Source organism: Salinivibrio sp. IB282, assembly GCF_001995685.1.
GTDB classification, from domain to species: Bacteria; Pseudomonadota; Gammaproteobacteria; order Enterobacterales; family Vibrionaceae; genus Salinivibrio; species Salinivibrio kushneri.
The window spans coordinates 1-53,525 of sequence record NZ_MUET01000015.1 but is presented as its reverse complement, the minus strand read 5'-3'; the positions used below and the strand labels follow the sequence as shown (position 1 = coordinate 53,525).

The following is a 53,525-nucleotide window of genomic DNA, read 5'->3' as shown; positions in this document are numbered from 1 at the left end:
CATTCACAACAATTCTTGCCAAACAGTATTCACTGGATCAAAAAACAGTATATACTGTATCTATACACAGTTGTTGATAGATACAGGTGTCTCTCTATGTTAGCCGATATAACCATTCAAAACTTTGCCATCGTTAAATCCTTGGAGCTGGAGTTTAGTAAAGGCATGACGGCGATCACCGGTGAAACCGGGGCGGGTAAATCTATTTCTATCGATGCGCTAGGGTTGTGCCTTGGTGATCGTGCCGATGCCAACATGGTGCGCCCGGGGGAGAAACGCGCAGAAATTTCTGCCAGCTTCACCCTTGAGCAAAACAGCGCCGCACGTCGCTGGCTGCAAGATAACGAACTGGAAGACGGTGATGATTGCATATTAAGGCGAGTGATCACCAAAGAAGGCCGCTCACGCGCTTATATCAACGGTAACCCCGTACCTGCCTCACAGCAAAAAGCGCTGGGGCAGCTGTTGATAAATATCCATGGTCAACACGCGCACCAACAACTGTTACGCCCTGAACACCAAATTACGTTATTAGACCAATACGCTGGCCACCAAAGCTTGCTGGACAAAATGGCGACACGCTATCAGCGTTGGCGCCGTACTAAAAATGAGCTAAAAGCACTGATCAAGAAAAAAGATGACATCGACGCTCAGCAACAACTTTTGGAATATCAAGTAGGTGAGCTCAATGAACTCGCATTGGGTGAAGAGGAATACCAACAAATCGAAGAAGAACACAAGCGCTTGTCAAACAGTGGCGATATCGCCATGACCAGTCAGGCGGTGGTGGATTTACTCAGTGATGGCGAAGAGACCAACACATTGAGCTTACTGACGGCGGCCCAGCAGCGCTTAAGTGAGCTGGCTGCACTAGATAGTCACTTCTCACCGCTCGCTGAAATGCTCGAAGAGGCGCGGATCCAAACCCAAGAGACGAGCCAAGAAGTGAGTAGCTATCTTGACCAACTCGATATGGATCCTCAACGCCTCCAGTATCTAGATCAGCGCATGAGCACTATCATGAGTTTGGCGCGTAAACATCAGGTTCAACCCGATGCATTATATGAGACGCATCAACAATTGATTCAAGAGTTGGAGAAACTGGGACATAACGATGAGGCGATTGAGCAGTTGCAAGCAGATGTGGACAAGCAGTTTGCTGACTGTCTCGACACCGCTGAAAAGCTGAGCAAGAGCCGTCGTCGCTATGCCAAAGAGTTGAACAAACTGATCACGCAAAGCATGCACCAGCTGAGCATGGAACATGGTAGCTTCGAGATCCAAGTCGAAAATAAAGCGGAGACCCACCTCAGCCCACTAGGCGGAGATGCGGTGGCATTTCTTGTGTCGACGAACCCAGGTCAGCCTTTACAACCACTGGCGAAGGTTGCATCCGGCGGCGAGCTGTCTCGGATCTCGCTGGCCATTCAAGTGATCACCGCCCAAAAAGTAGAAACCCCTAGCCTGATCTTTGATGAAGTCGATGTGGGGATCAGTGGGCCAACCGCTGCGATTGTGGGCAAACTTTTACGTCAACTTGGCGACTCCACGCAAGTGATGTGTGTGACCCATCTGCCACAAGTCGCAGGCTGTGGTCATCAGCAGATGTTTGTAGCCAAAGATACTGACAAAGGCAGCACCACGACCCGTATGTATCCGCTCGACTACAAGGCAAGAATTAGTGAACTTGCGCGATTGCTGGGTGGCAGTGAGATCACTGATCGCACCCTGGCAAACGCGGAAGATCTTCTAGTAGCCGCTTGATTCTACCAAGTCAAAACAGCGCTGAATGTGGCATTCAGACCGAGAAAAGTGCACTAGCTCTGCTTTTCTCGGTTATTTCCTTACACACGTCGAACTTTTTCACATTATCACCGTCCAAACGCTGGTCGTTAGCAGATTTTTTACATATATTCCCTGCTTCATTATACTCGGGACGCATCCGTCGCAGACTACACATAGTCACCGACAGACATGATTTGCCATCAAACAAGACAGTGAAGATATTAACTATGGGTTGGACTAAAGCCGCCGTTGCCTCTCTGATGGCGATTGCCATGATGGGCTGCTCTTATGCCGAAAAGCTGGTTTATCGCGTGGATATAAACCAAGGTAATTACATTGAAGAAAAGGCCGTCGACGCCTTGAAATTTGGCATGACCAAAGAGCAGGTTAAGTTCCTTCTCGGCCCCCCAATGTTGGTGGAATCAGGTTACCCTAACACTTGGTATTTTGTGCAATGGCAACAACCTGGCCATGAGGCGCCAACACAAAAAGATCTGGTGCTTTCATTCGATGATAATAATCAACTCGTGAACATGGACGGTGATTTCGAGCCAGGTGAGCAATTTTTCGAGGCCGTTCAGTAACGACGACGCATCCGGCTCTCTGATGCCGTCATCTATTCTCCATGAAGTAAAGGCGCCGCTCGGCGCCTTTCTTTTTGGCTAGTCATGAGCGTTTGCGCTGGGTATCCACGCGTCCACCAGTAACAGGATCCGCTTTTCCTTCTTGTTTCGCGCGCTCAGCGCGGCGACGGCGGATCTCTTTCGGGTCGGCTTGCAGCGGGCGGTAAATCTCAATACGATCCCCGTCGCGCACTTGCGCGTCGAGTTTCACCGGTCGGCTAAATACCCCAACCTTGTTGGTCTCAAGATCAATCTCCGGATAGGCGCTTAAGACACCTGATTGACGAATAATGTCTTCTACCGTCGAGTCTGGCTTCACCACGCAGTTGAAAATACGTTGCTCATTAGGCAACGGGTAAACCACTTCAACATGCAGCAACGTCTCTTCACTCATAAATCTCTTTCGCTCGCTCTGTAAACGCCTTCACCATACTACTGGTTAACTCGCTGAAGATACGGCCAAAGGCCGCTTCGACCAAGCGGTTCGTGAACTCAAACTCGAGGTCGAGTTCTATCTTGCATGCGTCACTTGATAACGGCGTAAATTTCCAGCCACCACTTAAGCGTTTAAATGGCCCGTCCACCAGTGTCATATCAATACGGCTGCTATCCACCAAATAATTTTTGGTGGTAAATGTTTTCTTAATCCCTGCTTTCGCCACATCTAAAGACGCGACCATGGTGGTGTCTGTATGTTCAATAAGGCGGGTGCTCACACACCCGGGCAAGAAAGCAGGATAGGACTCAACATCGTTCACCAAGGCAAACATTTGCTCAGCACTGTACGGCACTAAAGCCGAGCGGATGATTTGCGGCATAGGGACTCCTTGCAAGTTAACCGCGAAATAATACCATCGAGACTGATTGAGACCAATGCTCACAACCCACATCGCGGATAAAGTCAGACTCTTTCTCCCACTGAGTGCGATAATCCTTTCATTCTTCGATATATCCCCTTTATAATGCGGCCACTATGGCTAAGAAAAACGCAAAGAACAAAGCAAGTAGTAACACTATCGCGCTGAATAAAAAGGCACGCTTTGAGTACTTCATTGAAGATGACTTTGAGGCGGGGCTAGAGCTGCAAGGCTGGGAGGTGAAAGCACTCCGAGCAGGTAAGGCCAATATCAGTGAAAGCTACGTGTTGCTAAAAGACGGGGAAGCCTTTTTGTTCGGGGCAACCATTACCCCGCTTAATGTCGCCTCCACGCACGTGGTGGCCGATCCGCAGCGCACCCGTAAGCTATTGCTTAAACGGCGTGAGCTTGATACCTTGCTCGGCAAGGTAAATCGAGACGGTTTCACGGTGGTGGCACTGTCTTTATACTGGAAAAAATCTTTTGCTAAACTCAAAATAGGCTTAGCGAAAGGTAAAAAATTACACGATAAGCGCGATACCGCGAAAGACCGAGACTGGCAGCGACAAAAGTCCAGGATCATGAAAAACGCAGCGCGTTAATCGTTGACGCGGTAGATCAATGTGTTAGACTCTGCCGCTCACACTCTGGGGCTGATTCAGGATTCGACAGGATTGAGAAGGCCCGTGGAGCATGCCGAGGGGCGGTTGGCCTCGTAAAAAGCCGCAAACAAATAGTCGCAAACGACGAAAACTACGCACTAGCAGCTTAATAACCTGTTGAGTGCCTATCCTCCCTAGCCTCCGCCTGTAGGACGGGGATTCAGGATAGTCAAAACCAAACAGGATCGCGTGGATGCTTTGACCCAAGAGCTGAAGCGTTAAAACTAATTTGGGTATGTCTTTGCGTGGCGTGTTTGTCCGCAGCACACTGACGAGATAAAAGACAAACTAAGCATGTAGCGCCATTGGTTAGACTGATTCTGGACGCGGGTTCAACTCCCGCCAGCTCCACCAATCGATTGGAAAGGGCGGTAAATCATTGATTTACCGCCCTTTTTTATTTCTATGGTTAGAGATTTAGTTGCTTTGTGTGCCAGTGAGCTACATACCTGTGATACAAACTGGGAACTGGCACGTCGTTACTCTCCAGCAGATACCCCATGATTTAAACGCATAGAGTTAATGATAAAGTTTCATTTAGTTCATCGATGAGTCAGCGCTAGACTGAGAGCCATTCCTCATTGGTATCGTCTAGGAGACTGATATGTTTGACGCTCTCGTTCTCAAGCAAGAAAGCAAGCAGACGCTTCCAACTATCGAGCAACTTGATGAGTCTCAACTCCCTGATGGTGACGTACTCGTTGCCGTCGATTAGTCATCGCTGAACTATAAAAATGGCTTGGCTATCACAGGCCAAGGGAAAATTGTTCGCGAATTTCCTATGGTACCAGGCATTGATCTTACTGGTCAGGTAATCCACTCTGAAGATAGCCGCTACCAAGAAGGCGACAATGTCGTTCTAACTGGATGGACGGGGTCAAATGCAACTTGAGGGGCTTTCTGATAGATACGCGGCAGCGCAAATGGCAAGATTGTTTGCATCGCATAGTCAGTTGCCGCGATGGTAAAGGTATGATCACACCTGCCGGGGTTAAAATCACTCGGAGAGTAGACAAGGTTATCATTGGTGCTCTGCCGCCTTCTTTTACTATAGACTGATTAATCTTTGGATAATTATGCTTTTCATTTTTATATAACCCCTTACTATAAAGAACCCCTTCCACTTATCCCTCCGCAATAGGTGAATATAAATTCACACACAATGCTTATCACTGCGAAAACGAACCATTGTCGAGTAATCGATTACTAAGAATCTGTTTAGGTAGGGATTAGTACTTTTTTTAACTCTTTATCTGGTCATTTATTCGAGCTGAACAGGACCTGAATGGTTATTGGTGCGACTCCCAGCAGAAAAAATAGAGTAAAAATACTAATTGACAATTAACTCATTATTAACACCATTGTCATGTTACTGACGCATTGCTAGCATAAATCCACATTCACTCGACACAWGTGAATGCCTCTACATCGCTAATAGATAAGCGAACGTCAAGGAATAGACTGTCGCTACGTGTTTTTTATCGGATAAAAAGCCGATACGTGTATCGTTACGTTCAATGACGCAGTGCATACACGAGTAATAATTAAAACGCGACAGTACTCAGATGTATTATTAAAGAAGGGATACTTTAAAGTGAGTAATACTATCCAAAAAACAGCGATTGCCGCTGCAATCACGCTTGCCAGCACCACAAGTTTTGCCGGAGAGCTCGGTTCACTGACCAGTGAAGTCAAAGTCAACGACTTTGAAAATGGTAAAACTGATACCGAAGTCACCATCGGCAAGGGAACTTATAAACTCAGTGATGATTACAGGTTTTTTTTTGATGTCGACAAAGACTTCATTAAAAGCGAAGGAAAATCAAGAAAAGAAGGTTGGGATACCGAGTTTGCTTTATTGCAAAGCATTGGCACCCTGGGTGATTTTGACGCTAGCCTGAATTATTTTTTCCGCTATGATTCCGCTTGGAAAGCCAGCGATGGATCTGACTCATGGGATGCGAAACAATATATTTTTCAACCTTACTTTAGCAAAGATGTCTCTCTTGGAGGAAAGGACTTTTCATTCGGCATCGAATTGTGGGCACAGCTCGGTAATAAAAATGATGGCAGTTTGAAAAACCTAAGTGGCGCCGAAACCAACTTTTACCTATCTGGCGATCTTTCTGAACACTGGAATCTTTCCCTTGCATGGTATAACTTCAACTATTACCACAAGGCTGCCGACGGATACCAATATCAAATTGGTACCGAGGATTATTTGACCTACTCTCTTCCTCTTACCGACAACGTGTCATTTAATGTTGAGACCATGCTTGACGCCCTTCATATTCCAGAAAGAGAAAAAACGACAGCAGAGGTGCATATTCAGCCTCAAGTCGAATTCAAAAAACAAGTTAATGACAACTTTTCTTGGCATGCTGGGGTAACCTATGAAGCATTAAATTGGGATTATAAGGATGTGAAAGGAACTGCCGATGATCGCAACGCATTTGACGACAACGAGTTTGAAGCTTATTTAGGCTTCACCATCAAGTAAGCGCGATACACTGCAGGCAAATTCACTGCCTGTTGCCTGCAGTGTTTAAACAACAGCAAGATTAACCCACACGCTTTTGCCACTTATCTATTACCGTGGCACCAATCAAATCGCCTTGCACATTGACCGCGGTACGGAAGGTGTCGAGCGGGCGCTCAATGATCAGCAAAATGGCAATGGCTTCCAGGGGGATCCCCGCAGCCAGCAGCACCAACTGCATACCCGACATCGAGCCTGACGGCATGCCCGGCGCGCCTACCGACGAAACCATCGCCATAATGAAGATCATCACAATGCCAGTCGTCGACAGATCAATCCCGAACAGTTGTGCCAAGAACACCGCCGCAATCCCTTCAAATAATGCGGTGCCATCCATATTCATCACCGCGCCCAACGGCAAGACCATGCTTGCGGTCGACGGGGTGACCTTGAGCTCTTCTTTGGCGGCCTGCATCGAGACGGGCAGTGTCGCAGCACTGGAAGAAGTGGCAAAGGCCATCGCCAGTGGCGCGGAAATGGCACGAAATAGGCTCACAAAGCCAATACCACCAGCGACGCGTGCAATAAGTGGCAATACAATCACTGCGTGGACCATCGTGAGTCCAAACACCAAGGCGGCGAAGCTAAACAGCTGACCAAATAAGTCATTGTCGCCTTGATGTGAAAACTGAAAGACAATCGCAAACACCGCAAACGGCGCCAGCTTGATAATCCCTGCCACCATGGTGTTAATGCCTTTATTCAGCCCACGAATGGTCTCGAATAATGGGTGCGACTCTGGCAGTGCGACAATCAGTGAAATACCAAACAAAATGGTGAAAACGACAATCGCAAGTAGATTACCACTGCTTAACGCCTCAACGGGGTTCACTAACGCCATGTTAAAAAGCTTAGTGGCAATGGCTCCGGCTCCCGCAGCCTCTTGGTTGATAAAGCTAATGCTCTCATCCACAGGCGGTGCATTGGTGAGCGGTTGCCACTCGGGCATCATCAGCGCTGCGCCAAGACCAAGTGTGATCGCAATGGTAGTGGTAAAACCGTAAAACAAAAGTGTTGCACCACCAAGGCGCTTAAGGCGAACCACATTGCCAATATTACTGATCCCTTCCAGTAGCGAGAGCAATACCATCACACCAACCACGGCTTTGAGTAGACCGATATAACTGACCTTGGCGAGCATAAGCAGTGGATACCAAGTGGTCTGCTCTGCGTTCTCAATGGGGCCGAATACCGTGCCCACCAGCCAAGCTAGTGCGGCCGCCACTGCAATTTGCAATGGCAAAGAATGTCTAATGGTTTTCCACATTGTCTTTTCCCTAATCACAGCGTCACAGCTGCATAATGATGATTTGTCTATTTTTTTTGCGCTAAGAAGCGATAAAGCATACCAAGCTGTTAGACGGGGCTCATGTAAAAGTTATGAACAATCTGGAATAACTAGTAACAAAATGGTTGGTGAGTAAATTGGGCCACAGTTTTCTCTATAAAAATGGGGGGAGAGAATGACAAAAAAGCCCGCCTAAAAAGACGGGCTCTTATTAATAAGCGCTCATTTTGCTTATTGTGGACGCTGATTTTGTGGATTCAGCTCAAGATTGACAGGCGTATCCAACTCTTGATTTAACGCCTTTTCTAGCTCAGCAACATTGGTACCGGGTGTCGCTTCCAGCAACGCCACGCCATCGAGATAGCTGACTAGGTCGAGACCATATTTTTGAGCTAGCTGGCTGGCGTTCGCCTCACTGGCTTTGACCAAAATCGAGCCTGTGACCGTTAATGGCGCGCTTTGTGCCGAGACGGCGACTTTATCGCCAACCATCACGCCCATTTGCTCGCCACTCATATTACGCGCATTACTGTCGGTTTCGACGACGACATAGTCTTTGCCATTTAGCTGCACCGTGCCTGCGCTGACACCAAGGCTGATACCCATGATTGCCAGGGCTATCATTAATTTTTTCATACTTCGTCTCCTATTAACCGCGGTGACCAATGACACGCAGTGACCATTGCGTCAATTTACCATCGACGCTGTTATTCGCCATCGACTTCACCTCACCCCCTAAGCTGTATTGACGCGTCTTGCCGTCCGTATCTGTGACGTAGAGTGTCCATTGACCTTGCGATGCTTCACCATTGAACTTATGGCTAAGCATCAGGTGGTCAGTAAAGCCTTCTGGGTAGGTGCTATCTAGGGTGTTCGATAGCATGCTATTGCGTGGAGACATCAGCACGCTACGGGTACCGGAAGGGGACTCGAGTTCAATCAGCAGATCTGACATACGGCTATGCTCGATCGAAGTCCGCACTTGTACCGCCTCGATGGTGAGGTTGTCAGCTACTTGCACACTGTCTGCTGTCGCCACCGACCCGGCATCCGCAATCGTTAACCCAGTTTCACCCTCTTGGTTGTGATAAGACCACGTCCAATCCGTGAATACTTGTGCAGGGAGAGACTGATAGGTCTTCGCGGCTTCGAGTGCTGCATTAACATCAATCAAACCAAAGCCATAGGTTGGGCTATACCAGCGCCCCGCGGCATTTTGCTGCCAACCTTCTAGGCCAGTCACCGTGCGCTCATCACCAAATGCCGTTTGATAGGTTAAAAGCACATCGGCATCGTCTGCATCCACGCGTGTCGCCGTCGTCGCTAATAGGTGGCGAATATCGCGCTGAGACAGATTTGGATAAGCTGACATCATCAACGCAAATGCCCCTGAAGTATTTGGCGCGGCCGAAGACGTCCCGTTCATCACGCTGTTGAAATCACAGGTGTTGTCTATCTCTGTCCCACCGTGTAAATCGTGTGAATCATAAGGAATACGATCGTCGCGGTTGTAACCCATCGTACAGCCTGTCAAATCTGTGGTGATATGTGCCGGTTTATTGGTGCCATACTCGCCACCTGGCGCGGTCAAGAAGACGCTGCTACCCACGGAGGAATAAGATGAGCGCTCACCATCCGCATTCAACGCACTCACCGTCACGTTCCAGTAATTAGCATTACTGGATGATTGGTTGCTGTTCTGCCACGGTAAACCATGGTTCTCATCCACAGGACCGAAGCGCTGACGATTAAACGAGGTACGCTTATAGCCATTACCCGCTGATTTGATGAATACCGCACCCAGTCCGCCAAAGGCTTCCGTGCTCATTTTTTTGTATTGGGCGTTCTGGCGACCATCATAGCTCATTGGGTCATCGCTGTAGGGATGACTGCGGATGCCTGAGCCACCATAGCTTTGGTTGAATATGCGGACATCATCCGAGTCGCCTTCGCGGCCATGGCTGATCTCCCACGCATTTTGGCTTTGGTATGCGAGGTAGTTATAACCTTGCAGGTTGGCAAGCGGTGCGACCCCCATCCCACCAATACCATTATTGCGAACCGCCGCGATGATCCCCGCGACCGAGGTACCATGGGCGGTATTACGACTGCTCCAGCCCTCCGGTGTCGGGTCATCATCACGTTCCACAAAGTCATAGGACTTTCCAGCACGGACGTTAGCGGCCAGATCGGGATGGGCAATTTCTAACCCATCGTCGACGACGGCAACGTTAACGTTTTGTCCAAGCACATCTTGGCGATGGGCTAACCATACGTTGAGATCATTGCCTGGTTGGCCACCCTCTCGGGCAAAGGCATTTTGACCACTGTTAAGCAAATGCCACTGTTCGGCCGTAAAGGGATCATCACCGGGCAAGCAACGCTCATCGCTGGTACGGCTGCCATCGATGTCATTATTGCCAACCAGTGATACACACGCTTGTGGCTCTGGATCGGTGGGAGGGTCGACAGGATCTGGCACTTGGGCCATCGCCCACACCCCGGAGCTGTGAAAAAGTGCGCCGATAATCAGCGCAAGAGAGCTGTGTTTGTGCATTTATCATTCCTTTTTACACTAACTAGACGTGTCTCAATTCTGAGAGACCCATCATTAGTAAAAAGAAATAACTTCAATAGAAACAAGCTATTAAAAGAAACGTGATCTTATGCCTAATTATCAAAGCACAAGATGTAATTAATTGAACAAAACCTGCAAGTTTTAACTTTTGTGTTACATGACTGTGCAATAACTGTGACGTTAAAGACACTTATAATGTAATAAGTTATGCTTTTTGGTTTTTATTATAATGCCCCAGCATCGCCCGAGCCATGAGTATGGTGCAATGCACTGACCACGTAGTTTGCTATGGCAGTATCTTGCACACCTGTTCCCGTTAAATCACACACGGTGACCGCCTCATCACTTCGCGCGATGGGACGCCCCGACGCCACCGTTTTGCCTAACTCTTCCACACATCGTGACAATGCCAGCCCTTTTAGCTCACCCAACACCTCAGACTGAGCACGTCTATCCACCAGCACCCAGTCGGCATTGTGCAAAATATGAGGATCAAGCTCGCGCTTCTCTGCACTATCCGAGCCCATCGCCGTGACATGGGCGCCCTTGGGAATGTCTTGCCAATGCAAAATCGGCTGCTTAGCCGGTGTCGTGGTGACAATAATATCGGCCTGTTGACACGCCTGTGCCACATCTTGGTGAGGGATCACTCGCACTCCCAGTTCGGCCTCAACCTCTGCTTTATACTGCCTTGCTTGTGCATTGTCTCGTGCCCAAACATGCACCGTGTCTATTTCTCTAACCAGTTTGAGCGCAGACACTTGTAACCTTGCTTGCGTGCCCGCCCCCAACACAGTGACAATGTTGGCATCATCACGCGCGCAATACTTGGCACTTAACGCGCCGGCTAGAGCCGTACGTAAATCAGTCAGGTATCCTTCATCAAACAGCACGGCCTCCACCAAACCGGTTGATGCCGAGAAAACCACCATCAAACCATTAAGGCTCGGTAGACCTATCGACGGATTATCAAAAAAGCCAGGACTGACTTTAATCGCAAATCGCTCAGCGCCTTTGATGTGAGCGGTTTTCACATCGACTTCGCCGTTGTGCTCGTGAATGGCCATGCTTAACACAGGAGGCATGGTTACCTCGCCACGCCCCAAGGCACTGAACGCATTTTCAATCACACTGAGACTGTGCGGGTTAAACGTCGCAACAGATTCGATTTGCTGACGATGATATAGCTGCATACGGGCTCCTTTGACACTCACCAAATTCAACCACAAGCTAAGAGCGAGCCTGCTCACTTAATGCCATGACCGCAGTCAGGGTGTCAGTTGACACATTGTTTCCACTAACCACGATCACCACTTTCTTGTCCTGCCACTCTAACTGGTGCTGACGTGCCGCGGCCAATCCCACCACGGCGGCACCTTCTACCCACCTATTTTCGCACTGCCACATATCGATCATCGCACGGGCGATATACGCTTCATCCACTTGATAATGTTGCGTCATCACTTTAGGCACCAAAGAAAAGGTGTATTGATTATTAAGGCCAATGCCTCCACCCAGGCTATCTGCCAACGATTCAGATTCAGGCACAGCCACTGGCTTACCCGCTATGATGCTTTCATGCATCGCAGCCCCATCGCGAATTGAGACGCCAATTAGGTCGATATGTGGGGCGATGGTACGCGCCGCTAAGCCAAGTCCTCCCACCAAGCCGCCTCCCGATAAGCCGGCTGCAATCACATCAACATCTGGCGCATCTTCAAGGATCTCAAGCCCAATGGTCCCTTGTCCGGCAATAATATCGGGATGATCAAAGGGAGGGATATAACACAACCCATCACGCGAAACGGCCTCAAGCGCGGCTTGTTCGGCTTCATCCTGCGAGCGACCCACGACCCACACTCGCGCGCCCATTGCTTTAACAGCGTCCACTTTATTGTCAGGTACTAACGAAGAGAGACATACGGTCGCCGGGATCCCAAGCTGCTTGGCCGCGTAAGCAAGCGCACGGCCATGGTTGCCTGTCGAGCAGGTGATCACACCACGCTCACGCAGCGCCTTGGGCAACCGACTCAATGCGTAGGTGGCACCGCGTAATTTAAACGCGCCCGTCGGCTGGCTCGTTTCGAGCTTCAGCCAAATTTGTGCTTGGTAACGCTTAGAAAGCGTCGGTGAATAAACAAGTGGTGTGCGCGCCGCCACTGGCTTTATCGCTTGGCGGGCCAGGTACACATCATGCAAGCTCGTTGACACGCTCCTTCCCCCTTCACGTTGCGTGGTCAGTCAGCACGGAGAAATACAGCACTGTTAGTCAACAGATTAGTTGCCTGACACCCAGGATCCAACCTTCTATTTTCACTATTTGCGCTAAACGTTGGCAGGGTTTATCGCGTAAACTCTCTATAAATGAGGAGTGGTTATGCATTGGATTGAAGCGCACGAAGCCGGGTTTAGGCTCAGCCTGTTTGCCTTGGTACTGTTGGTAATGCTCGTCGCCGAATGGCGGTGGCCGAAGCGCAAGCTCACTCGCACGCGGCGAGAACGTTGGTCAGGGAATATCTTATTGACTGTATTTAATACTCTCACGTTGCGCGTACTGGCACCAATTTCTGCAGTGGGGGCGGCCAGTTTTGCCGCCGCCTCGGGTTTTGGTTTTTTTAATCAGCTTTCCCTCCCTGAATGGGGCGCGGTTCTGGTCACATTAGTTGTGATGGATATGGCGATTTGGTACCAACACAAACTCTTCCACCAGGTACCATGGCTGTGGCGGCTGCATCTCGTGCATCATGCCGATATGGACATTGATGTCACCACAGGCGCGCGTTTTCACACGGTGGAAATTTGGCTGTCGATGGCCATTAAGTGCGTGTTAGTCGCGCTACTTGGCGCACCTGTTGTCGCCGTGATCGTGTTTGAAACGCTACTCAGCGGGATGGCAATGTTTAATCACAGCAATGTTCGTCTCCCCAAGCACCTAGACGCTTGGCTGCGCCGCTTTATCGTCACACCAGATATGCACCGGGTGCATCACTCCACCCGTTTTCATGAATGCAACGCCAATTACGGGTTCAACCTTTCATGCTGGGATCGCTGGTTTAATACCTATGTGCCACAGCCACGTAAAGGGCACCATAATATGCGAATTGGCTTAAACGAAGTCGGCCAACCGACTGATGCCAGTCATGTTTTTGGAATGCTGCGTTTACCCCTCCGTTGGCGTATACTGCAACGCGCCTACCAACACAAAAAGGAGAGCTGGGCGCATGAAACAGGTGATCGTCACGTCCAAAAATCCCGCTAAAATCGCTGCAGTTGAGGCCGCGTTTTATGACGCTTTTCCCGACACACTTTTCACCTTTACGGGCGTTTCCGTCGCCAGTGGCGTAGCAGAGCAACCAATGACAGAGCAAGAGACCTATGCCGGCGCGTGCAACCGCGTTCGTCACGCCAAAGCGGAATACAAAGGAGACTTTTACGTCGGGGTAGAAGCAGGCTTAGATGGTCAACATACCTTTGCATGGATGGTGATAGATGATGGGACAACGCAAGGCGAGGCACGCTCAGCCTCACTGCCTCTCCCTCCAGAGGCGTTGGACGCTCTGCACCAAGGCGAAGAGCTTGGCGATGTGATGGACAGAATGTTTGCCACTGAAAATGTTAAACAAAAAGGGGGCGCCATTGGCATGCTCACCGGGCACCGATTAACCCGCTCAAGTGTTTACCATCAAGCGCTAATCATGGCGCTGATTCCGTTTATGCACCCGCACTTATATCGTTAACGCCAATAAAAACGGCGCCCTGTGGCGCCGTTGTTTGTCTATTTAAGGCTTTGTTGATTAGGTCGATGAAGTGGACTGTTCAGCTTCACGTTTCAATAAATCAGCCAGCCAATTTTTGGTCTCGTCATCCATCCGCTTTAACTCATTCGAGCCGCGTGTGACGGTCGCGATCCCCACGCCCAATAATTGACTCAACTGGCGCTGACTCATTCTCCCTTCTAATAACTCATGCAAAATATTAATCCGAGCCACCAAGGTGTCTCGCTCGTCGGGGGTCAGTAAGGCCGTCAACAAGGCATCATCATTATCATCTTGTCCAGCACGGCGCACTAGCGCGATAACATCTTGCCAACCAGAAAATACAGGCGATTGCGACATGGATTCCTCTCGCTCTTTACGTGATGGTCGCGATTGTAACATTAATAACGCTGTGCCAACTCGTGTGCTCTTAAAAACTGCACGGGCTCACCTAAAAGTTGGCGATAATAGATATCGAACATCAACACGTTCTGCACATAATGGCGCGTTTCATAAAACGGGATCGACTCGATGAAAGCAATGGCATCCATGTGCCCTTTCGAACGTGCCAGCCAGCGGCTCACTCGATGTGGTCCAGCATTGTATGCCGCGAAAGCGAGAACGCGGTTGCTATCGAAGCGATCGAGCATCATTTTCAAATAACCACTGCCCAAGCGGATATTCACGCCCGGATCGCTAAGACTGGCCGGCCCTTGATAATCAAACCCTAACCGACGCGAGGTTTCACGGGCAGTACGCGGCATCAATTGCATCAAGCCTCTCGCGCCTACGTGAGAGACCGCACGGGTAAAGAAAGCACTTTCTTGGCGTGACAGCGCCATCAATGTGGTTTTATCTACCCCACGTTCGCGACTGAAAAACTCAAACCACCACTGATGAGCCAGCGGAAAACGCAACGATAAGTGGTCCCACATTTTTCCGGCAATGGTGGCTTGTACTGCGAGATGATACCAGTGCTGTTTATTGGCATAAGCGGCCAGGAGCGCAATTTGCTCATCACTGGCGCGCTGTAACACATAATACCACTCGCGCTTCGCCGCGTAGATTTTATCAAGCGCAATCAGCTCATCGACTCGCGCCAGCACATCATTGATAGGCATCAGACCCGCCTCTTTCAACACCGCAGTACGCGAAGGGATATGGATCGGCTTTTCTAGGTGCTGAGCGGCAGCCACACTGTAAAAATTGCGCTCACCCAACAGGGTTTCAAACGCCTGATTCGCCGCGTAACTGTCGCCAAGCTCTAACTGAATCCGCGCTTGCCAATATCGCCATTTTAGTGATTGTTTCGCCTCATCACTGAGCAGTGAAAGCCATTGATTCAATACGTGCCAATCACCTTCCACCAACGCCAAGCGAAACCGTCGCTCGAGCAGACCATCATCGTCGCTTTGTCTCAGCATACGATCTCGCCACCCCGCAAGCGCCGGCTCATCGTCATTCATCAGTTGGCCAATAAGATAATCAGCGATGGCTTGTCGTTCACCTTTATCGTAGTGCTGCCCTTCTACGGTGCGACGAAAATAGCGAATGGCTTGCGCTTCGTCTTTACGCGCCAGTCGCTCAACCGCAAGACGAGTCAGCTTTTGGTTAAAGGGTGTCACTTTGCTTCGCTTGGAAAAGTCAGCAACTTGTTCAGGCTTGTCATAAAGATCAATAACTTGCTTTCCCACCGCTTGGTGAGTGTTGGGGAGTTGATCTTGTAGGTAATGCATTAAGCTGCGATTGCGCCCCTCAAAGGTCAGCAACATCCGCCGCAAGATTAAATCACCAGTGAGTTGCTTTTGCTCTGAGAGGTAATCAAATAAGGGATCGCATGCACTGTCGACTGATTGGCCAGACAAGTAGAGTGATTTCGCGCCACTGCGCGCTAATGCACGATTGCCAGCCTGGCTGTGAGCGTAATAATACTGGCATTGATAACGCTCCCCTCTTGGTACATCGGGCTGGAAAGCGACCAAGGTGTCCCAATCTTTTCGATTCGCCAGTAGTGTCAGGTAGTCAGCACGCAGACTATTGGCAAACGGCATGGTGGTGTAACGCTGAATAAAGTTGGTGACCGAGGTGGGCGACTTTTCTGAAAGGTTGCGAGTAAAATCACGGTAATCTAAATAGGGATAAAGGGGATAATCACGCAACTTGGCTTTGAGGCGGCGAAATTGGCGTAATTCACCACGCTCAATCGCATCAATAGCAGCCTCATATTGACGCTGCGCAGGCGTCATTTTCCCACTGTCTGGACTCGCCGACGCCAGCGCGAGAGAAGGAGAAAAAGCGGCCCCTAGAACCCATAGAATAAGTCCGGGTCGCAGTGAACAGGAGAAGGCACGGACACCACGACGCACCGCGTGAGATGCATTGCGTAAAGGCCCGGACAAAGCGATGAATCGTTCCATGTCAAAGGTCGCTCCTAATCAATTAACACCGTGACGAATGTGTCACATTCAGCATGTGTGACAACGAATAGACAACAATCGCATCAGCAAATTCCCTCGCGCCTTGGCAAATGGTTTGCTGCCCATGGGCTATATTACCCACCGAATATGACAATCACTGTTAAACTTGGCAAAGTTAACGTTAGAATAGTGTCTTTTACACCACAACGAGTAGCGTGAGCAGAAATGGCTGAGTACGTATATACCATGTCGCGGGTGAGCAAGATCGTGCCACCTAAGCGCCAAATTCTTAAAGATATTTCTTTGTGTTTCTTCCCAGGCGCCAAAATTGGGGTGCTAGGCCTCAACGGGGCCGGTAAATCGAGTCTATTGCGCATCATGGCCGGTATCGATACCGAAATTGAGGGTGAAGCCCGTGTGCAACCAGGCATTAAAATTGGCTACCTTCCGCAAGAGCCAGCGCTAGACGAAGACAAAACCGTGCGGGAAACCGTTGAAGAGGCGGTATCGGATGTGAAAGATGCATTGACGCGTCTCGACGCTGTGTACGCGGCCTATGCCGATCCTGACGCCGACTTCGATGCCTTGGCGCAAGAGCAAGGTGAACTGGAAGCACTGATCCAGGCCAAAGATGGGCATAATCTTGATAACGCCCTAGAGCGTGCCGCCGATGCCCTGCGTCTGCCGGAGTGGGATGCGCAAATCAAAAACCTGTCTGGGGGTGAGCGCCGCCGTGTGGCGATTTGCCGTTTGCTACTCGAGAAGCCTGATATGCTGCTACTCGACGAGCCAACCAACCACTTGGACGCCGAATCAGTGGCATGGCTAGAGCGCTTCTTGGTCGACTATACCGGCACGGTTGTGGCGATTACGCACGATCGCTACTTCCTTGATAACGCCGCTGGTTGGATCCTTGAGCTTGACCGTGGTGAAGGCATCCCTTGGGAAGGCAACTATTCATCGTGGCTTGAGCAAAAAGACGTGCGCTTGAAGCAAGAAGCCTCCCAGGAAAAAGCGCGCCAGAAAACCATTGAGAAAGAGCTTGAGTGGGTACGTCAAAACCCGAAAGGCCGTCAAGCCAAATCAAAAGCGCGTATGGCACGCTTTGAAGAGCTTAACACCTCCGATTACCAACGCCGTAACGAGACCAATGAGCTGTTTATCCCACCCGGCCCACGCTTGGGTGATAAAGTCATTGAAGTTAACAACCTCACTAAGTCATTTGGTGATCGCGTATTGATTGACGATCTGTCTTTTAGTGTCCCGAAAGGCGCTATCGTCGGTATCGTTGGTCCCAATGGTGCCGGTAAATCCACACTGTTCAAAATGCTCAGTGGTACCGAAACACCGGATGCAGGCACCGTAGAGGTCGGTGACACCGTGCAACTGGCCTCGGTGGATCAGTTCCGTGATAGCATGGACGACAACAAAACCGTTTACGATGAGATCTCGGAAGGTGCCGATATTATTCGCATCAATAACTTTGAGTTACCTGCGCGTGCTTATGTCTCTCGCTTTAACTTCAAAGGGAGCGATCAACAGAAGCGTATCGGCGATTTGTCCGGCGGTGAACGCAACCGCGTCCACCTGGCTAAGCTATTGAAAGCAGGCGGCAACGTCCTGCTGCTTGATGAGCCAACCAACGATCTGGACGTTGAAACCCTACGCGCCTTGGAAGAAGCCCTGCTCGAGTTCCCAGGCTGTGCCATGGTGATTTCACACGACCGCTGGTTCCTTGACCGTATCGCCACCCACATCCTTGACTATCGTGATGAAGGCCAAGTGAATTTCTTTGAAGGTAACTTTGCTGAATACACCGATTGGTTGAAGAAAACGCTGGGCGCACAAGCGGCTGAGCCGCACCGCATCAAATACAAGCGCGTTGCCAAGTAACGCCGCACTAATGAGGGCAGCCAACGCTGCCCTTTTTATTGTCTCCCAGCAGGTAAATTGTCTCCTAGCAAGTAAAGCGGCTCGCAACAAACCGCACTCCGTCCGCTTTCTTACGCAAGAACACCAAAAAATGTTTCAGAATCGATACGTCCGCGCAGATTATTAGGTCGCCCGCCATGCATCGCCTACACTTAGTTCAAAGGATTGAGGAGATGCGATCATGCCAGAGCGTAGAAAGTTTTCCCGCGTGATGTATCGTGCCCCCGCGATACTCAAGCAAGATGAACAGGCGTGGCACGCGCAGGTTCTCGACTTGTCTCTCAAGGGTGTGTTGCTCAGCCGTCCTGAGAACTGGCAAGCAGACCCGCAACACACAGCATTCTCGTTGGTCTTTTACCTGCATGACTCTGACGTAGAATTAGACATGGACTGCATTCTGGTCAATAACTGCGAGAATTATCTCCATCTTTATATTGATCACATTGACATTGATAGTGCCAGTCATTTAAAAAGGCTTGTTGAACTCAACGTTGGCAACGATGAACTCCTTCACCGTGAGCTAGCGCAGTTGACCGACCCAATGGCAGAGTCAGAATCGTAACGCCACATCGTCATGGGCGGTATCAAACGCAGGCCAGCAGTAACCAGTCATGACAGATCATATTCATATCGCCATCTCACACCCAAATGGTGTGAAGCATTATACGCTTTGCCCTACCCGTAAAAAGGTAGTGCAAACTTTGGCGTTAGTCGTGCTGGCCGTTCTCACCGTGACCTTTGCCAGCCTCTATTTACTCTCCGAGCGTTCCACTGAAGCCGAAGCTGCGGTTAACCGGTTACGTGAAGAGCGTGCTGCATTGAATAACGAAGTGGCCATGTTGCAACAAAAACGCGATGAGCTGTCACAAACCATCGAGAACAAAGATGTCGAGCTGACTGCACTGACGCAGCGCGTGGTGACAGTGGAAGATATGCTGGGGCTGCAATCGGTGGCCAAAGACGCCTCACTGACCCATCGGCTTGATGTGGCGGCGATTAACTCCGCAGTGCGCTACACCATGCTTCAGCTCATTCCTAATGGTAAACCGATTCAAAATTATCGCCGTTCATCTGGGTATGGTTCACGCACGCACCCAGTAACGGGCAAAGAAAAATTCCACATGGGGTTAGACTTAACCGCAGACATCGGCACCCCGGTGTATGCCCCGGCCGATGGCGTGGTGGAGTATGTCAGACCCAGCCGCCGCAAAGGCTATGGTAATTTTGTAAAAATTGATCACGCGTTTGGCTTTATGACCCTCTACGCCCATCTTGATAAGTTTAATGTGCGAAGTGGGCAGTTTGTAAAGAAAGGCGACTTGATTGCCTGGTCGGGTAACACGGGTTTATCCACTGGCCCTCATTTGCACTACGAAGTCCGCTTTTTAGGACGAGCGCTGAATCCGCGCCGGTTTATTAAGTGGAGTGCTGAGCAGTTTGATACCTTGCTCGAAAACGAGAAGCGCGTCAGTTGGGGACATTTAGTCGCGGTAGTGGAAAATTTGGTCGAAACTCAGGTACAAGTCGCCAATATGCCCGACGCTGAGCCGCCACTGAGCACCGCCCAGCAGCGCGAAGCCGATGTGCAAACCACACCGACAAAAGCCTCAATGTAGTAGAAATAATAGAGTCGTAGAGGTAGTAGAGCGATGATAAAACCGAGCGCCTTTGTTCGATCAACGGGCCGTATCATCGCCCACCACTTCGCTATTGGTACTTGCGCACGACTACAAGTCTTCTAGCACATCCAGGGCGTCGGAGAGTTTGCTAACGCCATAAACCGTCATCCCTTCAATACGCTGTTTCGGCAAGTTGGCTTTGGGCACGACTGCTTTTTTAAAGCCATGTTTTGCCGCTTCCATCAAGCGCTCTTGCCCACTTGGCACTGGGCGAATTTCTCCCGCCAAGCCGACTTCGCCAAAGACCACCAGCTCTCTCGGCAGCGGGCGATCCCTAAAGCTCGAAATCAGCGCTAAAAGCAGGGCAAGATCGGCACTGGTTTCGGTGACTTTAACCCCACCAACCACATTAACAAACACATCTTGGTCAGACATTTGCAGCCCACCATGTTTGTGTAGAACGGCCAGAAGTAAGGCAAGACGGTTTTGCTCTAGTCCCACCGCCACTCGGCGTGGATTGGCCAATTGTGAATAATCGACCAAGGCTTGTAACTCTACCAATAGAGGGCGAGTGCCTTCCCACACTACCATCACCGAGCTACCTGAGGTTTGCTCCTCACCACGTGAAAGGAAAATGGCGGAGGGATTACTGACCTCTTTTAACCCCTGCCCTGTCATCGCAAACACGCCAAGCTCATTGACCGCCCCAAAGCGGTTTTTATGACTGCGTAGCGTGCGAAAACGGCTATCGCTGGAGCCATCAAGCAAAATAGAACAATCAATACAGTGCTCCAGCACCTTGGGGCCGGCCAGCGTGCCATCTTTGGTCACATGCCCCACCATAAAAATCGCCACATTGTGTTGTTTGGCATAACGAGTCAATGCCGCGGCAGACTCCCGTACCTGTGACACGCTGCCGGGCGCGGATTGCACATCCGCGACATGCATCACCTGTATCGAGTCAATCACCATGATTTTCGGTTGTTCTTTTTTGGCCACCTGACAGATGGTTTCCACACCCGTTTCTGACAACAGCTTCAAGCGGTCTTTGGCAAGCCCGAGTCTATCGGCGCGCATCGCCACTTGCTGTAATGACTCTTCCCCTGTGATGTACAAGGTCGGCAAATGGTGTGCGAGCCCCACCATGGTTTGCAATAGCAAGGTACTTTTCCCTGCGCCCGGGTTACCACCAATCAAAATAGCGGCCCCTGGGACGATCCCCCCGCCGAGCACACGATCCAGCTCTTTAAAACCACTGCTCAGGCGTGGCACTTCTTGTAGGTCGATATCCTGCAGGGTTTGGACTTGCCCCTCGGCGCTACCTGCATACCCGGCATACTTTTCATTGCGCGCGACCTGAGGCGACGCCGCTAGCCTCACCTCTGTAATGGTGTTCCACGCGCCACAGGCTGAGCACTGCCCTTGCCAACGGGGAAAATCCGCGCCACAGTCGTTACATACGTAGGCTCGTTTTGTTTTTGCCATTCGCTCTCCAAGACGTATGATGTCAGCTAATTCACAAAATGATTGCTATCTTATTAATTATTCCGACACTTTTTCGAATCGGTGCCGTTATTATATTAAGGACAATACTTTACCAGACTTTGCCATGAAGCAGGATGATTACCAGGGACTGATTGAGCAGCTGCTTCCGATGTCCCAAACCCCCAAATTTGAGGTGCTGCTCGATAAGCTCACCGCTAACGAGCCAAGCTCTGCCAAACTGCTGATCAAAATGGAGATCAGACGTTTAATGACGCCATGCAATCGTGCCATCGATCTGCGTGGCAAAGTCGATGGTGAATGTCATCAATACGAGTTAAACGGCCAAACACATTGGCTGGATGATGTGGCGATTAACCACTATTACGAGCGCTTGCCTTTATACAATGGGCAAATGACCCAAGGCTTGTGGGAAGATTTGCACAACACCCCTAATAACTTTCGCGTCAAACACGAACAAGAGAAACACACTCAGCAACAAGGAAAAGGCCCAGTCAGTGATACGGCCCAAGCGGCATTGTTACCCGAGAAACTCACCTTTGGCCGTTATTTAGCGCGTAGTGAAAGCCGCATCCATTTTGCTACCCAAGTATTAATAACACTGAATACTGGGTATGAGGTACATGGGGTCACCAGCGACTTGTCTAATTCAGGGTGCCGAGTGCGTGTCCCGGCAGCATTCGATTATCCGCCTAGCGCTGAAGTATTAGTGCAGTTCACCGCGCTGGGGCAAAAGTATCAAGATCCCGATCTTGAGCAAGGGTTGAGTTATCGTATTATTGGCGTCGATCAAAACAAAGAGTCCACCAATAGCGTGTGGTTGCGGCTGCGGCTTGACACCAGCAGTGACGCGATTAAGCAAGCGCTCGATACAGAAATGGCCTCACCCGACTTTCGTGGCAAACAAGATGGTGAGGACAAGCTACTCACCCTCAAGCTGCAAAGCTATGAACAATCCTTTTTGCACCATACCAGTGTGCTACCGCTTTACTTTGCGCAAGACAAATTAGAGTACGTATTACAAACGCGGCAAAATCGGGAGCTATGGGATTACTGGCACGACAGCCGCAATCAACCCGTCATTAATCATATTTTTGATGCAAAGCGTTTGGCGTTACTGCAAGTGGAAGGAGCGTCAACCAGCCAGCTATTGTTATATTGCTTTTATGTAGAGAAAGACAAGCAGCGTTTCTTCTATTCTGCCTCGCCCAGCGAAATGAGCGAAGATGAGCGCCACCTGTTCTGGCAACTGGGTGCCAAGCGTCCTTCATGGCGGGTGTTGAAGGTGACCATGTCAGCCATTAATGCGGGTGACATTGAGCGTTTGCAAGATGTATCTCCGGACTGGCTTAACACATTAAAAACCCTCACACACGTCGCGTTGGTGCAAGATGTGACTCATACCGAAAGCAAGGATAGTTATTTATCCCACCCCAAACCGTCGTTATCCAGTCAAGCCTTGCGACGCTTTTTACACCAACGTAATCCAGTGTGCGCGGCACAGTTAATCTCATCTGATAGGCAGCCCCAACGTCGTGAACCACGTTATGCCTATCGATCTGAGGTCTCATTGGTGCATCCAGAACAGGGGGCGCTGAAGGGAAGGCTGGTCGATTTTTCCTCGGGGGGCTTGAACCTGAAACTGGCGCAGCCTTTTCAAGGGGCGAAAGATGACTTGGTGTCTGTATCACTCGATGCGTTTGTCAATATTGACCCGCGCGCACCGTTAGTCGATATGCCGTATCAGGTGATTCGAGTGAGCCCCAAACGCGATAATATTCAACTCAAGCTCACCACTGAAGCGCCCAACACCCGTCGTCGCCAGTATCTTCGCCGCTTGATTGAGCACAACCTCGACAAATTGACCGTGCTGGATGAACGTTTGCCCGATCCTCCCTTGATTTGGGCCATGCACCAGTTGCTGCTCACGCGCCTAACCGTGCAGCCTTATTTTGTTCGACGTGATAACGGTGTACTGTCGGTGCCTGCAGTGGGTATCAACCTGCCTCCCAGTCGTTTGCACCGCTTTCTCGAGCGCGCAGGCGGCGGTCGCCAACTGTCTTTTTACCCGGTGTTCGGGGATAAGATTCTCACCCGTACCCATGAAGTCACACGCCCCTCGCAGCCTCTGAAAGAGCTGGTACGCGAGTACTTTGTCTGGATAGACATGAAAGATGATAAGGTGCGTGCGGTGCATACCTTTTCCGATAGTGAGTTTGAATCTGACGACGCGAGACGTAAGTTCATCCAGTTGGCGCAAAAAGGCGGGGCGTTTGCCGTGCTACGCAATCGGATGACACCGCTGGCCCATGCTGAACAAGATATTGATGCCACCCAGTTATCCAGCTTGCTCAAACGCGATACCCACAAAGCACGCCAACTGGAAGACGAATTTGTTGCCTTGTGTGCCTACGGTGAGTTGGTCGATGTCACCGATGAAGTGCTAATGCGCCTGGGGCGATAGCCGCAGGCGACGCACGAATGAATCGGCACGATATCGACCGCGGCAATAGCAAAGAGAGAGCGGCATCCAGTAGGTGCCACACCAAGTGGGTGCCACACCAAGTGGGTGCCACAAGGTTGCGCTTATTAGCGTGGCTGCCAGCTAATCCGATCACGAATACTGGCAGAGAGCACACACAACACACCGCCCAACCACGCATGTTTGACCGCCGCTTGCGCTTTCGCATTGACTTTGGGCTTCGCATGATAGGCAATACCAAGGCCAGCGGCCTCCATCATCGCCAGATCATTGGCGCCATCGCCAACGGCTAAGGTGTTCTCCGGCGCAATATCGTACTTTTGCGCCAACATGGTCAACACATCCGCTTTTCGTTGTGCATCCACCACTGCCCCGTCTACTTCGCCGGTCAATTGACCATTTCTGACCCCAAGCTGGTTTGACGCCGCATAGTCCAAGCCTAATTGCTGCTGTAGGTGATCAGAAAAATGGGTGAAACCGCCAGAGGCAATCGCCACATACCAGCCGTGGGCTTTTAAGCTGGCCACGAGATCCGCCATTTCTGGCATCAACGGCAACTGCGCTTTCACTGTCTCAAGTATCGCCGCGTCAGAGCCTTTCAAGGCCGCCACGCGTTGACGTAAGCTCGCCTCAAAATCAAGTTCGCCCAACATGGCACGCTCGGTAACCGCAGACACCGCCTCTCCAACCCCAGCGAGTGCCGCAATCTCATCAATACACTCTATCTCTATTGCGGTGGAGTCCATGTCAAACACCGCCAAACCAGGTCTGCTTAAATCCGGCAGGGCCTGTAAATCGGCACAGTCAAGCGCGAGTGCGTCAATCACGGTACGATGTTCATCCGTCAGTTCACCGCGGATCAATAACACCTCATACGGCCCAACACGCCAGCCGTCGACGACCTCAACGTCATCACCGGTAAAAAAACGGATATCGTCGAGCTGACGGGGGTCGATGACCTCACCAAACACAATCCATCCCCCTTGCCGGCGGCGCGAGAAAGCAGACGTCGTCATCGTTGGGAAACGGCGGTAAAGTTGCGGTGAACGGTGAATTGCCAAGGGGGTGGCCTTATCCATGGTCAATATTTTCCTTTCGACTTCCAAGCAAGCTTGGTCAATGAATCAATCACAATGAGGCTGTGATACCATAAAAACCGTAGTAAGCTCCAGTGCTAATTGATCCTGTTTATCTGGCTTGAGGAAGGTATGTTTTCAATTTCGCGCAAAACGCTACGGCGGGTGACCTGGTGGGGAATGTTGCTCACCACGATCGGTGCTATTGCCGCCTTAATGCTTTACAGCACCACACTCAGCCAGCGCCAGTATCAAGCGCTGTATCAGCAAACCGATCAATTAGCCCAGCTGATGACCCGCCAGGTGGGGGTACAAGCCTATGATGCCTTGGTTGATAAGAACTATCAGCCTCTGCAAACCATGGCCAATGAACTGGCAACCGAGCCGCTGATCCGTGATGCCAGCTTCTATCAGCTCAACGGCAGTCCTGTGGTGCGCTCAACGAATGCTTTACCACTGGAAACCGCCGTCGGATTAACCACCCCACTGGGGCTAGAAAGCCAAGGACGACAGCAGCTGATGACGCCGATAAGCCGTGGTGGCGATATTGTCGGGTTTCTCCGTCTCACCGTTGAGCATCACTCGGTTATCAATGAAGCCAAAAAACAGCTGCAATCGAATATGACCGAATTCCGGCTCCTCATTGGCCTTGCTCTCTTGTTGGGGGTGCTATTAACGCTCATGCTCACTCGTCGTTCTGCGCGTGTATCTTGGTAAAGCGACAACAATACGGCGACCAGTACGAGAAACCGAGATAAAAAAAGAGATGGCTGTTCGCCATCTCTTTTTATCTAGGGGGTCAACGCGTTATAGGAACGACTTGCCGTAATCCATTGGCGACACATCAAAGTATTCCGCCAAGGACTGGCCAATATCCGCGAACGTTTCGCGGCGACCGAGTGAACCCGCAGGCACTTTTTTGCCGTAAACCAATGCAGGGATATGCTCACGGGTGTGATCGGTGCCAGGCCAGGTTGGATCGCAACCATGGTCAGCCGTTAGCAATAACACATCGTCTTCTTCAAGCATGTCCATGATTTCCGGTAGGCGACGGTCAAAGTATTCCAACGCCGCGGCATAGCCAGCTACGTTGCGGCGGTGGCCGTACGCCGAGTCAAAGTCGACAAAGTTGGTGAATACCAAGCTGTTATTGCCTGCTTCTTTGATGGCGTCTTTGGTTGCATCAAACAGCGCTTCTAAGCCTGTGGCTTTGATTTTCTTGGTGATACCGCAGTGCGCGTAAATGTCCGCAATCTTACCAATCGAGATCACATCACCTCCTTTTTCGTCCACCAGCTTTTGGAGCACGGTAGGAGAAGGTGGCTCGACAGACAAGTCACGGCGGTTACCGGTGCGCTCAAACTGGCCTTTCGCTGGCCCGATGAAAGGCCGGGCGATCACGCGACCAATGTTATAGTCTTCCAGCTCTTCGCGCACGATCTGGCACAACTCATACAGGTTATCGAGCCCGTAGGTTTCCTCATGGCACGCAATTTGGAACACCGAGTCCGCTGAGGTGTAGAAAATCGGCTTCCCAGTTTTCATATGCTCTTCGCCCAGATCGTCCAGCACTTGAGTGCCCGACGCATGGCAGTTACCAAGATAGCCAGGCACACCCGCTCGCTCAACAATGCGATCAAGCAGATCTTGCGGGAAGCTGTTGGTTAAGTCTGAGAAGTAGCCCCAGTCAAACAACACAGGCACACCAGCAATTTCCCAGTGGCCAGATGGGGTGTCTTTACCAGAAGATAGCTCTTTGGCGTGCGCATAGGCACCGATAATCTCTGCATGTGAGTCTAAGCCTTCTGGGAAGTAACCTGACGACTCTTCACACGCTTTACCCAAGCCCAACTTGGTCATGTTAGGCAAAGACAAGGGGCCTTGACGATCCGCATTATCCGCTTCGCCCTTCGCAYACGCTTGAGCAATGTGGCCCAAGGTGTTTGCACCTTGGTCACCGAATTTGACGGCGTCTTCAGTGGCGCCAATACCAAATGAGTCTAAAACTAATACAATTGCGCGTTTCATGATCGCCTCCATTAGACGTCTTGTAAGCTGATGCGACGATAAACGTCTGGTGTTGCACTCGGCGCCTCATCAGCGACTTTCACTGCGGCTCGCACCGCATTCGCCGCTTGTTGCCATTGCTCTTCAGTCTGAGCGTGGAGCATGGCGAGCGGGGTGTGCTCATCCACTTGTTGCCCCAGACGAATCATTTCGTTCAACCCAACGGCATAATCAATTTTATCGCTGGCAACCCGACGGCCACCACCTATTTCTATAATAGCCATGCCCAATGCCCGTGTATCCATGGCATTGGCAATGCCTGATTGCTCGGCATAGACAGGTTTGATCACGGATGCAGTCGCCAGATATTGATCCGGCGACTCAACAAAGTCAGCCGGCCCGCCTAGCCCTGCAATCATTTTGGCAAAACACTCGGCAGCGCGACCGCTGTCCAGTGCCTGATCCAATTTTTGTTTTGCTTGATTCACATCGGTTGCCAGTCCACTGACCACCAACATGTCAGCGCATAGCGCCATGGTCACATTGTACAAACGTGGATTACGGTAGCGCCCGGTGAGAAAATCAACGGCTTCTTTCACTTCTAAAGCGTTGCCTGCCGACGAGGCTAACACTTGGTTCATGTCCGTCAGCAAGGCACTGGTTTTAGTACCAGCGCCGTTGGCCACTCCCACAATCGATTTGGCCAACGCCTCTGAATCTTCATACGTTGGCATGAACGCGCCCGATCCCACCTTGACGTCCATGACCAAGGCATCCAGGCCTGCGGCCAGTTTTTTCGACAAAATCGACGCGGTGATCAAAGAAATATTATCTACCGTGGCCGTGACGTCACGGGTGGCATACACGCGTTTATCCGCAGGCGCTAACGAGCCGGTTTGCCCTATGATGGCGACACCGGCGTCACGGGTCACCTCCCCAAACACTTGGTTGCTTGGCATGATGTTATAGCCAGGAATCGACTCCAGCTTATCCAGCGTGCCCCCAGTGTGGCCCAAGCCACGACCTGAAATCATCGGCACATAACCGCCGCATGCCGCCACCATAGGGCCCAGCATTAACGAGGTTACATCACCAACGCCCCCTGTCGAGTGCTTATCCACGACGGGGCCATCAAAATGCATGTGTGACCAATCGATGGTCATACCGGAATCGCGCATCGCACAGGTCAATGCCACACGCTCATCCATGGTCATATCATTGAAGTAAATCGCCATCGCAAACGCAGCAATTTGACTTTCCGACACCGAATCGTTCGCCACACCCTGGATGAAAGAATAAATTTCTTCTTTGCTTAACGCGATGTTGTCGCGCTTCTTACGAATAATTTCCTGAGGTAAGATCATGCATCCTCCTTACTAGCTCAATACGTGAGCGACCGAGTACACGACCCTCGATCGCCCCACTGTTTGGGTGAGTGGCAACTTGATTAATAGCCACCTTCAGCCGCTTTTTCGCCTTCACCCAAGGTGTGGAGTAAGTTCGCCAACAAGCTAGATGCGCCAAAACGATAGTGGCGGTTATCGGCCCATTGGTCGCCGAGAATGCGATCGGCCATCGCCAGGTATTGTTGCGCGTCTTCTGCGGTGCGCACGCCACCGGCTGGCTTAAAGCCAACACGTTCTGCAACGCCTTTATCGTTGATCACGTTGAGCATGATCTCCGCCGCTTCAGGGGTGGCATTCACCGCCACTTTCCCCGTAGAGGTTTTAATAAAGTCAGCACCTGCATCAATAGCAATCTCAGACGCGCGCTTGATCAGTGCCTCGCTTTTCAGCTCACCGGTTTCAATGATCACTTTAAGTAATACGTCGCTGCCACATGCGGCTTTACACTGTTTGACCAGCTCAGCACCCACTTGTTCGTCACCCGCAATCAGCGCGCGATACGGGAACACCACATCGACTTCATCGGCGCCATATGCCACCGCGGCTTTGGTTTCTGCCACCGCAATATCAATATCATCATTGCCGTGTGGGAAATTGGTCACGGTAGCGATACGCACCTCTGGCGTGCCTTGTTCGCGCAGTGTTTTCTTGGCGATAGGGATAAAGCGCGGATAGATACAAACTGCTGCTGTGTTGCCAACGGCGGTTTTCGCGTTCTGACACAGGCTGATCACCTTTTCATCGGTATCATCATCGTTCAGTGTGGTCAGATCCATCAGTTTTAGTGCGCGTAGGGCCGCGGTTTGTAATTCGTTCATTAGTTATCTCCAGTCCTCATTCTTTTGCCAAACAGGTATCGGGTTGGCCACTGTATTAACAACCGGTTTTGTTTTCCGGTCATTGCTCAGCGGACTTGGCTCCATGAAGTTTGAGGCTGGACATCGCGCCGCCTTCAACCAACCATCCTTGTTGCCGCGTGCAAATACCTGGGTATTTGCGGTTTCGCCGTTGGACGTTTCTGATTGGGCTAGCCACACCTTGTTGCTAACCATGAGAGGAAAATAAGGATTGTGGCGCCAGCAAACTTTGACGGCGTTCACTTATTTTACCAACGCCGTTTCAGCAAAACTAGATTTTACCGTTTATGTTGAAAAATACACTGTTGCGCGGTGGAACCAATCTTTCTAACTGAAAAAACGCGCCACAATCCACTGATAGCCGACGCCGCCCAAATACACCCCGACAATGCCCATCACCCCGGATAAGACAGGCGGTGCGGGGATGGGGAGTTTGATCGCACTAAACAATACGCCCACTAAAAAGCCGGCCACGAGGGCGAGAAGAATTTCCTGCATGGTTTTACCTTATGTTGTCACAAGCCTCTATTGATGAGTATACACCCCTCAGCAAGGACGGGTGGTTGAAGCATACTCATAACGTAAGCCCAATAAAAAAACGCCACACAGGCAGTCTGTGTGGCGTTTTGCTTAACACGGTGTGCTATCGCGATGAGACGATTAGCCCGCCAGCGTCAAGGTGACAAATAGGCCCGCAATGGTCGCCGCCATCAAGTTAGACAAGGTACCAGCGATCACCGCTTTCACACCAAAGCGTGCAATCTCTGGACGACGGCTAGGCGCCAGACCACCGAGGCCGCCAAGCAAAATGGCCACCGATGACAAGTTCGCAAAACCACACAGAGCAAACGAGATAATCGCTTTGGTTTTCTCTGTCATTTCCATGCCTGTTGCTGCAACAACTTGCGCACCGTCACCAAGGTATTGCGTGAAGTTCAGGTAAGCCACGAATTCGTTAACCACGATCTTCTGACCGATGAAAGAGCCTGCGACCACCGCTTCTTCCCATGGCACACCGATAAGGAATGCAAACGGGGCGAACAGGTAACCCAAGATCAGCTCCAGCGTGATATCTGGGTAACCGAACCAGCCGCCGATACCGCCTAGCATGCCGTTAATCAGGGCAATCAAACCAATGAACGCAAGTAGCATCGCACCAACGTTAAGCGCCAGTTGCATACCTGATGAAGCGCCGCCTGCGGCTGCATCAATCACGTTCGCTGGCTTCTCTGCACCTTCAGCGGTCGCGTCAGCCATCTGCTCAACCGGCTCGTCGGTTTCAGGTTTGATAATTTTCGCAAACAGTAGACCACCTGGTGCGGCCATGAATGATGCCGCAATCAAGTACTCAAGCGGAACCCCCATAGAGGCATAACCGGCCAGTACGCCACCGGCAACCGAGGCCAAACCACCACACATGACCGCGAACAGCTCTGACTGCGTCATGCGAGGTACGAATGGACGGATCACCAAGGGCGCTTCAGTTTGTCCAACAAAGATGTTAGCCGTTGCTGACATGGACTCGGCACGTGAGGTACCCAGTGCTTTTTGCAGACCACCACCGAGCACGTTGATCACAACCTGCATAATACCCAGGTAGTAAAGCACGCTGATCAGTGAGGAGAAGAAGACAATGACAGGAAGAACTTTCAGTGCGAAGACGAAACCGCCACCGCCGAACAGTTCAAACATTTTGTCAGAAACCAGCCCACCAAAGATGAAGCTGATCCCTTCGTCACCGTATGCGATGACGTTAGCAACGTATTGTGATGCGCCGTACAGAATGTCGCGTCCGACATCGACATAGAGTACGAAAGCACCGAAAAAGAGTTGGATAGCAAATGCGCCACCCACGGTACGGAGGTTAATGGCTTTGCGGTTATCGGAAAGAAGAACAGCTATCCCTAGCAGTACAACCATCCCGATCACGCTCATCAGCAGGCTCATAATATTGGCATCCTCAAGGTAAAAAGTTGGCGTCTCGACAAAGTGGAATTTGGCTTCCGGGGAGGGATTATACGCATCGCAGTCACATTAAAGTAATATTCCAATCACAGTTCGCTGTAAAACTATTTTGTAATGCATCAATAAGTATGACTTTGATCTAGTTTTGTGAGCTTATGCAACCGCAAACGTTTGTCTTTTGCCCATTCCCGCTCAATCAAAGCCAAACAATCTTTCAGCGTTGTCTGATGTTTCGGTCATGAGATGATCTTTATCACAGCCTTTTAACTCTGCAACCACATCAGCAACCCTTAATACCTGAGAGGGGGTGTTCGGTTTTCCTTGAAATCCGGCCAAAGGCATGTCGGGGGCATCGGTTTCAAGGACGAGGTGATCCAAAGGTAGCTGAGCAATGGCGCGGCGGGTCTTTTGCGCGCGAGAATAGGTGACGGTGCCGCCTACCCCGAGCATCAGGCCCGCATCAATAAACTGTTTACCCTGCTGTTCACTGCCACTGAACGCATGTAACACCCCGCGTATCCCTGGATAGGCTTTAACCGCGCGTAATAATGGGTTATGCGCTTTGCGGCTGTGTAGAATGATGGGGAGATCATAGTGACGTGCGAGCCAAAGCTGCCCCTCCAATAGCGCGTGCTGGCGCTGCTGAGCGGTATTTTGGTTCGCGACAACAAAGTCGAGCCCGGCTTCCCCGACGGCAACACAGCGCCCAGGACGCGCGCTCAATGCCCGTTCCAGTTTATCCAGGCTGGTGTCCGTGTGAGCATCGAGAAAACATGGGTGTAGTCCCAATCCTGCATATACACCATGCAGGCGTTCAGTCAGTGACAGCACCGCCGACCAGTTATCCTCGCTAACACTAGGGACCACCATCCGCGTCACGCCCTTTTCGCGCGCCGCCTGCCAGTACGACTCTGGTGACTCACGAAACGGAGAAAAATCAAAATGGCAATGCGTATCAATCATGCTGAGACGTTGGTGTCGATGATGTTTTTTCTGAACGCTTGATAGGCACACAGCTGCGACGGTTATCCTCGCCAAGCCCCATTCGCTGACACCAGGCATCGTAATGTGCCACCCAACGTTTAATCCTCGCTATCATCATCGGCATCCTTGCTTTGTCAACTTTATGCCATTAAAAAGCCGTCTAGTTACAGACGGCAGTATAGCATGGCGTGAAAGAGGAGAGCGTCATCGCTATCCGGTGCACGTTTGTAATCACACCGGGCGATCCCACCCTCTCCCCCGCTTAGTGTTCGCGGGTCGCTCTGAGATCAATATCCGGGAAGCGCTCTTGCGTGAGGTTTAGATTCACCATGGTCGGCGCAATGTACGTCAAGTTGTCGCCACCATCCAAAGCCAAGTTCGCTTGGTTTTTACGCTGAAATTCATCCAGCTTCTTCTCGTCACCACACTCTACCCAACGCGCGGTGGCGACATTAATCGGCTCATACAAGGCATCCACGTTGTATTCGGCTTTCAAGCGTGCCACTACCATATCAAACTGGAGGACACCGACCGCACCGACAATTAAATCGTTTGATTGCAAAGGACGGAACACCTGTACGGCTCCTTCCTCAGACAGCTGAATCAAACCTTTAAGCAGCTGCTTTTGGCGCAATGGATCTTTGAGACGGATCCGACGGAAAAGCTCTGGGGCAAAATTCGGGATCCCCGCAAATTTCAGATCTTCTCCTTGAGTAAAGGTATCGCCAATTTGAATGGTGCCATGGTTGTGCAAGCCAATAATATCACCCGCAAACGCATCTTCAGCCCGTGACCGATCTCCTGCCATAAAGGTCACCGCATCGGAAATATTGATTTGTTTACCGAGGCGCACATGACGCAGTTTCATCCCTTGCTGGTATTTCCCAGAGACAATACGCATAAAGGCAATCCGGTCACGGTGGCGTGGATCCATGTTGGCTTGAATTTTAAATACAAAGCCGGAGAACTTCTCTTCGTCAGCCTTGACGTCACGATCATGGGTTGGACGCGCCATGGGCTTGGGTGCCCACTCGGTCAGACCATCCAACATATGGTCCACACCAAAGTTACCCAGTGCGGTACCGAAGAAAACAGGCGTGAGTTCACCGCTTAAAAACAGTTCATGGTCAAACGCATGAGACGCGCCCATCACCAGTTCCAACTCGTCACGCAAATCTTGCGCAATGTCTGCACCAATCGCCTCATCCAACTCAGGATTATTCAAGCCTTTAATGATACGCGCATCCTGAATAGTATGGCCTTGGCCTGATTGATACAGAATGCTTTCGTCACGATGAATATGGTATACACCTTGGAAGCCTTTCCCGCAACCAATCGGCCACGATACCGGCGCACAGGCAATATTGAGCTCACTTTCTACTTCATCAAGCAGCTCCATTGGGTCGCGAATATCACGGTCAAGTTTGTTCATAAAGGTAATGATCGGAGTATCGCGTAAACGGGTGACTTCCATCAGCTTACGGGTACGATCCTCGACACCTTTCGCCGCATCAATCACCATTAAGCACGAATCGACCGCGGTCAGTGTCCGGTACGTATCTTCCGAGAAATCCTCGTGCCCTGGCGTATCAAGCAGGTTCACTAAGCAGTCGTTGTAAGGAAATTGCATCACCGAGGTGGTCACCGAGATACCACGCTCTTTTTCCATGTCCATCCAATCAGACTTGGCATGTTGGTTAGAGCCACGCCCTTTCACGGTTCCCGCCGTTTGAATAGCACGTCCGAATAACAGCACCTTCTCGGTGATGGTGGTTTTACCCGCATCTGGGTGCGAGATAATCGCAAACGTGCGGCGTTTATCAACTTCCTGTTGCAGCAGTGTATTTGACATAGAGGTTATCTTCTTGTTGGCTTCAGGCGGCAATCAGGCGCCAGCTGAGAGGGTCATTCACAAAGGTGGCGTATTTTCGCTGATCTTGTAGTCAGCTTCAATTCACAAATCTGACTTCGCCGTGTTATCTGCATCCGTTAGGGTCAATATTGCTTGCCAAACCCATCACAAATGTTGCCATTTGACCGCCTCGTGGTGTCGTTATCGGCCAAGCACGTGTATAATTAGCGCCACTTTCAGCTGTCACACAGTCAACAACGTCGACCATAAGGTCGCGACTATTGACAGCACACTGCCCAAGCAGGCCAAACACCCGCGCAGCCTGCTGTCATTAGTCGCGATGGTGAGCAGCTGAAAGCCGACAATTAGTGAGATAAACCAACGGGTTTATCCCTCAGCAACAAGGAAATAATCTGTGAATCCAATCGTAAAAACATTCCAGTACGGCAATCATACAGTGACATTGGAAACGGGCGTGATGGCACGTCAAGCCAATGGTGCTGTCATGGTTAGCATGGACGATACCTCGGTATTCGTTTCTGTGGTCGGTAAAAAAGAAGCGGCTGAAGGCCAAAGCTTCTTCCCATTGACGGTTAACTACCAAGAGCGTACCTACGCGGCAGGTAAAATCCCAGGTGGTTTTTTCAAGCGCGAAGGTCGCCCTTCTGAGTCAGAAACCCTGACCGCACGTCTGATTGACCGCCCTATCCGTCCGCTATTCCCGGACTCGTTCAAAAACGAAGTCCAAGTCATTGCGACGGTTGTGTCTGTTAACCCAGCGGTGAGCCCTGACATTGTTGCCATGCTGGGTACCTCGGCAGCACTCGCTATCTCAGGCATCCCATTCAACGGCCCTATCGGCTCGGCGCGCGTCGGTTACATCAACGATGAACTCGTGCTTAACCCAAGCCCAGCAGAGCTAGACGACAGCAAGCTTGACCTTGTGGTCGCCGGTACTGAAGGTGCGGTGCTGATGGTAGAGTCTGAAGCGGATCGCCTAAGCGAAGAGCAAATGCTACAAGCGGTGATGTTTGGTCATGAGCAACAGCAAACCGCGATCAACGCAATCAAAGAATTTGCCGCCGAAGTGGGAACGCCTACTTGGGATTGGCAAGCGCCAGAAGTGAACGCGGCGCTACAAACCCGTGTGACTGAAATGGCACAAGGCCCATTGGCTCAGGCATACCAAATCACTGAAAAAATGGCCCGTTACGAGCAGATTGGTCAGGTGAAACAGGAAGTAGTGGCTGCACTACTCGGCGAAGACGAGACCTTGGATGAGCGTGAAATCCTAGGCATGCTCGGCGACTTGGAAAAGAAAGTCGTACGCAGCCGCATCATTGCCGGTGAACCACGTATTGATGGCCGTGAGAAAGACATGGTTCGCGCCCTCGACGTGCGTACAGGCGTATTACCACGTACACACGGCAGCGCCTTGTTTACCCGTGGTGAAACGCAAGCGCTAGTCACCGCGACATTGGGTACTCAGCGTGACGCGCAAACCATTGACTCAATCATGGGTGAGCGCCAAGAAGGCTTCATGCTGCACTACAACTTCCCTCCTTATTGTGTGGGTGAAACCGGTTTTGTTGGCTCACCAAAGCGCCGCGAAATCGGCCATGGTCGCCTAGCCAAACGCGGTATTGCTGCTGTGATGCCAAGCCAGGACGACTTCCCGTACACACTGCGTGTAGTCTCTGAGATCACCGAATCCAACGGCTCTTCCTCAATGGCATCTGTCTGCGGCACATCGCTTGCGCTGATGGATGCTGGTGTACCGGTGAAAAAATCCGTGGCCGGTATCGCCATGGGTCTGGTGAAAGAAGGCGACGATTTCGTTGTGCTTTCCGACATCTTAGGTGATGAAGATCATCTCGGTGATATGGACTTTAAAGTGGCCGGTACGGATGACGGTGTCACTGCTTTGCAGATGGACATCAAAATCGAAGGGATCACTAAAGAGATCATGCAAATCGCATTGAACCAAGCCAAAGGCGCACGTTTACACATCCTCGATGTGATGGACCAAGCCATCGGCTCAGCACGCGACGACATCTCTGAGTTCGCCCCGCGTATCCATACCATGAGCATCAACCCAGATAAGATCCGTGATGTGATTGGTAAAGGTGGCGCGGTGATCCGTCAGCTGACCGAAGAAACGGGCACCACAATTGAAATCGACGACAATGGTACCGTGAAAATTGCGGCCACCGACGGTGAAGCTGCTAAAGATGCCATTTCACGCATCGAAGCGCTCACGGCAGAAGTCGAAGTGGGCCGTATCTATACCGGTAAGGTTCAGCGTATCGTTGACTTCGGTGCCTTCGTCTCAGTGATTGGCGGCAAAGATGGTCTGGTTCACATTTCTCAAATCGCTGATCAACGCGTTGAGAAGGTGTCTGATTATCTCGAAATCGGCCAAGAGGTAGACGTGAAAGTGCTGGAAGTTGACCGTCAAGGTCGCATCCGCTTGAGCATGAAAGAAGCGGCGGCTGAACAAGCCCCCGCCGCTGATGCTGCGCCAGCAGAAGAAGCACCAAGCACTGACGCTTAAAGTCATATCGTCATTCATGGTATAAAGGGGGCTGAGGCCCCCTTTTTTTTACACGGAGATGCGCCTTCATGACCATTTTTACTCAGCCACGGGCGGGATTTTATAAGCCTCTGGCTATTCTGGCGCTGTTATTATTGACCGGCTGTACCAGCCAGTGGACCTTTCCTCCTATGGCCGTCCCCTTACAGCCCACGCTACAACAGGAAGTGCATCTGGCACGTATAGACCAGCTGCTTGCCCGCGATGATTTGAGTGACGATGCACGCGCCCAGCTGCATTATGAGCGTGGACTCATGCATGATAGCTTAGGGATGCGCGACTTGGCGCGATTGGATTTTAATCAATCGCTGTCACTCAAGCCTGATCAACCTGATGTGTTTAATATTCTCGGCGTCTATTTTACCCAAAATGGCCACTATGATGCTGCCTACGAGGCCTTTGACTCGACGTTAGAGCTGGATAATAGCCACAGCTATGCCGCGCGCAACAGAGGCATTGCCCTTTATTACGGGGGGCGCTATCGCCTGGCCCATCAAGACTTACTCCATCACTACCAAGAAGATCGCGACGATCCTTATCGCCTCATTTGGCTTTATTTAGTGGAGCGCGATTGGAAGGGGGAAACCAAGGCGCAACAAGCGCTAGCAACGCGGAAAGCGAATGCGGAGACCGCGGGTTGGGGCTGGCAGCTTGTCGATATGTACCTCGGTGAGCTCAGCGAACGTGAGCTGCTAGAGCAACTTGCCTCGCAAGGTGAAGACAATGAACGGCTCGCAGAACGCTTATGTGAAGCTTACTTTTACCTTGCTAAACGCTATCAATTCCAAGGCGACAAGGATCGCGCCGTGGCATTGTATAAGCTTGCCATGTCAGGCAACGTGTATGAGTTTGTCGAACACCGCTATGCGTTACTTGAGCTCAATCGGCTCGCCTATCGTCGGCCCTAGTATTTCATTCCTGAGCACCTCAAAAATAAAAATAGAGCAGGCCCACTGCTCTATTTTTGATCCTGAGTAATACCAACAGGTATCCGATTAGCTTATCTGCGCACTGGGTGCCAGTGCCTGTGGTGGTTGCTTGTTGGGCTTACTTTTCAGCAATAGCTTTTCAAACGCGTGCTTGGGCATGGGCGAGTGAAAATAATAGCCTTGAATGGTATCACAGTGCAGGTTAGTGAGCACTGACGCCTGCTGACGGGTTTCGACCCCCTCTGCCACCACGGTCATTTCCATGGCTCGGCCGAGATGAATAATGCTTTCCACCAGCGTCACCTGTTTACTCAAAGCATCCATATCGTGAATGAACGCGCGGTCAATTTTAAGCTCATCAAGCGGAAAACGAGCAAGGTAAGACAAGGATGAGTAGCCGGTGCCAAAGTCATCAATCGAGAGGGCAAAGCCCAGTGACTTAATCGCATTGAGCATATTCAGGGCATGCTCATCGTTTTTCATCACCGCGCTTTCCGTTAACTCAAAAGTAATATCTTCTGGTTTCGCGCCCGTGGCTTTAATCAGCTTTTCCATATGCTCGGTCAGCTTGGGGCTGCTAAATTGCTCTGGCGATAAGTTAATCGCCACTCGTCCCGGCAGCATGCCTTGTTGACGCCAGCGCCGCACGTTTTGAAAGACCTCGCGCAWCACATGGCGTCCAAGCGCTTCAATCAGTCCGCAGCGCTCTGCGACCGGAATAAAACGCCCAGGACTGATATAACCCTCTACCGGATGTTTCCAACGCACCAAAGCTTCAGCACCGTTGATACGATAATCACTGGCACTGACCTTAGGTTGATACCAGACTTCCAGGCCGTTGTTTTGTAAGGCCTTTTGTAGCTCGATTTCCAACCAAAGCCGCATCCGTGCTTCTTTACTCATGCTGTCATGATAGGCGACCACTCGGTTTCGGCCTTGCTCTTTGGCCTCATACATCGCGGTATCGGCATTTTGCAGCAGCTGCCGCGCGTCTTTACCATCATCGGGATAACGCACCATTCCCACTGAACACGCCAGATACTTGCTAAAATAATGCAGCTCAAAAGGCTGGCTGATCGCACCGACGACTTTGTCGGCCAGTTGATCAGGCGCGTCGTCCGTTGCGGGCTTAGGCAGCAGCACCGCAAATTCGTCACCGCCTAAGTGGCCAACAATGGTATCCGCCGAGAGCAAGGCGCGTAAACGCTGAGCAATATCCTGAAGCACACGATCGCCAACATGGTGTCCGAGAGAGTCATTGATATTTTTAAAATTATCGACATCAAGGTACAACATGGCCAACGGCGTTTGTGCTTTGATCAATCTATCCAACTCTCGGCTGAAGCCATAGCGATTATACAGACCGGTTAAGGCATCCGTATAAGCGGATTGTTGCTCACCGATTTTGCTGGCATCCTCTTTTTCGGTGGGTTTTAAGCGCTTAACCGACGAGTCAGTCATTGTAGGTTGTAGACGCAGCATATGCGCTTTTTTGCCCAAAAGATGGATAGGTGATTGGCTCACCGTCAGCGGCGCGCTGTTTTTTGCACTCACTACCGACACACCTTGCCCAAGCGGCGTACGCGATAGGCTGTCAATGGTGCTAGATGCTTTCTCTGTCGACACGAGATAGTCTGATAAAGGCTCACCCATCAAGGCATCGATACTTCCGACGCCCAATAACCCAGCGGCTGCAGGGTTCGCTGATAATATACAGCCATCTTCAACCACGCAGCAGCCATCATCGATAAGTTGACTRAGACGGTGGTATTTTTCCTCCGCCTCTTCGAGCGCACTGGCTAATACTTGGCGTTCGGAGGTATCTGCGGCATGAAAAATCACGCAGGGCTTGCCACTTTCATCAGCGACATTCGGCAAGGGGGCAACACTGAAGTGAAAGCTAGTGCTATGGTAGTTATCAGTAAGAAGCACCTCTCCCTCGGCGCATTCACCCCGTCGGGCTTTGTCATAATGTGGTTTGACCGACTGATAAAACGCCTCGCCTAGGGTATCGATATCTGATAACCCCTTTAACGACGGCAAGGCCAAGCCAGACAGCTCGCTATAGCGTTGGTTGGCGTAAAGGTAGCAATCATTGCTGTCGAGAATGGCAAAAAGGAACGGACTATTATCGGTTAAGCAGTAGAACCAATCATTTAACGACGATATTGGCATGAAAAGCTCACATCTGGAAATCACTCTCGACCATCTCATTGGCAAGACAAACGTCTCATATATTAGACACTTTTAACTTTGTTGTCAGTAGCACTTTATGAGGCACGCGTCATGGGTTCAAGCTTTTCTCACTATATACCGCATATTTTACTGTAAAAATAGATAAAGGACTCAAAATCAGTAAACAGGAGAGACTGTGTCGCCATATTACACAATTTGCTGACTATTTATGCATTTAGCTGCGTAAGCATCAAACACATACGACAGTCACCTCTTGCACGGGATCGGGAATCCGTTATTCTGGCTACACCATTTAATAACCACGACCTCTGTGATGATGATTCGTACAGAAGCGCCCGCCGACCTGGTTCGGTTAGACGGTTGGTGGCGAGAGACGCTCATGCGTCCCGTGCAAGCCGATCAGCTCCAACAGCTGCGCGAAACGGGGCAGATCTCGCTTTCTCTCCTGGCGACCGATGATATGGGAGAGATATTAGGGCACATTGCCGTCACCGACGCTCAAACCGCCAATAACACCCAAGAAATTACGTTATGGCATAGCCCAGATGCAAACTTGGTGATGCCGCTGTTAGACGAGGCTGAGTCTACCTTGTTTGAACTGGGCTATAGTCTGTTAAAAATTGCCCCCAGTGACGCCGCCGAACAGGCCGAGTTTGCCCCCTTATACCCGGACGATATTTGGTGGTATAAACAGCTCACCGCCGCGACGTCAACGTGAGAGTCAGCCAACTATGTTAACGGATATCCAGCGTTTGCAAGCCATGGATCTCGATGTGTGGCAATTGCGACACCCAGAAATCTACGGCCGTGAGCAAGAAGTGATCCAATTGCCTGACCACTGCCAACTCTTGCTGGTTTGTGATCACACTCTCAGTGAGCAAGATGCTTGGCTATTTGGCAACATCCTAAAAAGCATGAAATTAAATGCCGAACAGGCTCGCCAACTTCCCCATACTGCGTTGCCAGCCCTTGGCGAACATCACCTTAGCTGGTGTTGGTATATTGGCTCTGTTGAGGTGATTGTCGATGGTGTGAAAAGCTTGTATTCACAGCCTTTAGCGCAGATGCACGATAACCCTGCGGCTAAGCGCGATCTTTGGCGTCAAATTTGTCAGTATGAGTGATTATCAGATTACCCCACTTGATCACGACGATGTTGCGGCGATCGCCGCCATTGAGCAGCGCGCCCACCTCTTTCCATGGTCAGCCTCACAACTGGCGGTTTCGTCTCATCAGTTTGACCATCACTACGTACTGCGCTTGACCACCGCTCCCTCATGTATCATCGGTTATTTTTATGCACGCTGTATCGCGGGTGAAGCCGAGCTGTTGAATATTGCTATCGATCCGGATTATCAGGGACAAGGGTGGGGATGGATACTTTTAAACGGGATGATAACGACACTACGTCATGATGGGGCGGACAGTATTTGGCTAGAGGTAAGAGAGAGTAACATGCCTGCCAAAGCACTTTATCAAAAGCATGGTTTCCAAGTAGTTCACCGCCGGCAACAGTATTACCGCTGTGCCGACGGCTGTCGTGAAGATGCGTGGATAATGGAAAAACGACTACCTTAGTCGCGACGCTCGTGACCACCGTGCGCGTGGTCACTATCAAGCCGAATGGGAGGGAGAATATATCCCTGGTACCCGTGGCAGCCCAACTGATGAAAATACTGATGCTGCTCTGATTGCTCAATGCCCGTCGCAATCACCTTAATCTCTCGAGACGCGGCAATATTCACCAACATGCGAATGAACACATCATCCACATCGCTCGACTGCTGACCAAACCCGATATCCAATTTGACATAATCAGGCTCGATATTTTTGATGTAGTCGACGTTATCCATATTACGGCCAAAGTGATCAACCCCAACGGCAAAGCCTTGACCACGGATTAAACGAAACAATGCCTTGCAAGCTTCAGGATCAGCATGCACCGCTTTTTCTGACACTTCAAACGCCAGTTTATCGGCGAGATGGGTTTTGAGTAAAAAGTGACTTAACCAATCATAGAATGTTTGGCTTTGGACACTTTCGATGGTGAGATTGATCGCAAGCTTGTCACTGTGWGGGTTTTTATTAAGGTAGTCACTCACCCTATTTAGCACATGAATATCAAACTCTTCGCCTAATGCATACATCTCAATACGGTTGAGCAACTGACCCGCAGATAACCAGCTATYGTCCACCCAAAGGTGTGCGTACACCTCTTGATGCCAATTATATTGATTATCACGATGACGAACCGGTTGGGCATAAAACGCTAATGGGTTTTTGTGCAACGCATCAAGCAAAATATGCCGCCATTGTTCTCGGGTCCGGCTATCAACTTGTTCATCCGTTGGCCAAAAGTAAACCTCGTTTTGGCGCTTCGCGTGTTGTAATGCATTATCCGCTTTCGCCATCAGGCTCATCGTCTCGTCGGTACGCGTTTGCGCAATACCTAAGTGAAAGCCTTGATTGACCGGTAGCGAGATATTCTCTAGCTCTTGATTGATCACCCGTAATAACTGGCGTAAGTAACGCCGTAATACTTTCTCTTCATCGGTAACCAGCAAGATCGCGATTTCATTATGACTCAACCTTGCCACGACTTGATGCGTGCTGGCTAAGCTCTCCTGCGTTAACGCTTCTCCTAGTAATCGCCAACATTGATCCCGGTATTGATATCCGTAACGCGCACGTAAACGTGATAACCAATCCGCCTCTAACAGAATTAAGCTGCAACCGACTTCATCGTTGATAAAGCTTTGCAGCTGGTGCTGAAAATAGCCACGGTTCGGTAAGCGTGATACCGGATCAACCATGAGTTTATCGCGCAAGCGTGCCAATTCGTCTTGTTGTGATTGCTGCATCCGTGCGACTTGTTGCCCGGCAAGATTAAAGGCGTTTTGCAGTGCCGATAAATCACTCACACTGGTTGACACTTGTGTCGGATGAAAATCACCATGTCCTAACGACGTCAGTCGCTGACTGAGCTCCCCCAGAGGGACGGTAACACGACGGAACATAAAAGACGCGGCGACAATAACGGCCACACCCGCAGCCAATAACCAACCGACTAATCGCACCAGTCGTTGCCATAACTCAGCAATGTCTTGATGAGGATCGAACGTCATGGTCAGCTTCGCTAACTGTGTCCAGCCGTTGCTCACCGAGACGGAGGTTGTGTTCACCGTTAAACCCGTCGCTGTCGCAAACCAATTCGGCACATGCATTGCCGGGCGGTCAGATTCCCATACTTGGCGTTCCCCAGATAGCATGGGCTCGATCGTGATCTGACTCACTTGGGGCATACTGATAAACTGGGAAGCTAACTGCGTGAGTCGTTGTCCATCACTTTGTTCAAGTACCGCGGGCAGCGCTTCAGCCAGCGTCTTACTGAGTAAGTTTGATTGTTGCTGCTGCTGTTGTTTGCGTTGCTCCGCGCTCAACTGAAATACCACTGCTGTGGTCACCAATACAGTGACCACAGTAGCGGCGACGACAAACGAAAGCACACGTTGATGCAGTGTCATTGCGCGCCTCGCCAGCCGATGCGTGCAATGACTATCGAAGTGGCCATTGGCGTAGCCGCTAATCTGATTCCGATGAATAAATAGTCCATCGTTTCTCCGTTATGCCGTGTTCGCCAGAAACAGTCGCGACCACTCGACGATTTGTTTCATTGGCTCTGTCTGTCTCAGCATCGATTAATGGGCGTGTCTCACCGAAGCCTTGCGCGCTAACACGACTGCGGTCAAGGTAAAACTGATTAACGAGCACGTCCGCAATCGCCTCTGCGCGTCGCTGTGACAATGCTAAATTGTAGCTCGCCGCACCCACTTTACTGGCATGACCTTCAATGAGTACCGACGCCTTAGGATAACGGCGCATAAATTCGGCAAGATCACGGATATCGCCATACTGACTCTCACGAACCTGGGCCGAATCCGTAGTAAATTGGATATTCAGCTCGAACGATGCGGTTTCTATTCGCTCTTGCGGGCATCCTTCATTATTAACTCGAGCTTGTTCAAGCGTCGCGTTACACTGATCGCGCGCGGCAATTACACCATCTTTGTCTTGATCGGTGAGGTCACGGCTTTGTGTGATCTTCGTTTCCATGGGATCAACCGACTGTGGCGCACAGCCACTGATCATGAGCCCGGTAAAAAGAAGTAAMCTCAACTGCTTCATTATTCACTCCCCTCACTGTACAGCGATGCCGTGTCCCAGCTTGCAGGCGTATCGATTCTTAGTGAGGCCAGTAATTGCCCGGTAGCGTTTAATATTCGATATTGTGCATACCGCTCATCGGCTTCTTTACTTAGGTATTCACGGCGTGTTTCAAACAACTCATTTTGCGAGTCCAATACATCCAAAAGCGTCCGCGCATTGAGGCGAAACTCTTCGCGATAGGCATCTCGGGTATCGGTAGCGGCTTCGACATGTTGGCGCATAAAGTCACGCTGCTGTTCAAGATAGGTTCGCGCGTTCCAGGCTAAAGTGGCCCCTTCAACCACTTGGCGATGGGTCATCTCATTGATTTCTCGTGCCTCGATAGTTTGATAAGCCGTTTGTCGCTCTCGGGCGCGATCGGCACCACCATTAAATAAGTTATAGCGCATGCGTACCATGGCTTGGACATTATTATTCTCGCCACCGACGTCCGGCGGACCCGCACCATCTTCGCCACCAATGTTTTCGTTCCAATTAGCATCGACTTCTATGTTGATGGTCGGTAAATACGCAGCACGAGAGCCATCACGGGCTGCATTCGCCGCCGCAATATCTGCTTGTGCAGATTGCAAACGCGGATGGTTATCTAACGCCATATCCAAGGTAGCATCCAGTGATTGAGGCAACATCGCGGCGTCGGGTCTAGGTAAGTGTAAATCCTCAGGTGCGATACCGACGACCTTCATAAAAGCACTACGCGCATCGGCGAGGTTATTGCGCGCCGACATTAAGTTTGCGTTCGCACGCGCCAAGCGTCCTGTCACCTGAGACAAGTCGCTGGCTTTGGCAAATCCACCTTGATTGCTTTCTTCAATCGCATCGTAGATTTCCTGGTGGTTATCTAGGTTTTTTTCTGCCAGGATCACAATCTCTTCAGCTACGAGCACATCCAGATAAATGCGTGACACTTCCAACGCTTTATCTTCTGCGGTGGCAATCAAGCCCCACTGCTCGGCCGTGGCTTCGTTTTGTGTCCGCGCCACTTCATGTTGGGTACGAAAGCCATCAAAAAGCATTTGGCGTAATGATAACCCAAGCTCACGACGAGTTAGGTCTACTTCATCATCCGTGCTGGTATCACGGCGAGTGCCTGGTGAGTCCGTCCACTCCTGCCCCACACCAGCGGTCGCATCCAGTGTGGGATAATAACCGGCTTTGGCTTGGTCTATGGATTGCTCACGCGCTTTATAGCGCGCAAAGGCTTCACGTATTTGTGGATGAGACTCGAGTGAGCGAGCCACCGCTTGCTCCAATGTTTGCGATATTGCAACGGGTGAAATCAAACCCATGGCTAGCGCGATAGCCGTTATGCGCGTTTTATGACACAGATGCGAAAGGGTCGGCATCTTGTTTCTCCTTGTTTGTAATTATTTAGCGCTCGCGTAGTGCGTTTTCTTTTGCCCGTAAAATAGGATTGAGAAGATAATCCAACACCGTGCGCTTGCCGGTAATAATATCAACCGAGGTCAGCATGCCAGGAATAATCGGCATCGGCGTGCCATCATCCCGCGTTAAGTGCGATGCCTCAGTCCTGATTCGCACGAGGTAAAAGCTATTCCCTTCTTCATCCTGTGTGGTATCGGCACTAATGTGCTCCACTTTACCGTCTAGCCCGCCATAGCGGGTAAAGTCATACGCGGTGACTTTTACAACGGCCGGTAACCCAGGATGTAAAAATGCAATGTCTTTGGGCAAAATTTTCACTTGTACGAGCAGCTGATCTTCAGTGGGTACAATTTCTATCACATCTTCCCCAGGGCCCACGACACCACCCAATGTGTTGATGTGCACCGTTTTCACTGTGCCATCGACAGGTGAAGTAATCTCGGCTTTGTTCACTTTGTCTTGTGCCCCGACGGTCGCCTCTGTGAGTCGAGACAGCCGTGCCTCGCTTTCACTCAGCTTGGCCCGTGTCTCACCAATAAACTGCAAAGCAGCCTCACGGCGTTTTAAGATAGATTCATCTAACGCTGCTTTAATTTTAGGCCGCGACAGTCTTAAGTTGGTCAGCTCACCCTGCATATCATTGATCTGTCTTTCCAGTTTGAGAAGCTCCACTTCTGAGACAATCTTCTTTTTTACCAAAGGACGTGTGATATTGATCTCACGATCCATAATCGATAACGAGTTAGTTAGCGTTTTTATCTTGGACGCCACTTCTTCCAACGCTTGGCGTTTCTGAACGATTTGTTGTCCCTGAATATCCAGTTGATTACGTAGACTGTCCAGTCGGCTCCGATATTCTGACTTTTGCCGTGCAATTAACTGGGGTTTACGGCTGGTGAGTGAATCAGGAAAACTGATGGGACGCGGCACAATCTCAATCTGTTGCTGCCATGGCTGGCTAGGTGGCTGCAGAATGACACTATCAAGTTCACTGTACATGCGCGTGACCGAAGCTCGCAAACTGTCAATTTCTTGCTCTTGCTGAGCCAGATCGGAACGAAAGCGGGTGGCATCAATACGCGCGAGAGGCATTCCTTTTTCAACCAATTGCCCTTCATCAACATACATCGCCTGCAAAATGCCACCATCTAGGCTTTGGATCAGCTGGACATGAGAAGGAGGAATGACTTTACCACTGCCCCGAGTGACCCGGTCCAGCTCCGCCACCGCGGCCCATACAATAAAGCTTGCAATCAGCAGCAAGGCAACCCAAACCACCGCACGGTACTTGAGCGGGGTATCTGTCATCATCGCGCCATAAACATCGTCAATCATGTCGAGATCAGCGGGTTGGCTGGCCTTTTTAACGATCTTGCTCATGACGCATTTCCTTTGTTGAGCTTACTGAGGACTTTGTCACGCGGACCATCCATCACAATGCGTCCTTTGTCCATCACAATCACCCGCTGCGCGAGGTTGAGCAGTGACATGTTATGGGTCACCATCACCAGTGTTCGTGATTTGGCCGCCACTTCCATGGCTTTAATAAATTGGTTTTCGGCATGCGCGTCTAAACTAGCCGTCGGTTCATCCATCACCAATACAGGCGGCTCATTAAGCAACGCCCGTGCTAAAGACACCGCTTGCCTCTGACCGCGAGAAAGGCGTTCGCCACGCTCTCCCACCTGTTTATCTAGGCCTTCGTGGTCTTGCGCGGTAAACAAACTCACGCCTGACAGCTGCACCGCACGCATCAGCTGGTGCTCAGTGACTTGGCGCGTACCAAACATAATGTTTTCGCGAATAGTGCCATGAAACAGCGTCACATCTTGTGCCAAATAGCCCACGTTGCGACGCAAATCTGAAGGATGGATTTGACGGCTATCGACGCCATCAAACCGTAAACTGCCTTGGTGGGGCTGAAAAAGGCCGGCTAACAGTTTTAGTAAGGTGGTTTTACCCGAGCCATTTTTACCTAAGATGGCGATTACTTCACCCGGCTGAACGCGAAAATTCAATGGATAAAGCGCCGGTTTTTCCGTCTCTGGATAATTAAAGGCCAAGTTATCGGCACTGAGTTCACCTTTAAGGCGTTTACGACTGACAAGGTGCCCTTTATCAGCAAACTCATCCTCTTGCTCCATCATCGCATTCAGTTGGCGCAGCGAGGTGCTGGTTTGATTCCAACGGTTGAGCAAACTCGCCATTTGCGCCATGGGTGACACCGCTCGGCTGGAAAGCATCACTGCGGCGATGATCCCCCCCATGGAGATATCGCCGTCCGCCACCCGATACACCCCCAGGATCACCACGGCGATCGCCATCATCTGGGTGATGAAAGTGGCAATGTAAGAAACGTTATTGGTGATTTGTTTGACTTTAAAGTTCCAATTCGCCGTGTGCGCGGTCATTTGCTGCCAACTGCGCTGCACGATGCCTTCGGCGCCATTAGCTTTGATGCCCTCTAACGCCGATAAACTCTCAATGAGATGGCCATGGCGCTCAGAAGCGTATTTATTACTCTCTTCAATCGCTGCGCGCAATTTAGGCTGGACCGAGATGGTGTAGCCCAAGATCAGTAACCCAGCCACGACCGGCACCATGGCCAGATCGCCCGCGACTAGATAAATAATCGTGATAAAGAAAACCGCAAACGGCAAATCAACCAAGGTGGTGATAGTCGCCGAGGTGAGCATGTCTCGCACAGAGTCGAACTCCCCCAACTGTTTGGCCGTGGCCCCCACACTGCCGCCACGATTGGCCAGCGGCGTACCCATCAGCCTTGCAAACAGTCGAGACGAAACAATAATATCGACTTTCTTCCCGGCCATATCAATCATGTAGGAGCGCAACTTGCGCATGATAAAGTCAAAGCAGTAGGCCAAGGTGGCGCCGCTAGCTAACACCCACAAGGATTCAAACGCCAAATTAGGAACGATCTTGTCATAGACGTTCATGACGAACAGCGGCGACACTAAAGCAAAGAGGTTCACCAACACGGAGGCGAGCAACGCATCGCGATAAATAGGCGCCGCGTCTTTGACCGTTTGCCAGAACCAATGGATCTTATTGTCATGCAGATGTAAGTCGACTGATTGATCGCCGCGGTACTGGCGCTTGATCAAAAAGCAGTAGCCCACATACATCGACTCGAGCGCTTCGAGCTGCATGGTTTGTTCACCACCATTTTCTGGAAGCTGAATTAATGCAGTACCGGCTTCATTATCGATCTCACGTAATACACAGGCTTTTTGGTCTGCTAACAGTAACACGCAAGGGAGCAATAACGGCCCTAAGTTATCCAGGTTGCGACGTGACAAGCGTGCGGCCAAACCGGCGCGCCCTGCCGCTTGTGGAAACATATCGGGCGTGAGTAGCGCATTGGTCATCGGCAGACCTGCGACGAGCGCATCCCCCGAGCAGGGGGTGCCATAGTGTTCGGTCAGTAATACCAAACAATCTAGCAAGGGATCGTCGGTGGGCTGTTCGCCCGCTGCGATTCGCCACTGCACCGATTGATTATTATTTGAAAGGTCAGTCACTTACATCTCTCTTTTGACCGAAAACAAAAGGCAGCGACATGATAGCCGCTGCCTGAGGGTGATTACCAGTCCGCCGTATCCACTTTGATCTCTAAATCTGGATTATTCCCCATTGAAAGGTCGGCATTATCATCACCTTGTGTGAGTCGTAGCTCTCCTTCTTCACCATTAATCAAGGTGTTGATCACTACTTCTTGCTGACCACCGCTGCTGGTAACAATATTGAGGCTTTCAATATTAATGAACTGATCCATTTGGTTATCACCATCGGCATCAAGGCCAATGGTCAAGGTGCCCTCAGCCTCACCACTGTCAGTGGTTTGCCATGAAATCGACACGTGCCCGTCTTTGATGAGCTGGGTTAAATCATCGACAAACGAAAGGGTGTCTTGCGTGTCACCTTGGTTATCAAAATCGACAATGACATCGGTTTCAGTCCCATCGCCATCGGCAGACGATGGCATATCATCCAGCGACCACTGGAATTTATCGCTACCGGTACCTCCGCCGTCCTTGTTCTGGTCGTCTTCCTGGATGGCGGTGTATTCGAAGGCTGCGTCTGAGAGCAGCATTTCGGTGCCGTCTGCCAGGGTGGCGGTGCCGCGTCCAGCCTCCTGTACACCATCAGCGGGTTGACGCTCCTCCCCGTCGCTTTCCAGGTTTGTAGAGACAATACCCACGTCTTCAAGCGTCAGGAATTCACCGGCATTCAACTCGCCGTTGCTGTCGGCATCCTGCCAGACACCAAACTCATCAAAGCCGTTGTCGTTGGCATCAAAGACACCGTCACCGTTACTGTCAAAGCCAAGGGCCAGACCTTCCAGATCCGTTTCACCACCCAACTCAGTGAAAGCAATCTGTTCCAGATCCGTCAGGCTACCATCGCCATTCTTATCCCACATCAGCACACCATCTTGCGCGCCGGCCCAGGCGGTGGTCGAGCCATCAAGGCCTGGTAACGCAACCTCGGTATCAGCGTAATGCAGCGTACCATCTTGATTAAGATCCAGTACCACTGGAGTCACTACATTACCAGTAGAATCCACTATGACAGAATCATTACCAGCCAGATCCGTGGTTTGGAAGGTGTAGTCTGATAGAGTCCCAGTATATGGTGTAGAGAATTCACTCAAGGCTATCTGCCAGGCAGTAGCATTTGGTTCAGTGCTAGTGCTAGCAACTTCATTGTCATTAGCATCAAACACAGTAATGGTTGAGTTCGTTTCCGAAGTACCGGTAATACCATCAGTAGTACCTCCCCCATCAAGCGTAATTTGTTCCTCTGTCATACCGGATGGTGCATTCGGATCGATGGTATCGACTTTATAGCCAGAGTTATCAGCCACAGCATCAAACGTGAGACCAACAATAGACTCACCTGACAGATCCGCCAAATCCCCCACAATAGCACCATTTAGATTTAGCCCATTTGCTGGAATCGAGATGCCATTGGCATCGTTATCTCCCGCCTGAATCGTATACGTGAACTGCAAGGTATTGCCGTCAGGGTTGCCAGAATACACTGCTTCAACGGTTTCTGAGCCAATAACAAGATCCAGCGACGGGGTGCCATTGGTGGTATCAAATTCAACCGCCATATTAGTGGTGATGGTGGCAGTGACAGAGTCTTGCGTTTCTTCCAAAACGCCGTCGCTATTATGTACTAGCGTACTTTCGTTGAGGAAACCGTTTTCTCGACCAACAGCAGACGTCAGCGCAACGTTAGTAATTTCAGGTGTTTCTTCAACCGTTGATGGATCTGGAATAACAAGCTGAGGCGTTTCCTCCAATGCAGTAAGAATCGGGTACTGATCTTCCACCAACGTCCAGATGGTCTCATCAAAACCGTCAAGCCCTGCCACTTTACCGATCATCTGTTCAGTATTCAGTGCGGTGCCTACAGGTTCATTCGTGTCGTTTGTAGACCCTTTTTCCACCCCCCGCTTAGTCACGTCTGCATCATAGTAAGCATTGATCTGTTGACCGCTTATCATTAAGCCTATCAGACCACCCGTGGTACCTTCTGAGGATAACTCACCGGCAGCGTAGACGTTTTCTAATGTTGTACCATTAAAAGCTGTACGTCCGGCAATACCACCTGTATACCCGTTATAGGTACCGATAACCTCGGCTATGGAAAACGAATTTTGGATAGTAGCGCCTTTTATCGCATCGGCCACCAGGCCGCCGACGGCATGAAACTGTCTGAAAGGCTCAGTGTCATCTGTTCTCTCAACGGTACCCTTCGAATAAGCTTGCTCTAGGATGGGCGCATCGCTATCTGGACCATTATCCATACGACCAAATATACCACCGGCACTGAGACGACCGGTGACATTACCCTCAAACGAAACCTCACTGGCACTGCCGCCAATAACGTACCCGACCAAACCAGCCGCGTAAAAATCGTCACCGTCAATCTGGCCATTGATAACATCGACATTGTCAATAGTCGTATTTGTGGTGCTGCCTGCCAGAGAGGCTGTTCTCTCTCCCCCGATGATAGTGGCATCAACCAGGTTCACATCCTTAACGGTGCCGCCATCAATGGTCTCAAACAAACCGACATTTTCCACTTCTGGCTTATCAATGGTCAGCCCTTCAATATTGAAACCGTTACCGTTGAAGTTGCCGGTGAAATTGGCAATCGGATCCCAGCCCGTGCCGTCGCTATTAAACTCTGCGTAATCACTTTGCTCAGTGGTCAGGCTCTGAGTCAGCGTGAAGTCAGCCTCTGGGTTCTCTCTCAAAGCATCTAGTGTTGTCCAGCTTGAAAYGAGGTAGGACTTACCGGACTCATTGCCGACGCTGTCATTCGCAGTAAAGGCGTAGCCATCCACGCCTTCTGCCGTATTTATGCCATTAATATCGCTTATGGTGATCGACCAGTCACCGTTGTTATCGGCTTCAGGTGGCGTAGCCAATGTGACTTCATTACCATTGTCGTCAAAAACCTTGATAGTAGCACCGGGCTCTGCTGTGCCGCTGATCGTGTCTTCTAATAAAACAAAATCAATGTCATCAGGAGAGTCAGGGGCGATAGTGTCAACCTCAGATTCAGGATCAGTCGACTCGCTAGTCACTCCTGCCATGGTGTTACCGGCGGTATCCATGGCGTCCGAGACATCAAAGGTCACATTACCAAGCTCAACATTGTCATCGACAACGGTGTATTCCAGCGAATATTCCGTACCATCGCTTGACCATGTGCCGTTAATCGGGTCGGTCAAGGTAGTATCGGCATTGTTGTCAATGATCGGTTCAACGCTTGTATCCATCTCTTCCGAGAAGGTAAAGGTCGCGGTGACGGTGTTACCGTCATCGGCTTCGCTGATCTCGGTGTCGTCGAGTACCACCGTCTCGAGCGTCGGCGGCGTGGTGTCCAGCGTAATAACGTCCTTGGCCGACGTCGCCGGGTTGCCCGCAGCGTCCGTAACGTCGGCGTTCACAGTGATAAAAGTGTCGACCAGACTTGTCAGGTTCACTTCATTGTTTAACAAGGTCCACTCACCCCCATTGACCGAGGCCGTGATCGTAACGACAGAGACGCCGTCACTGAAGTCAACAGTAACTTCCTGACCGTCCTCGGCACTCGTGGTGCCACTGACCAGGACATCCGTCGCCTCACTCGCGTTGACAACATTATCGGATTCGATGGGGCTATCAATGCTCAGTGTAGGGGCCGTGGTATCCAGCGTCGCGGTGTCATCCACGCTGCCCTGGTTGCCGGCTTCATCGGTCACCGTCATGGTCACCGTCAACTCGCCATCGGCCAGGCTGCTCAGGTCTTGGCCTGTGACCGTTACCTTGCCATTACCATCCACGCTAATGTCGCCACTATCGACAGTGATGCTTCCTCCTGGATTGGTGTCATTAATATCTATGCCACCAATCGATCCAAAGCTGCCTCCAGCACTATTAGTGATCACAATGCTGTTGACCGTCGCACCGTCTTCCACCGTGCCGCTGAACGTGACGTCGCTTTGTTCGCTGTCGTTGATCAGGCCATCGTCGAACGCGATGCGGTTGCTGCCATCACCGGTGTCTGGGGCCGCCGTATCCAACGTCGCGGTGTCATCCACGCTGCCCTGGTTTCCGGCTTCATCGGTCACCGTCATGGTCACCGTCAACTCGCCATCGGCCAGGCTGCTCAGGTCTTGGGCGTCCACGCTGACRTCGTTGCCGCTCACGSTGATGTCGTTCGCRTCCACGGTGACGCTGCCACCCTGGCCGTCGGTGATCACGATGCTGTCTATCGCCGCACCGTCTTCCACCGTGCCGCTGAAGGTCACGGCGGTTTGTTCGTTGTCGTTGATCAGGCCATCGGCATCGTCGAACGCGATGCTGTTGCTGCTATCGCCACCTTCGCCTGGGGCCGCCGTATCCAGCGTCGCGGTGTCATCCACGCTGCCCTGGTTGGGGCCGCCGTATCCAGCGTCGCGGTGTCATCCACGCTGCCCTGGTT

The 53,525-nt window shown here is 50.9% G+C and carries 42 protein-coding genes, 1 other RNA gene and 2 pseudogenes; 18 read left to right on the top strand and 27 right to left on the bottom strand.

Annotated elements, in window-relative coordinates; translation table 11 throughout:
* Nucleotides 1-96 precede the first annotated feature (96 nt).
* Nucleotides 97-1,764, top strand: coding sequence for a DNA repair protein RecN (gene recN / locus BZG14_RS05110; RefSeq protein WP_077608158.1), 1,668 nt, complete (start codon nt 97-99; stop codon nt 1,762-1,764).
* Nucleotides 1,765-2,012: 248 nt separating this feature from the next.
* Complete coding sequence (bamE, locus tag BZG14_RS05105; RefSeq protein WP_046075182.1) at nt 2,013-2,369, top strand: outer membrane protein assembly factor BamE; 357 nt, start codon at nt 2,013-2,015, stop codon at nt 2,367-2,369.
* Between the two features lie 82 nt (nt 2,370-2,451).
* Here the strand turns inward: bamE and BZG14_RS05100 are convergent, their stop codons facing one another.
* Nucleotides 2,452-2,802 carry an RnfH family protein gene (locus BZG14_RS05100; RefSeq protein WP_077486536.1) on the bottom strand — a complete coding sequence of 117 codons (351 nt, stop codon included), beginning with the start codon at nt 2,800-2,802 and terminating at the stop codon, nt 2,452-2,454.
* The gene (locus tag BZG14_RS05095; protein WP_069362794.1) at nt 2,795-3,226 is read right to left on the bottom strand and encodes an SRPBCC family protein; all 432 of its coding nucleotides are present in this window, start codon (nt 3,224-3,226) and stop codon (nt 2,795-2,797) included. Before BZG14_RS05095 ends, BZG14_RS05100 begins: the two co-directional genes overlap by 8 nt.
* Nucleotides 3,227-3,381: 155 nt before the next feature.
* Here BZG14_RS05095 and smpB point away from each other — a divergent pair, with 155 nt between their 5' ends.
* From smpB to BZG14_RS05080, 3 genes and pseudogenes are all read left to right on the top strand, one after another.
* The gene (gene smpB, locus BZG14_RS05090; RefSeq protein WP_069362793.1) at nt 3,382-3,867 is read left to right on the top strand and encodes an SsrA-binding protein SmpB; all 486 of its coding nucleotides are present in this window, start codon (nt 3,382-3,384) and stop codon (nt 3,865-3,867) included.
* Nucleotides 3,868-3,914: 47 nt separating this feature from the next.
* Nucleotides 3,915-4,281: a transfer-messenger RNA gene (ssrA, locus tag BZG14_RS05085) on the top strand.
* Nucleotides 4,282-4,531: 250 nt separating this feature from the next.
* Nucleotides 4,532-4,798 (top strand): annotated as a pseudogene (locus BZG14_RS05080) (alcohol dehydrogenase catalytic domain-containing protein); the annotation flags it as partial.
* 5 nt (nt 4,799-4,803) lie between these two features.
* Here the strand turns inward: BZG14_RS05080 and BZG14_RS15865 are convergent.
* Nucleotides 4,804-4,935: pseudogene (locus BZG14_RS15865) on the bottom strand (LysR family transcriptional regulator); the annotation flags it as partial.
* 586 nt (nt 4,936-5,521) lie between these two features.
* On the opposite strand from BZG14_RS15865, the gene BZG14_RS05075 reads away from it, so the two are divergent.
* Nucleotides 5,522-6,427 (top strand): hypothetical protein, encoded by a 906-nt coding sequence (locus BZG14_RS05075; protein ID WP_077486535.1) that lies wholly within the window; start codon nt 5,522-5,524, stop codon nt 6,425-6,427.
* 61 nt (nt 6,428-6,488) lie between these two features.
* Here BZG14_RS05075 and BZG14_RS05070 read toward each other — a convergent pair whose 3' ends face one another.
* The 5 genes from BZG14_RS05070 to eutB form a co-directional block, all read right to left on the bottom strand.
* Nucleotides 6,489-7,733, bottom strand: coding sequence for a dicarboxylate/amino acid:cation symporter (locus tag BZG14_RS05070; protein WP_077608157.1), 1,245 nt, complete (start codon nt 7,731-7,733; stop codon nt 6,489-6,491).
* Nucleotides 7,734-7,985: 252 nt separating this feature from the next.
* On the bottom strand, nt 7,986-8,390 hold the full coding sequence (locus BZG14_RS05065) for a hypothetical protein (RefSeq protein ID WP_077608156.1): 405 nt from the start codon (nt 8,388-8,390) through the stop codon (nt 7,986-7,988).
* A gap of 13 nt (nt 8,391-8,403) precedes the next feature.
* Nucleotides 8,404-10,311 carry a S8 family serine peptidase gene (locus tag BZG14_RS05060; protein ID WP_198532020.1) on the bottom strand — a complete coding sequence of 636 codons (1,908 nt, stop codon included), beginning with the start codon at nt 10,309-10,311 and terminating at the stop codon, nt 8,404-8,406.
* 245 nt (nt 10,312-10,556) lie between these two features.
* Nucleotides 10,557-11,525, bottom strand: a complete 969-nt coding sequence (locus BZG14_RS05055; protein ID WP_077458790.1) for a cyclodeaminase — start codon at nt 11,523-11,525, stop codon at nt 10,557-10,559.
* Nucleotides 11,526-11,562: 37 nt separating this feature from the next.
* Nucleotides 11,563-12,543 carry a hydroxyectoine utilization dehydratase EutB gene (eutB, locus tag BZG14_RS05050; RefSeq protein WP_077608155.1) on the bottom strand — a complete coding sequence of 327 codons (981 nt, stop codon included), beginning with the start codon at nt 12,541-12,543 and terminating at the stop codon, nt 11,563-11,565.
* A gap of 166 nt (nt 12,544-12,709) precedes the next feature.
* On the opposite strand from eutB, the gene BZG14_RS05045 reads away from it, so the two are divergent.
* Nucleotides 12,710-13,591, top strand: a complete 882-nt coding sequence (locus tag BZG14_RS05045; protein WP_077608154.1) for a sterol desaturase family protein — start codon at nt 12,710-12,712, stop codon at nt 13,589-13,591.
* On the top strand, nt 13,554-14,069 hold the full coding sequence (yjjX, locus tag BZG14_RS05040) for an inosine/xanthosine triphosphatase (RefSeq protein WP_077608153.1): 516 nt from the start codon (nt 13,554-13,556) through the stop codon (nt 14,067-14,069). The genes BZG14_RS05045 and yjjX overlap by 38 nt, the downstream gene beginning before the upstream one ends.
* A gap of 57 nt (nt 14,070-14,126) precedes the next feature.
* Here yjjX and trpR read toward each other — a convergent pair whose 3' ends face one another.
* Nucleotides 14,127-14,447, bottom strand: a complete 321-nt coding sequence (trpR, locus tag BZG14_RS05035) for a trp operon repressor (protein WP_077608152.1) — start codon at nt 14,445-14,447, stop codon at nt 14,127-14,129.
* Between the two features lie 41 nt (nt 14,448-14,488).
* Entirely contained in the window at nt 14,489-16,504 is a 2,016-nt protein-coding gene (gene sltY, locus BZG14_RS05030) for a murein transglycosylase (RefSeq protein WP_077608151.1), read from the bottom strand.
* Nucleotides 16,505-16,729: 225 nt separating this feature from the next.
* Here sltY and ettA point away from each other — a divergent pair, with 225 nt between their 5' ends.
* From ettA to BZG14_RS05015, 3 genes are all read left to right on the top strand, one after another.
* Nucleotides 16,730-18,397: an energy-dependent translational throttle protein EttA gene (gene ettA / locus BZG14_RS05025; RefSeq protein ID WP_077458796.1), complete on the top strand. Its 1,668-nt coding sequence runs from the start codon at nt 16,730-16,732 to the stop codon at nt 18,395-18,397.
* Between the two features lie 220 nt (nt 18,398-18,617).
* Nucleotides 18,618-18,998 carry a PilZ domain-containing protein gene (locus tag BZG14_RS05020; protein ID WP_069362779.1) on the top strand — a complete coding sequence of 127 codons (381 nt, stop codon included), beginning with the start codon at nt 18,618-18,620 and terminating at the stop codon, nt 18,996-18,998.
* 49 nt (nt 18,999-19,047) lie between these two features.
* On the top strand, nt 19,048-20,052 hold the full coding sequence (locus tag BZG14_RS05015; RefSeq protein ID WP_077486529.1) for a M23 family metallopeptidase: 1,005 nt from the start codon (nt 19,048-19,050) through the stop codon (nt 20,050-20,052).
* A gap of 111 nt (nt 20,053-20,163) precedes the next feature.
* Here the strand turns inward: BZG14_RS05015 and radA are convergent, their stop codons facing one another.
* Complete coding sequence (gene radA / locus BZG14_RS05010) at nt 20,164-21,540, bottom strand: DNA repair protein RadA (RefSeq protein ID WP_046075145.1); 1,377 nt, start codon at nt 21,538-21,540, stop codon at nt 20,164-20,166.
* 124 nt (nt 21,541-21,664) lie between these two features.
* Here radA and BZG14_RS05005 point away from each other — a divergent pair, with 124 nt between their 5' ends.
* Complete coding sequence (locus tag BZG14_RS05005) at nt 21,665-24,022, top strand: PilZ domain-containing protein (protein ID WP_198532019.1); 2,358 nt, start codon at nt 21,665-21,667, stop codon at nt 24,020-24,022.
* Between the two features lie 125 nt (nt 24,023-24,147).
* Here BZG14_RS05005 and serB read toward each other — a convergent pair whose 3' ends face one another.
* The gene (gene serB / locus BZG14_RS05000) at nt 24,148-25,119 is read right to left on the bottom strand and encodes a phosphoserine phosphatase (protein ID WP_077608149.1); all 972 of its coding nucleotides are present in this window, start codon (nt 25,117-25,119) and stop codon (nt 24,148-24,150) included.
* 129 nt (nt 25,120-25,248) lie between these two features.
* On the opposite strand from serB, the gene BZG14_RS04995 reads away from it, so the two are divergent.
* On the top strand, nt 25,249-25,833 hold the full coding sequence (locus BZG14_RS04995) for an AhpA/YtjB family protein (RefSeq protein ID WP_077486526.1): 585 nt from the start codon (nt 25,249-25,251) through the stop codon (nt 25,831-25,833).
* A gap of 90 nt (nt 25,834-25,923) precedes the next feature.
* Here the strand turns inward: BZG14_RS04995 and BZG14_RS04990 are convergent, their stop codons facing one another.
* From BZG14_RS04990 to prfC, 8 genes are all read right to left on the bottom strand, one after another.
* Nucleotides 25,924-27,144, bottom strand: a complete 1,221-nt coding sequence (locus tag BZG14_RS04990) for a phosphopentomutase (protein ID WP_077608148.1) — start codon at nt 27,142-27,144, stop codon at nt 25,924-25,926.
* Between the two features lie 11 nt (nt 27,145-27,155).
* Entirely contained in the window at nt 27,156-28,487 is a 1,332-nt protein-coding gene (gene deoA / locus BZG14_RS04985) for a thymidine phosphorylase (protein ID WP_077608147.1), read from the bottom strand.
* An 83-nt stretch (nt 28,488-28,570) separates the two neighbouring features.
* Entirely contained in the window at nt 28,571-29,347 is a 777-nt protein-coding gene (gene deoC, locus BZG14_RS04980) for a deoxyribose-phosphate aldolase (RefSeq protein WP_077486523.1), read from the bottom strand.
* A 366-nt stretch (nt 29,348-29,713) separates the two neighbouring features.
* Entirely contained in the window at nt 29,714-29,884 is a 171-nt protein-coding gene (locus tag BZG14_RS04975; RefSeq protein WP_069362770.1) for a XapX domain-containing protein, read from the bottom strand.
* 162 nt (nt 29,885-30,046) lie between these two features.
* The gene (locus BZG14_RS04970) at nt 30,047-31,333 is read right to left on the bottom strand and encodes a NupC/NupG family nucleoside CNT transporter (RefSeq protein ID WP_077486522.1); all 1,287 of its coding nucleotides are present in this window, start codon (nt 31,331-31,333) and stop codon (nt 30,047-30,049) included.
* Between the two features lie 210 nt (nt 31,334-31,543).
* A complete protein-coding gene (locus BZG14_RS04965) occupies nt 31,544-32,314 on the bottom strand; it encodes a TatD family hydrolase (protein WP_077486521.1) in 771 nt (256 codons plus the stop codon).
* The gene (locus BZG14_RS15555) at nt 32,307-32,453 is read right to left on the bottom strand and encodes a hypothetical protein (protein WP_155522567.1); all 147 of its coding nucleotides are present in this window, start codon (nt 32,451-32,453) and stop codon (nt 32,307-32,309) included. The genes BZG14_RS04965 and BZG14_RS15555 overlap by 8 nt, the downstream gene beginning before the upstream one ends.
* Before the next feature lie 144 nt (nt 32,454-32,597).
* Nucleotides 32,598-34,187 carry a peptide chain release factor 3 gene (prfC, locus tag BZG14_RS04960; protein ID WP_077486520.1) on the bottom strand — a complete coding sequence of 530 codons (1,590 nt, stop codon included), beginning with the start codon at nt 34,185-34,187 and terminating at the stop codon, nt 32,598-32,600.
* A gap of 415 nt (nt 34,188-34,602) precedes the next feature.
* On the opposite strand from prfC, the gene pnp reads away from it, so the two are divergent.
* Both pnp and nlpI read left to right on the top strand, forming a co-directional pair.
* On the top strand, nt 34,603-36,741 hold the full coding sequence (gene pnp, locus BZG14_RS04955) for a polyribonucleotide nucleotidyltransferase (RefSeq protein ID WP_077608146.1): 2,139 nt from the start codon (nt 34,603-34,605) through the stop codon (nt 36,739-36,741).
* A gap of 68 nt (nt 36,742-36,809) precedes the next feature.
* Nucleotides 36,810-37,688 (top strand): lipoprotein NlpI, encoded by an 879-nt coding sequence (nlpI, locus tag BZG14_RS04950; RefSeq protein WP_077608145.1) that lies wholly within the window; start codon nt 36,810-36,812, stop codon nt 37,686-37,688.
* Nucleotides 37,689-37,775: 87 nt separating this feature from the next.
* On the opposite strand, the gene BZG14_RS04945 is transcribed toward nlpI, so the two are convergent.
* Nucleotides 37,776-39,884, bottom strand: a complete 2,109-nt coding sequence (locus tag BZG14_RS04945) for a sensor domain-containing protein (protein WP_077608144.1) — start codon at nt 39,882-39,884, stop codon at nt 37,776-37,778.
* Between the two features lie 334 nt (nt 39,885-40,218).
* Between BZG14_RS04945 and BZG14_RS04940 the strand changes: the two genes are divergently transcribed.
* The 3 genes from BZG14_RS04940 to rimI are packed head-to-tail and all read left to right on the top strand — an operon-like array spanning nt 40,219 to nt 41,483.
* Nucleotides 40,219-40,623, top strand: coding sequence for a GNAT family N-acetyltransferase (locus BZG14_RS04940; RefSeq protein WP_069362763.1), 405 nt, complete (start codon nt 40,219-40,221; stop codon nt 40,621-40,623).
* A 13-nt stretch (nt 40,624-40,636) separates the two neighbouring features.
* The gene (locus tag BZG14_RS04935) at nt 40,637-41,029 is read left to right on the top strand and encodes a DNA polymerase III subunit psi (protein WP_077486516.1); all 393 of its coding nucleotides are present in this window, start codon (nt 40,637-40,639) and stop codon (nt 41,027-41,029) included.
* Nucleotides 41,022-41,483 carry a ribosomal protein S18-alanine N-acetyltransferase gene (gene rimI, locus BZG14_RS04930; protein WP_077608143.1) on the top strand — a complete coding sequence of 154 codons (462 nt, stop codon included), beginning with the start codon at nt 41,022-41,024 and terminating at the stop codon, nt 41,481-41,483. The genes BZG14_RS04935 and rimI overlap by 8 nt, the downstream gene beginning before the upstream one ends.
* On the opposite strand, the gene BZG14_RS04925 is transcribed toward rimI, so the two are convergent.
* The 6 genes from BZG14_RS04925 to BZG14_RS04900 form a co-directional block, all read right to left on the bottom strand.
* Nucleotides 41,480-43,429, bottom strand: a complete 1,950-nt coding sequence (locus tag BZG14_RS04925; RefSeq protein ID WP_077608142.1) for a bifunctional diguanylate cyclase/phosphodiesterase — start codon at nt 43,427-43,429, stop codon at nt 41,480-41,482. The genes rimI and BZG14_RS04925 overlap by 4 nt on opposite strands.
* A gap of 58 nt (nt 43,430-43,487) precedes the next feature.
* Nucleotides 43,488-44,090 carry an OmpA family protein gene (locus BZG14_RS04920; RefSeq protein WP_077608141.1) on the bottom strand — a complete coding sequence of 201 codons (603 nt, stop codon included), beginning with the start codon at nt 44,088-44,090 and terminating at the stop codon, nt 43,488-43,490.
* Nucleotides 44,090-45,478, bottom strand: coding sequence for a TolC family outer membrane protein (locus BZG14_RS04915; RefSeq protein WP_077461813.1), 1,389 nt, complete (start codon nt 45,476-45,478; stop codon nt 44,090-44,092). Before BZG14_RS04915 ends, BZG14_RS04920 begins: the two co-directional genes overlap by 1 nt.
* A gap of 25 nt (nt 45,479-45,503) precedes the next feature.
* Nucleotides 45,504-46,898 carry an HlyD family type I secretion periplasmic adaptor subunit gene (locus BZG14_RS04910; RefSeq protein ID WP_077608140.1) on the bottom strand — a complete coding sequence of 465 codons (1,395 nt, stop codon included), beginning with the start codon at nt 46,896-46,898 and terminating at the stop codon, nt 45,504-45,506.
* The gene (locus tag BZG14_RS04905) at nt 46,895-49,060 is read right to left on the bottom strand and encodes a type I secretion system permease/ATPase (RefSeq protein ID WP_077608139.1); all 2,166 of its coding nucleotides are present in this window, start codon (nt 49,058-49,060) and stop codon (nt 46,895-46,897) included. The genes BZG14_RS04910 and BZG14_RS04905 overlap by 4 nt, the downstream gene beginning before the upstream one ends.
* A 62-nt stretch (nt 49,061-49,122) precedes the next feature.
* On the bottom strand, nt 49,123-53,466 hold the full coding sequence (locus BZG14_RS04900; protein WP_077608138.1) for a beta strand repeat-containing protein: 4,344 nt from the start codon (nt 53,464-53,466) through the stop codon (nt 49,123-49,125).
* Nucleotides 53,467-53,525: the final 59 nt, after the last annotated feature.

What these genes read in the sequence shown, in the direction of transcription:
- recN (WP_077608158.1), top strand. Translation starts at nt 97, where the DNA reads ATGTTAGCCGATATAACCATTCAAAACTTTGCCATCGTTAAATCCTTG.
- bamE (WP_046075182.1), top strand. Translation starts at nt 2,013, where the DNA reads ATGGGTTGGACTAAAGCCGCCGTTGCCTCTCTGATGGCGATTGCCATG.
- BZG14_RS05100 (WP_077486536.1), bottom strand. Translation starts at nt 2,802, where the DNA reads ATGAGTGAAGAGACGTTGCTGCATGTTGAAGTGGTTTACCCGTTGCCT.
- BZG14_RS05095 (WP_069362794.1), bottom strand. Translation starts at nt 3,226, where the DNA reads ATGCCGCAAATCATCCGCTCGGCTTTAGTGCCGTACAGTGCTGAGCAA.
- smpB (WP_069362793.1), top strand. Translation starts at nt 3,382, where the DNA reads ATGGCTAAGAAAAACGCAAAGAACAAAGCAAGTAGTAACACTATCGCG.
- BZG14_RS05070 (WP_077608157.1), bottom strand. Translation starts at nt 7,733, where the DNA reads ATGTGGAAAACCATTAGACATTCTTTGCCATTGCAAATTGCAGTGGCG.
- BZG14_RS05065 (WP_077608156.1), bottom strand. Translation starts at nt 8,390, where the DNA reads ATGAAAAAATTAATGATAGCCCTGGCAATCATGGGTATCAGCCTTGGT.
- BZG14_RS05060 (WP_198532020.1), bottom strand. Translation starts at nt 10,311, where the DNA reads ATGCACAAACACAGCTCTCTTGCGCTGATTATCGGCGCACTTTTTCAC.
- BZG14_RS05055 (WP_077458790.1), bottom strand. Translation starts at nt 11,525, where the DNA reads ATGCAGCTATATCATCGTCAGCAAATCGAATCTGTTGCGACGTTTAAC.
- BZG14_RS05045 (WP_077608154.1), top strand. Translation starts at nt 12,710, where the DNA reads ATGCATTGGATTGAAGCGCACGAAGCCGGGTTTAGGCTCAGCCTGTTT.
- yjjX (WP_077608153.1), top strand. Translation starts at nt 13,554, where the DNA reads ATGAAACAGGTGATCGTCACGTCCAAAAATCCCGCTAAAATCGCTGCA.
- trpR (WP_077608152.1), bottom strand. Translation starts at nt 14,447, where the DNA reads ATGTCGCAATCGCCTGTATTTTCTGGTTGGCAAGATGTTATCGCGCTA.
- sltY (WP_077608151.1), bottom strand. Translation starts at nt 16,504, where the DNA reads ATGGAACGATTCATCGCTTTGTCCGGGCCTTTACGCAATGCATCTCAC.
- ettA (WP_077458796.1), top strand. Translation starts at nt 16,730, where the DNA reads ATGGCTGAGTACGTATATACCATGTCGCGGGTGAGCAAGATCGTGCCA.
- BZG14_RS05020 (WP_069362779.1), top strand. Translation starts at nt 18,618, where the DNA reads ATGCCAGAGCGTAGAAAGTTTTCCCGCGTGATGTATCGTGCCCCCGCG.
- BZG14_RS05015 (WP_077486529.1), top strand. Translation starts at nt 19,048, where the DNA reads ATGACAGATCATATTCATATCGCCATCTCACACCCAAATGGTGTGAAG.
- radA (WP_046075145.1), bottom strand. Translation starts at nt 21,540, where the DNA reads ATGGCAAAAACAAAACGAGCCTACGTATGTAACGACTGTGGCGCGGAT.
- BZG14_RS05005 (WP_198532019.1), top strand. Translation starts at nt 21,665, where the DNA reads ATGAAGCAGGATGATTACCAGGGACTGATTGAGCAGCTGCTTCCGATG.
- serB (WP_077608149.1), bottom strand. Translation starts at nt 25,119, where the DNA reads ATGGATAAGGCCACCCCCTTGGCAATTCACCGTTCACCGCAACTTTAC.
- BZG14_RS04995 (WP_077486526.1), top strand. Translation starts at nt 25,249, where the DNA reads ATGTTTTCAATTTCGCGCAAAACGCTACGGCGGGTGACCTGGTGGGGA.
- deoA (WP_077608147.1), bottom strand. Translation starts at nt 28,487, where the DNA reads ATGATCTTACCTCAGGAAATTATTCGTAAGAAGCGCGACAACATCGCG.
- deoC (WP_077486523.1), bottom strand. Translation starts at nt 29,347, where the DNA reads ATGAACGAATTACAAACCGCGGCCCTACGCGCACTAAAACTGATGGAT.
- BZG14_RS04975 (WP_069362770.1), bottom strand. Translation starts at nt 29,884, where the DNA reads ATGCAGGAAATTCTTCTCGCCCTCGTGGCCGGCTTTTTAGTGGGCGTA.
- BZG14_RS04970 (WP_077486522.1), bottom strand. Translation starts at nt 31,333, where the DNA reads ATGAGCCTGCTGATGAGCGTGATCGGGATGGTTGTACTGCTAGGGATA.
- BZG14_RS04965 (WP_077486521.1), bottom strand. Translation starts at nt 32,314, where the DNA reads ATGATTGATACGCATTGCCATTTTGATTTTTCTCCGTTTCGTGAGTCA.
- BZG14_RS15555 (WP_155522567.1), bottom strand. Translation starts at nt 32,453, where the DNA reads ATGATGATAGCGAGGATTAAACGTTGGGTGGCACATTACGATGCCTGG.
- prfC (WP_077486520.1), bottom strand. Translation starts at nt 34,187, where the DNA reads ATGTCAAATACACTGCTGCAACAGGAAGTTGATAAACGCCGCACGTTT.
- nlpI (WP_077608145.1), top strand. Translation starts at nt 36,810, where the DNA reads ATGACCATTTTTACTCAGCCACGGGCGGGATTTTATAAGCCTCTGGCT.
- BZG14_RS04940 (WP_069362763.1), top strand. Translation starts at nt 40,219, where the DNA reads ATGATGATTCGTACAGAAGCGCCCGCCGACCTGGTTCGGTTAGACGGT.
- BZG14_RS04935 (WP_077486516.1), top strand. Translation starts at nt 40,637, where the DNA reads ATGTTAACGGATATCCAGCGTTTGCAAGCCATGGATCTCGATGTGTGG.
- rimI (WP_077608143.1), top strand. Translation starts at nt 41,022, where the DNA reads ATGAGTGATTATCAGATTACCCCACTTGATCACGACGATGTTGCGGCG.
- BZG14_RS04915 (WP_077461813.1), bottom strand. Translation starts at nt 45,478, where the DNA reads ATGCCGACCCTTTCGCATCTGTGTCATAAAACGCGCATAACGGCTATC.
- BZG14_RS04910 (WP_077608140.1), bottom strand. Translation starts at nt 46,898, where the DNA reads ATGAGCAAGATCGTTAAAAAGGCCAGCCAACCCGCTGATCTCGACATG.